This window comes from Curtobacterium sp. 1544, assembly GCF_040544915.1.
Classification (GTDB): domain Bacteria; phylum Actinomycetota; class Actinomycetes; order Actinomycetales; family Microbacteriaceae; genus Curtobacterium; species Curtobacterium pusillum_C.
In genome coordinates, this window is record NZ_JBEPKX010000008.1 from 1 (window position 1) to 57,671 (window position 57,671).

At 71.7% G+C, this 57,671-nt stretch carries 41 protein-coding genes, 3 tRNA genes, 1 other RNA gene and 1 pseudogene (1 of these 46 running past the window's edge); 13 read left to right on the top strand and 33 right to left on the bottom strand.

Features of this window, described 5'->3' with window-relative positions; all coding sequences use genetic code 11:
* Nucleotides 1–426: 426 nt before the first annotated feature.
* Both ABIC61_RS06690 and ABIC61_RS06695 read left to right on the top strand, forming a co-directional pair.
* Nucleotides 427–642, top strand: a complete 216-nt coding sequence (locus tag ABIC61_RS06690; RefSeq protein WP_354029289.1) for a hypothetical protein — start codon at nt 427–429, stop codon at nt 640–642.
* A gap of 7 nt (nt 643–649) precedes the next feature.
* Nucleotides 650–2,461: an ABC transporter ATP-binding protein gene (locus tag ABIC61_RS06695; protein WP_354029290.1), complete on the top strand. Its 1,812-nt coding sequence runs from the start codon at nt 650–652 to the stop codon at nt 2,459–2,461.
* 18 nt (nt 2,462–2,479) lie between these two features.
* Here ABIC61_RS06695 and ABIC61_RS06700 read toward each other — a convergent pair whose 3' ends face one another.
* Genes ABIC61_RS06700 through ABIC61_RS06715 form a run of 4 tightly spaced genes read right to left on the bottom strand, consistent with a single transcriptional unit; the run spans nt 2,480 to nt 7,163 of the window.
* Nucleotides 2,480–3,988, bottom strand: a complete 1,509-nt coding sequence (locus tag ABIC61_RS06700) for an NAD-dependent succinate-semialdehyde dehydrogenase (protein ID WP_354029291.1) — start codon at nt 3,986–3,988, stop codon at nt 2,480–2,482.
* Nucleotides 3,985–4,608 carry an isochorismatase family protein gene (locus ABIC61_RS06705; protein ID WP_354029292.1) on the bottom strand — a complete coding sequence of 208 codons (624 nt, stop codon included), beginning with the start codon at nt 4,606–4,608 and terminating at the stop codon, nt 3,985–3,987. Before ABIC61_RS06705 ends, ABIC61_RS06700 begins: the two co-directional genes overlap by 4 nt.
* Before the next feature lie 23 nt (nt 4,609–4,631).
* A complete protein-coding gene (gene dacB, locus ABIC61_RS06710) occupies nt 4,632–6,128 on the bottom strand; it encodes a D-alanyl-D-alanine carboxypeptidase/D-alanyl-D-alanine endopeptidase (protein ID WP_354029293.1) in 1,497 nt (498 codons plus the stop codon).
* A gap of 51 nt (nt 6,129–6,179) precedes the next feature.
* The gene (locus ABIC61_RS06715; protein ID WP_354029294.1) at nt 6,180–7,163 is read right to left on the bottom strand and encodes a Gfo/Idh/MocA family protein; all 984 of its coding nucleotides are present in this window, start codon (nt 7,161–7,163) and stop codon (nt 6,180–6,182) included.
* Between the two features lie 139 nt (nt 7,164–7,302).
* On the opposite strand from ABIC61_RS06715, the gene ABIC61_RS06720 reads away from it, so the two are divergent.
* Nucleotides 7,303–8,973, top strand: coding sequence for an HAD family acid phosphatase (locus ABIC61_RS06720; protein ID WP_354029295.1), 1,671 nt, complete (start codon nt 7,303–7,305; stop codon nt 8,971–8,973).
* 95 nt (nt 8,974–9,068) lie between these two features.
* Here ABIC61_RS06720 and ABIC61_RS06725 read toward each other — a convergent pair.
* From ABIC61_RS06725 to ABIC61_RS06765, 9 genes are all read right to left on the bottom strand, one after another.
* Nucleotides 9,069–9,144: transfer RNA gene (locus ABIC61_RS06725), tRNA-Thr, on the bottom strand.
* Between the two features lie 44 nt (nt 9,145–9,188).
* The gene (locus tag ABIC61_RS06730; RefSeq protein WP_144752217.1) at nt 9,189–9,818 is read right to left on the bottom strand and encodes a TetR/AcrR family transcriptional regulator; all 630 of its coding nucleotides are present in this window, start codon (nt 9,816–9,818) and stop codon (nt 9,189–9,191) included.
* A 218-nt stretch (nt 9,819–10,036) separates the two neighbouring features.
* Complete coding sequence (locus tag ABIC61_RS06735) at nt 10,037–11,179, bottom strand: DNA polymerase III subunit delta' (RefSeq protein WP_354029296.1); 1,143 nt, start codon at nt 11,177–11,179, stop codon at nt 10,037–10,039.
* A 25-nt stretch (nt 11,180–11,204) separates the two neighbouring features.
* On the bottom strand, nt 11,205–11,840 hold the full coding sequence (gene tmk, locus ABIC61_RS06740) for a dTMP kinase (protein WP_144752211.1): 636 nt from the start codon (nt 11,838–11,840) through the stop codon (nt 11,205–11,207).
* Nucleotides 11,837–14,635, bottom strand: a complete 2,799-nt coding sequence (gene topA / locus ABIC61_RS06745) for a type I DNA topoisomerase (protein ID WP_354029364.1) — start codon at nt 14,633–14,635, stop codon at nt 11,837–11,839. The genes tmk and topA overlap by 4 nt, the downstream gene beginning before the upstream one ends.
* Before the next feature lie 455 nt (nt 14,636–15,090).
* On the bottom strand, nt 15,091–15,396 hold the full coding sequence (locus ABIC61_RS06750) for a TadE family type IV pilus minor pilin (RefSeq protein ID WP_354029297.1): 306 nt from the start codon (nt 15,394–15,396) through the stop codon (nt 15,091–15,093).
* Between the two features lie 40 nt (nt 15,397–15,436).
* The gene (locus ABIC61_RS06755; protein WP_354029298.1) at nt 15,437–15,643 is read right to left on the bottom strand and encodes a DUF4244 domain-containing protein; all 207 of its coding nucleotides are present in this window, start codon (nt 15,641–15,643) and stop codon (nt 15,437–15,439) included.
* Nucleotides 15,644–15,727: 84 nt separating this feature from the next.
* Entirely contained in the window at nt 15,728–16,534 is an 807-nt protein-coding gene (locus ABIC61_RS06760; RefSeq protein WP_354029299.1) for a type II secretion system F family protein, read from the bottom strand.
* 50 nt (nt 16,535–16,584) lie between these two features.
* Nucleotides 16,585–17,583 carry a TadA family conjugal transfer-associated ATPase gene (locus ABIC61_RS06765; RefSeq protein WP_354029300.1) on the bottom strand — a complete coding sequence of 333 codons (999 nt, stop codon included), beginning with the start codon at nt 17,581–17,583 and terminating at the stop codon, nt 16,585–16,587.
* 582 nt (nt 17,584–18,165) lie between these two features.
* Here ABIC61_RS06765 and acs point away from each other — a divergent pair.
* Entirely contained in the window at nt 18,166–20,130 is a 1,965-nt protein-coding gene (gene acs, locus ABIC61_RS06770) for an acetate--CoA ligase (RefSeq protein ID WP_354029301.1), read from the top strand.
* Between the two features lie 78 nt (nt 20,131–20,208).
* On the opposite strand, the gene ABIC61_RS06775 is transcribed toward acs, so the two are convergent.
* Both ABIC61_RS06775 and sp36 read right to left on the bottom strand, forming a co-directional pair.
* Nucleotides 20,209–20,670, bottom strand: a complete 462-nt coding sequence (locus ABIC61_RS06775) for a RidA family protein (RefSeq protein WP_354029302.1) — start codon at nt 20,668–20,670, stop codon at nt 20,209–20,211.
* 11 nt (nt 20,671–20,681) lie between these two features.
* Nucleotides 20,682–20,825, bottom strand: a pseudogene (sp36, locus tag ABIC61_RS06780) (Sp36 family protein); the annotation flags it as partial.
* A 50-nt stretch (nt 20,826–20,875) separates the two neighbouring features.
* Between sp36 and ABIC61_RS06785 the strand changes: the two are divergent.
* The 5 genes from ABIC61_RS06785 to ABIC61_RS06805 all read left to right on the top strand — a co-directional run bounded on the left by ABIC61_RS06785 (nt 20,876) and on the right by ABIC61_RS06805 (nt 26,354).
* On the top strand, nt 20,876–23,437 hold the full coding sequence (locus ABIC61_RS06785) for a transglycosylase domain-containing protein (RefSeq protein WP_354029303.1): 2,562 nt from the start codon (nt 20,876–20,878) through the stop codon (nt 23,435–23,437).
* A complete protein-coding gene (locus ABIC61_RS06790) occupies nt 23,434–24,390 on the top strand; it encodes a metallophosphoesterase (RefSeq protein ID WP_354029304.1) in 957 nt (318 codons plus the stop codon). Before ABIC61_RS06785 ends, ABIC61_RS06790 begins: the two co-directional genes overlap by 4 nt.
* Nucleotides 24,391–24,492: 102 nt before the next feature.
* Nucleotides 24,493–24,566 (top strand) — tRNA-Pro (locus ABIC61_RS06795).
* A 145-nt stretch (nt 24,567–24,711) separates the two neighbouring features.
* Nucleotides 24,712–25,737: a sensor histidine kinase gene (locus ABIC61_RS06800; RefSeq protein WP_354029305.1), complete on the top strand. Its 1,026-nt coding sequence runs from the start codon at nt 24,712–24,714 to the stop codon at nt 25,735–25,737.
* Complete coding sequence (locus ABIC61_RS06805; RefSeq protein WP_354029306.1) at nt 25,734–26,354, top strand: response regulator transcription factor; 621 nt, start codon at nt 25,734–25,736, stop codon at nt 26,352–26,354. Before ABIC61_RS06800 ends, ABIC61_RS06805 begins: the two co-directional genes overlap by 4 nt.
* A 130-nt stretch (nt 26,355–26,484) precedes the next feature.
* Here ABIC61_RS06805 and ABIC61_RS06810 read toward each other — a convergent pair whose 3' ends face one another.
* From ABIC61_RS06810 to ffs, 13 genes are all read right to left on the bottom strand, one after another.
* The gene (locus ABIC61_RS06810; protein ID WP_354029307.1) at nt 26,485–27,528 is read right to left on the bottom strand and encodes an LLM class flavin-dependent oxidoreductase; all 1,044 of its coding nucleotides are present in this window, start codon (nt 27,526–27,528) and stop codon (nt 26,485–26,487) included.
* A gap of 130 nt (nt 27,529–27,658) precedes the next feature.
* A complete protein-coding gene (locus ABIC61_RS06815; protein ID WP_354029308.1) occupies nt 27,659–28,285 on the bottom strand; it encodes a thymidine kinase in 627 nt (208 codons plus the stop codon).
* Nucleotides 28,285–28,986: a response regulator transcription factor gene (locus ABIC61_RS06820; protein WP_260852606.1), complete on the bottom strand. Its 702-nt coding sequence runs from the start codon at nt 28,984–28,986 to the stop codon at nt 28,285–28,287. The genes ABIC61_RS06815 and ABIC61_RS06820 overlap by 1 nt, the downstream gene beginning before the upstream one ends.
* The gene (locus tag ABIC61_RS06825) at nt 28,973–30,124 is read right to left on the bottom strand and encodes a hypothetical protein (protein ID WP_354029309.1); all 1,152 of its coding nucleotides are present in this window, start codon (nt 30,122–30,124) and stop codon (nt 28,973–28,975) included. The genes ABIC61_RS06820 and ABIC61_RS06825 overlap by 14 nt, the downstream gene beginning before the upstream one ends.
* Nucleotides 30,121–31,398 (bottom strand): sensor histidine kinase, encoded by a 1,278-nt coding sequence (locus ABIC61_RS06830; protein ID WP_354029310.1) that lies wholly within the window; start codon nt 31,396–31,398, stop codon nt 30,121–30,123. The genes ABIC61_RS06825 and ABIC61_RS06830 overlap by 4 nt, the downstream gene beginning before the upstream one ends.
* A 134-nt stretch (nt 31,399–31,532) precedes the next feature.
* On the bottom strand, nt 31,533–32,675 hold the full coding sequence (locus ABIC61_RS06835; protein ID WP_354029311.1) for an Rv2578c family radical SAM protein: 1,143 nt from the start codon (nt 32,673–32,675) through the stop codon (nt 31,533–31,535).
* 46 nt (nt 32,676–32,721) lie between these two features.
* Nucleotides 32,722–34,209, bottom strand: coding sequence for a malate:quinone oxidoreductase (locus ABIC61_RS06840; RefSeq protein WP_354029312.1), 1,488 nt, complete (start codon nt 34,207–34,209; stop codon nt 32,722–32,724).
* A gap of 238 nt (nt 34,210–34,447) precedes the next feature.
* Nucleotides 34,448–35,500, bottom strand: a complete 1,053-nt coding sequence (locus tag ABIC61_RS06845) for an aspartate-semialdehyde dehydrogenase (RefSeq protein ID WP_079236552.1) — start codon at nt 35,498–35,500, stop codon at nt 34,448–34,450.
* A 17-nt stretch (nt 35,501–35,517) separates the two neighbouring features.
* The gene (locus ABIC61_RS06850; protein WP_144752679.1) at nt 35,518–36,780 is read right to left on the bottom strand and encodes an aspartate kinase; all 1,263 of its coding nucleotides are present in this window, start codon (nt 36,778–36,780) and stop codon (nt 35,518–35,520) included.
* 140 nt (nt 36,781–36,920) lie between these two features.
* Nucleotides 36,921–37,520: a recombination mediator RecR gene (gene recR / locus ABIC61_RS06855; RefSeq protein WP_079236554.1), complete on the bottom strand. Its 600-nt coding sequence runs from the start codon at nt 37,518–37,520 to the stop codon at nt 36,921–36,923.
* A complete protein-coding gene (locus ABIC61_RS06860) occupies nt 37,520–40,168 on the bottom strand; it encodes a DNA polymerase III subunit gamma and tau (RefSeq protein WP_354029313.1) in 2,649 nt (882 codons plus the stop codon). The genes recR and ABIC61_RS06860 overlap by 1 nt, the downstream gene beginning before the upstream one ends.
* A 143-nt stretch (nt 40,169–40,311) precedes the next feature.
* Nucleotides 40,312–47,700, bottom strand: coding sequence for a choice-of-anchor G family protein (locus ABIC61_RS06865; protein ID WP_354029314.1), 7,389 nt, complete (start codon nt 47,698–47,700; stop codon nt 40,312–40,314).
* A 312-nt stretch (nt 47,701–48,012) separates the two neighbouring features.
* Nucleotides 48,013–48,109: signal recognition particle sRNA small type (ffs, locus tag ABIC61_RS06870), an RNA gene on the bottom strand.
* Between the two features lie 36 nt (nt 48,110–48,145).
* On the opposite strand from ffs, the gene ABIC61_RS06875 reads away from it, so the two are divergent.
* Nucleotides 48,146–48,820 carry an SDR family oxidoreductase gene (locus ABIC61_RS06875; RefSeq protein ID WP_354029315.1) on the top strand — a complete coding sequence of 225 codons (675 nt, stop codon included), beginning with the start codon at nt 48,146–48,148 and terminating at the stop codon, nt 48,818–48,820.
* Here the strand turns inward: ABIC61_RS06875 and ABIC61_RS06880 are convergent.
* Both ABIC61_RS06880 and pta read right to left on the bottom strand, forming a co-directional pair.
* The gene (locus ABIC61_RS06880; protein WP_354029316.1) at nt 48,813–50,012 is read right to left on the bottom strand and encodes an acetate/propionate family kinase; all 1,200 of its coding nucleotides are present in this window, start codon (nt 50,010–50,012) and stop codon (nt 48,813–48,815) included. The two genes, ABIC61_RS06875 and ABIC61_RS06880, sit on opposite strands and share 8 nt — an antisense overlap.
* A gap of 50 nt (nt 50,013–50,062) precedes the next feature.
* Entirely contained in the window at nt 50,063–52,171 is a 2,109-nt protein-coding gene (gene pta / locus ABIC61_RS06885) for a phosphate acetyltransferase (protein ID WP_144752153.1), read from the bottom strand.
* 122 nt (nt 52,172–52,293) lie between these two features.
* On the opposite strand from pta, the gene ABIC61_RS06890 reads away from it, so the two are divergent.
* Together ABIC61_RS06890 and ABIC61_RS06895 are read left to right on the top strand one after the other, a co-directional pair.
* Nucleotides 52,294–52,381, top strand: a tRNA-Ser gene (locus ABIC61_RS06890).
* A 291-nt stretch (nt 52,382–52,672) separates the two neighbouring features.
* Complete coding sequence (locus tag ABIC61_RS06895) at nt 52,673–53,317, top strand: hypothetical protein (RefSeq protein WP_354029317.1); 645 nt, start codon at nt 52,673–52,675, stop codon at nt 53,315–53,317.
* A gap of 26 nt (nt 53,318–53,343) precedes the next feature.
* Here ABIC61_RS06895 and ABIC61_RS06900 read toward each other — a convergent pair whose 3' ends face one another.
* Both ABIC61_RS06900 and ABIC61_RS06905 read right to left on the bottom strand, forming a co-directional pair.
* On the bottom strand, nt 53,344–55,401 hold the full coding sequence (locus ABIC61_RS06900; protein WP_354029318.1) for a helicase HerA-like domain-containing protein: 2,058 nt from the start codon (nt 55,399–55,401) through the stop codon (nt 53,344–53,346).
* Between the two features lie 55 nt (nt 55,402–55,456).
* Nucleotides 55,457–56,713: a multidrug effflux MFS transporter gene (locus ABIC61_RS06905; protein WP_144752142.1), complete on the bottom strand. Its 1,257-nt coding sequence runs from the start codon at nt 56,711–56,713 to the stop codon at nt 55,457–55,459.
* Between the two features lie 187 nt (nt 56,714–56,900).
* On the opposite strand from ABIC61_RS06905, the gene ABIC61_RS06910 reads away from it, so the two are divergent.
* Nucleotides 56,901–57,482 carry a TetR/AcrR family transcriptional regulator gene (locus ABIC61_RS06910; protein ID WP_186321952.1) on the top strand — a complete coding sequence of 194 codons (582 nt, stop codon included), beginning with the start codon at nt 56,901–56,903 and terminating at the stop codon, nt 57,480–57,482.
* Nucleotides 57,483–57,552: 70 nt separating this feature from the next.
* On the opposite strand, the gene ABIC61_RS06915 is transcribed toward ABIC61_RS06910, so the two are convergent.
* Nucleotides 57,553–57,671, bottom strand: the final stretch of a protein-coding gene (locus ABIC61_RS06915; RefSeq protein ID WP_354029319.1) for a S53 family peptidase. Its footprint extends 1,864 nt past the window's final position; the window shows 119 of its 1,983 coding nt (coding positions 1,865–1,983); its start codon lies off the right edge, out of view; the stop codon is at nt 57,553–57,555.

Here is a 57,671-nt window from a genome sequence, read left to right on the forward strand (position 1 = left end):
GGTGGTGGCGGTCGGTTTGGGGTAGCTGTGGGGACACCACGGGGGCGGGTGGTGTGTTGCCACCCACACCTCCCTCCCCCACCACCGCCCCCCGCCCCCCCCCCCGGGGGGGGGGGGGGGGGGGGGGCCCCGCGCCCCCCCCGCCTCCAGTCCGTCTGTGGGCACGTTCCACCGCACGGCGCAAGCCCGTCGTCGGCGGCACGTCCGGCGCGCGCGCTTTCCGACATCGCACCGGTCGATCGACGCGCGTCATGTCGGACCATGCCCGCGCATCCGGTGCGCGCGCAGGTGTCGACACCGCACCGGTCGATCGACGCGCGTCATGTCGAACGATGCGCTTGCACATACGGACAAGCGAAACGGCACCGTACGCCGTACGTCAACCCAGGTTGACACGTGTCGGTGCGTCAATGTAGGTTGACAGGCATGGGCCGACCGACCATCACGAGCCTCGCCGCGGGGGCAGCCGGGGACGACCCGTTCTCCGCCCTGGCCAGCGTGCGCGAGCTCCGCCGTGAACTCGACCGGACCGAGGAACTCGCCGCCCGCCGCGCCCGGAACGCCGGCGCCTCGTGGCAGGAGATCGCGACGCTGCTCGGCGTCAGTCGACAGGCAGTGCACAAGAAGTACGGCAGAAACTAGGAACACGATGAGCTCCCCCTTCGCGCGACCCAAGAAGACCGACGGCCCCCGCGCCAGCTTCGGCCGGCTGCTGGGCTACCTGTTCGAGAACAAGCCGGCGATGGTCGTGATCATCGTGCTGAGCATCCTCGGCGCCGGCGCGTCCCTCGCCCAGCCGCTGCTCGTGAACCAGGTGGTCACCGCGGTGCAGCACGGCAACACCCTGAGCATGCTCGTGTGGGCCCTCGTCGCCCTGGTGCTCGTGTCCGGCGTCCTGAACGGCGTCCAGCACTTCCTGCTCCAGCGCGCGGGTGAGGGCGTGGTCCTCTCCACCCGCCGGAAGCTCATCGCCCGCATCCTCAACCTGCCGATCTCCGAGTTCGACACGCGGCGCACCGGCGACCTCGTGTCCCGGGTCGGCAGCGACACCACGCTGCTCCGCGCCGTGCTCACGCAGGGGCTCATCGAGTCGATCGGCGGCGCGCTCACCTTCATCGGCGCGGTCATCGCGATGGCGATCATCGACCCGCTGCTGCTCGGCATCACGGTCGTCATCGTGCTCGTCGCCATCGTCGTCGTCGGTGGGCTGAGCCGCCGCATCCGCCTCGCGTCGAAGAAGGCGCAGGAGAAGGTCGGCGACCTCACCGCCGCCGTCGAGCGCGGCATCGGCGCCGTCCGCACCATCCGCGCGGCGGGGGCGACCGAGCGCGAGGTGCTGGAGGTCGACGGTCACGCGACCGAGGCCTACAAGCGCGGCCTCGACATCGCGCGGATGTCGGCGTTCGTCGTCCCGGTCGCGAGCATCGTCATGCAGGTGGCGTTCATCGCCGTGCTCGGCGTCGGTGGCGCGCAGGTCGCCGCGGGCACGATCACGATCGCCACGCTCATCACGTTCATCCTGCTGCTCTTCATGATGATCATGCCGCTCGGGCAGGCCATGGGCGCGGTCGTCGCCGTCGCCCAGGCGCTCGGTGCCCTCGGACGCATCGAGGAGATCCTGCACCTGCCGACCGAGGCCCAGGACGACGGCGCGGTGCGCGTCGCCGCCGCGGTCGAGACCGACGACGCCATCACCTTCGAGCACGTGTCGTTCCGGTACGGCGCTCCCGCCGACGGGCCTGGAGGCGCGGATCGCCTCCCCGAGACCGCCGACGACGAGCAGGCGGTGCTGCACGACGTCTCCTTCCGGGTGCCGCGCGGCTCGCGCGTCGCCCTGGTGGGGCCGTCCGGCGCGGGCAAGTCGACGACGCTGGCGCTCATCGAACGGTTCTACGACCCGACGGACGGTGTGATCCGGCTCGGCGGCGTCGACGTCCGCGGTCTGGACCGGGCCGAGCTGCGCGCCCAGATCGGCTACGTGGAGCAGGACGCTCCGGTGCTGGCCGGCACCATCCGGGCGAACCTGCTGCTCGGGTCACCGAACGCGACCGAGGACGACTGCGTCCGCGTGCTCGAGGCGGTCAACCTCGGCGAGGTCCTGCACCGCGACCCGCGCGGCCTCGACGCCCAGGTGGGCGAGGACGGCGTCATGCTCTCCGGTGGTGAGCGGCAGCGCCTCGCGATCGCCCGCGCACTGCTCGCCGCTCCCCCGATCCTGCTGCTCGACGAGTCCACCTCGTCGCTCGACGGGGTGAACGAGCAGAAGATGCGGCTCGCGATCGACGCCGTGGCCGAGGACCGCACGCTGCTCGTGATCGCGCACCGGCTGTCCACGGTGGTCGACTCTGATGTGATCGTCGTGCTCGAGCACGGGCGGGTCGTCGGGGTCGGGACCCACTCCGAGCTCGTCGAGTCGACGCCGCTGTACCGCGACCTGGCGAAGCACCAGCTGCTGGTCTGACGCCGCGCCGGCTCCCGCTCAGGCGGCGAAGGGGTCCGGGGTCAGGACGTAGACGCTCTCGAGGTACTCCTCGATCCCCTCGTGGGAACCCTCGCGGCCGAGGCCGGAGGACTTCACGCCACCGAACGGGAACGCGGCGTTCGACACGACACCGGTGTTGAGCCCGAGCATCCCCGTCTCCAGGCGCTCTGCCAGCCGTTGCCCGCGGGCGAAGTCCGACGTGTACGCGTACGCGATCAGCCCGAACTCGGTGTCGTTCGCGAGCCGGATGCCCTCTTCCTCGGTGGCGAACCGCGTGATCGACACCACGGGCCCGAAGATCTCCGTGGTGAGGATGTCCGACCCGGGCTGCACGTCGTCGAGGACCGTGGGCGCGTAGTACGTCCCCGGGCGGTCGACGCGCTGCCCGCCGGTGACGAGCCGGGCTCCGCGCGAGACGGCGTCGTCGACGAGTCGGGCGGCCTTGTCCACGGCTCGGTCGTCGATGAGCGGCCCCATCGTGGTGCCCTCCTCGCTCCCCCGGCCGATCCGGAACTCGTCGACCTTCGCGGTGAGGGCCGCGGTGAAGGCGTCGGCGATGCCCTCCTGCACGAAGAACCGGTTCGCGGCGGTGCAGGCCTCGCCGACGTTGCGGAACTTCGCGAGCATCGCGGCCGTGACGGCGGTGTCGAGGTCGGCGTCGTCGAACAGCAGCAGGGGCGCGTTGCCGCCGAGCTCCATGCTCGTCTTCAGGACGTTGTCGGCGGCCTGCTTCAGGAGCGCCGAGCCGACGGGCGTCGACCCCGTGAAGGTCAGCTTCCGGAGCCGGCGGTCGGCGATGATCGGCTCGGACAGGCCCTTCGCGTCGAGGGACGGCACCACGTTGAGGACGCCGTCCGGCAACCCGGCACGACGGAACAGCTCGACGAGGAACAGCGTCGTGAGCGGCGTGAGCTCGGCCGGCTTCACGACCACGGTGCACCCGGCTGCGAGCGCCGGGCCGATCTTCCGGGTCGCCATCGCGAGCGGGAAGTTCCACGGGGTGATCGCGTACACCGGGCCGACCGGTCGCTTCAGCACGATCGCACGGCCGGTGCCCTCCGGGTTGGTACGGTAGTCGCCGCCGATGCGGACGGCCTCCTCGGAGAACCAGCGGAGGAACTCGCCGCCGTAGGTGACCTCGCCACGGGCCTCGGCGAGGGGCTTCCCCATCTCCAGTGTCATGAGCGCTGCCAGGTCCTCGGCGTGATCGCGCACGAGGTCGAACGCCGCACGCAGCAGGTCGGACCGCTGCCGCGGTGGCATGGCGGCCCAGGCGTCCTGCGCGGCGACGGCGGCGTCGAGCGCGGCGATGCCGTCCTCTGGGGTGGCGTCCGCGACCTCCGCGAGCACCGCACCCGTCGAGGGATCGCGGACGGGGAAGGTCGCACCGCCGGAGGCCGCGCGCCAGCTGCCGCCGATGAACAGTCCGGTCGGGACCTGCTCGACCGAGACGTTGTCGTCGGCGACCGTCGTGGTCAGGGCGGCGGGGGTCGTGGTGTCCGTCACAGTACTGCTCCTCCGGGGTTCGCCAACCCCTCGTCCATGTCGCTGTGGTCGACGTGCCCGCCGGCCGTGCGGATCTCGTCGAGCGCCCGGCCACTCCGGTCCGCGTCCACGCCGGCGACCAGGTCGTCGAACACGGTGACGTCGTACCCGGCCGCCAGTGCGTCGAGGGCGGTCGCGCGGACACAGTGGTCGGTGGCGAGGCCGATGACGTCGACCGTCGTCACGTGGTGCTCGGCGAGGAGTTCGGGCAGCAGGACGCCGCCCTCGGTCCGGGCCTGGAACGCCGAGTAGTCCGGGGTGCCCTGGCCCTTGAACACGTCGACGTCGACGTACTCGGTGTCGAGCTCGGAGTGGTACTCGGCCCCTGGCGTCCCCGCGACGCAGTGCACGGGCCACGTGGTCACGAAGTCCGGGCCCTCCGGACCGGCGAAGTGCCCGCCGTTGTCGTCGTCGCCGTGGTGCCAGTCGCGGGACCCCACGACGAGGTCGTACTCGTCCTCGGCGTGCCGGTGGAGGAACGCCGAGATGCGGGCGGCGAGCTCCGCACCGCCGGCGACCGCGAGGGCGCCGTCCTCGGTGAAGTCGTTCTGGACGTCGACGATGAGCAGTGCCCTGGCCATGGGGCCATCCAACACCCGACGGCTCAGGAACCGGTGAGCTTGCTCCCGCACGAGTAGGTGGCAGCCGTGACCGCGTCGAGTGCCGGGAGCGCGGCGGCCCGGGAGGACCCGATGGCGTAGAACGCGAACGTCAGGCGGGTGCCGTCGGCAGCGTCGATGTACCCACCGAGCGTGTTCGCGCTGTCGATCCAGCCGGTCTTCGCGTGTACCTTGCCGCGGGCGACGGCGTTCGCGCCGGTGAACCGGCTGGCGAGCGTGCCGGACTGTCCGGACACCGGCAGCGCGTTCGCGAGCGTGCCGAGGCCCTTCGCACCGGCCTGCACCTGCACCATGAGGTGGGCGACGAAGTTCGGCGAGACGGCGTTCGCCGCGCTCTCGCCCGATCCGTCCTTGATGACGATGCCGGACGGGTCGACGCCGTACGACTTCAGTGCCGTCTGGTACACGGACGTCAGGGACGCCGCGGACCCGTTCGAGCCGGACTCCTTCGACGACACCCGAGCGAGCATCTCGGCGAGGGTGTTGTCCGAGTTCGGGATCATCTGGCCGATGAGCGTCGACACCGGCTGCGACGACACGGTGGCGATCGTGTCGGAGCTCGTCGTCGCCCGCTTCACGATCTGGGCGTTGGCGGCTCCGGCGACCCCGGCGTTCGCGAGGGCCGTGCGGAACAGGTCCCCGGCCCGGCCGACCGGGTCGGTCGAGCGCGGCGAGGTCGCGGCACCGGGGTTCGCGCGGTCGCCGTCGACCATGAGCGCCGTCACGTTCGGCTGGTACCCGATGGTCCGCTCGCTGACGGGCCACGTCGGGTCCCAGGCGTCGGCGTCGTTCCAGTACGTGTCGTCCGTGACGATGGTGGTCACCGGGGTGCTGCCGAGCTTCGCCTTCACCTGCTGGGCGAGCTGGCCGAGCGTCGGCGCTCCCGGGTAGACGGTCGCCCCGCCGGCCGACAGGGTCGCGTCGCCGTGGCCGACGAGCGCGATCGCTCCGCCGGCCTCCTTCGTCACGGTCGTCGGGATCCGGTGGGCGCCGCCGAGCACGGCCAGCGCGGTCGCCGTCGTCAGGGTCTTCATCACGCTGCCGGTCTGCGCGGCCTTGTCCCCGTTGCGCGAGAACAGGACCTCGCCGGTCTTCGCGTTCATCACGTACCCCTCGAACGCACCGAGCCCACCGGCCGATGCCGCGCTCGAGATCGTGCACGTCCGGAGGGCGGACGGGCCGGCGGCGTTCTCCGGCACCGCGCGTCCGGCGGGCGTCGGGGTGCTCGACGGCGTCGGCGTCGTCGTCGCGGACGGGGTGGCTGTGGCCGAGGAGTCCGCCACCGCACGCTCGGACGCCCGGGGCGTCGGCATCGTCGCGGCGGCCACGGCGACCGCTCCCCCGGAACCGAGCACGAGGACGGCTGCCAGGCCGCCGGCGATCCACGGGACCGGGCGGCGGGCGGCGGAGGCGCGGACGGCGGCGACCGCGTCGCGGAGGCGATCCGGGACGGAGCGCGGTGAGGGCTGCTGGTCGGACATCGCGAACGATCCTACGGAACTGCGGGAGGAGCCTCCAGGCCTGATCCGAAGTCAGTCGCCGTCGGCGGCGTACCGGACCCCGACCTGCCGGCGCGCCTCGTCCATGAGCGCCATGATCGCGATGGTCTCCTCGGGGTCCATCGGACCACCCTCGTGGATACCGGAGGTGACCATGGTCTCGAACGCGCGGACCTCGTGCGCGTAGCCGGTGAGTTCCTCGCGACCGTCGAACTCCTCGACGACCGCGCCGTCGCGGTCACGGAGCCGCCAGGTCGTGGGGGTGAACCACGTGGAATCGAGGTCGATCCGACCGTCCTCGCCGATCACCGACGCGCTGTTCGGACTGCGGAGGTCGAGCCCGAAGTGCAGCATCGACTGCGTACCGCCCTCGTGCGTGAGCACCAGACCCATCTGTGTGTCGACGCCCTGCTCGCTCAGCGTGCCCGCAGCGGCGATGCCGGTCGGGACACCGAGCACGTCCACCGCGAACGAGATCGGGTAGATGCCGAGGTCGAGCATCGCGCCGCCACCGAGGGCGGGGTCGTTCAGCCGGTGCGCGGGGTCGCTCGGCAGCGCCTGGTGGTGCGTTGCCTCGACCAGCCGGACACGACCGATGCGTCCTTCGCTGACGAGCTCGCGGATCATCGACATCTGCGGGAGGAAGCGCGTCCACATCGCCTCCATCACGGCGACGTCCGCACGGCGGGCGGCGTCGACGACGCGACGAGCCTCGACCGCCGTGATGGTGAACGCCTTCTCGACGAGGACGTGCTTGCCGGCCTCGATCGCGAGCAGGGCGTCCTCGGCGTGCCGGGAGTGCGGGGTCGCGACGTACACGGCGTCGACCCCGTCGTCGGCGACGAGGTCCTCGTAGGAACCGTGCGCGCGCGGGATGCCGAACTCCGAGGCGAACGACTCGGCACCCGCCTGCGTGCGGCTGCCGACCGCGACGAACTCGATGCCCGCGGCGGTGCAGTCGCCCACGAAGGAGCGCGCGATGCCGCCCGTGCCGATGACTCCCCAGCGAACCGTCATGCGTCCTGTCTACCAGCGCGGTCCCACACCACGCCGCTGTCCGCCTGCAGCACTTTGGTATGGACTCCACGGGTGACTGCCAGCTAGCGTGCTGCCACGCCCCTCGAACGGGGGCGTCCCCTCCCCCGAGAAGGTCTTCATGCGCCGATCCGTCCTGTCCGTCGTCGCCACCAGCGCGGCGATCGTCCTCATCTCCACCCTCGTCGGCGTCACGCCGGCGAACGCGCACGGATGGGGGTCGCCAGGACACTCGCCCGGCCACTCGACCGACGCCGGACTGACACCACGGACCCACTTCACGATGGCCGCCGACGGGTCCTCCGGAGCCACCCAGGGCGGCGAGGGCATCCCGAACATCGACTCCGTCAAGAAGACCATCGCCGCGTACTACGGCGACCCGGGCACCGGCCTGGCAAACCGCACCGACTCCCCGTACATCCGCGAGATGCGGTCGATCGTCGCGCAGCAGAGCGCCGGACTGCAGCGCATCCACGACGCCGCCGTCCGCCACGGCGAGAAGCCGGCGATCGTGCTCGACGCCGACGACACCACCCTGTGGACCTACGACATGGAGGTCGCGGACATGCACTTCGTCTTCGACCCCGCCCGCCAGGACGAATGGGTGCAGGACGAACGCTTCGCCGCCACCCCGTCGATGGTCGGGTTCGTCAACCGCGCCTCGGCCATGGGCTTCACCGTCTTCGGGCTGACCGGGCGGAACGACGACCAGAAGGCCGCCACCGTCCAGAACCTGTCCAAGGTCGGGTACACCGCCTTCACACAGGACCGCTTCTTCACGAAGTGGACCGGCAAGGGCACCTCGCAGCAGCCCTCGTACATCACCTGCGCCGCCGCGAGCTGCACGACCGTCGAGTACAAGGCCCTCACGCGCAAGCACATCGAGCAGGACCTCGGCTACGACATCGCCCTCAACATCGGCGACCAGTGGAGCGACCTGCAGGGCGGGTACGCCGACCGCTCGGTGAAGCTGCCGAACCCCACGTACTACCTGCCCTCCGCGGACCTGCCCGGCGTGTCCGAGCCACGGCTGGCGCCCCGCACGCAGTTCACCATGGCGGCAGACGGGTCCTCGGGTGCGACGCAGAGCGGTGAGGGCATCCCGAACATCGACTCCGTCAAGAAGACCATCGCCACGTACTACGGCGACACCGGTACGGGCCTCGCGAACCGCACGGACTCCCCGTACATCCGCGAGATGCGGTCCATCGTCGCCCGCCAGGCCCCCGTCGTCGCCGCCCAGTGCGCCGTCGGCCGGAAGCTGCACCGCAACCCCGCGATCGTGCTCGACGCCGACGACACCACCCTCTGGACGTACGACATGGAGGTCGCGGACATGCACTTCGTCTTCGACCCCGCCCGCCAGGACGAATGGGTGCAGGACGAACGCTTCCCCGCCACCCCGTCGATGACCTCGCTCGTGTCGATCGCCCAGCGCTCGGGCTGCACGATCATCGGACTCACCGGCCGGAACGACGACCAGAAGACGGCGACGATCGAGAACCTGCAGAAGGTCGGCTACCCGCAGTTCGCCGCCACCCAGCGCGGTGTGCAGACCTACTACACGAAGTGGACCGGCGTCGGTGCCTCGCAGCAGCCGTCGTACATCAGCTGCGCCACGGCGAAGTGCACGACGGTCGAGTACAAGTCGCAGACGCGGGCGCACATCGAGTCCCGCGCGGGCGGACGGTTCGACGTCGTCGCCAACTTCGGGGACCAGTACAGCGACCTGCTCGGCGGGTCGGCGGACCGCAGTGTGAAGCTGCCGAACCCGACGTACTACCTGCCCTGAGCGGCGGCCCCGCGGGTACGCCCGCGTGGCGCGCCCGGGTACGGGAAAAGCCCCGGTCAGTTCCCTGCGAAAGGGAGTCTGACCGGGGCTTTTCGTGGAGCCGCCTGTCGGAATCGAACCGACGACCTATTCATTACGAGTGAATCGCTCTGCCGACTGAGCTAAGGCGGCGGACGCTCCGTTGCCGGAGCGGCACGGGTCACAACTATACAGGTTCAGACGAGCGAACGCGAAACCAGCGCGTCGAGGTCGGCGAACGACCGCTCGAGCTCGTCCACCAGGTGCGTGTCGGAACCGGCGTCGGACCACTCCCACCACGCGTGCCGCAACGCGGCGAGGGCGACGAGCGATGCCAGGCGCGCCCGGCGACGCAGCGCGACGGGCTCCGTGGTGGCACCGGCACCCTCGAGCCGTGCGACCACGGCACGCTCGATCTCGGCCTGGAACTCCTTCATCGACTCCATGCGCCGGCTGAACAGCTCGGGCGCGGCGCGGAGCACCTGCTGCCGCTCCTCGATGAGGCCCCGCTCCTCGATGAGCTCACGGGTCGAGTGCACGAGCAGCGCCCCGAGGTCCGCGAGGAGGTCGCCCTTCGGCCCGCCGGCGACGAACTCCGCGAGCACGGTGTCGTCCGGCAGCGTCGGGTCGTCGCCGAGGAGCGCACCCTCCTTGTTCGGGAAGTAGTTGAAGAACGTCCGCGGCGACACGTCGGCACGGCGGGAGATCTCGTCGACCGTCACCGCCGCGAGGCCGTCCTCGATCGCGATGCGGAGCGCGGCCTGCTGGATCGCGAGTCGGGTGGCGCGGCGTTTCCGCTCGCGCAGGCCGGGTTCTGCGTCGGACATGCGGCGATTGTCCCACGCTCGGCCGTGGGTCGGGGCGGGCTGCGTCACGGGGCGAGACCGGCCTGGAGGCACGGTGCGGGTCCGCCTCGCGTCTCCCGTTCGCGGCGTGGTCGCGCCAGTGGGCGGAGTGTGCGAGGTTCCGCGCGGTGTGCGAGGCGTTCTGGCTCGCACACTCGCCTTGACCTCGCACACTGCGGAGTACACGCTGCGAGCTGCGGTCAGCGGCTCGCGCGGGAGATGGTCACGAGGAGCGCCTCGAGCGCGAGGAGCGCCGCGACGTTCGCCGCGATGCGCTGGCGCGCGAGCGCGATGGCGTCGAGGACCTCGAGCGCCGCGGCCGGCGGCACCGACGGCAGCGCGCGGTCGAGGTGCTCGCGCATCGCGAGGTTCACCGGCTCGGCAGGTGCACCGAGTCCGAGCAGCAGCAGGTCGCGGTACAGCGAGGAGACGTCCACCAGGATGCGGTCCAGACCGTCCCGGAGGCTCCGGGTCGCCCGGCGCTTCTGGTCTTCCTCGAGCCCACGCAGTTGCGACCGGAGGGCCGGCGGGATCGTACCGCCCGGCTCGATGCCGAGGGAGCGGAGGGCGGCGTCGCGTTCCTCCGAGTCGCGCTGCTGCGTGATCGCCTTCGCGTCCTCGTCGGCGACGGCGAGCAGGTCGGCGGCGGCCATCACGGCATCGCCGACCGTCCGGACGCCGAGCACCGTCGTGAGGGTCCGTCGGCGGCGGGCGCGTGCATCTTCGCTCGTTGCGAGGCGCTGCGCCATCCCGATGTGGCTCTGGGCCTGGCGCGCGGCGTCCATCGCGAGGGCGCGGTCGACACCGGTGCGCGCGACGAGGAGGTCGGCGACCGACTCGATGCCCGGGACGCGGAGGCGCACCGAGCGGACCCGCGAACGGATCGTCGGCAGGAGGTCGGCCTCGCTCGGGGCGCACAGGATCCACACCGTGCGCTCGGGTGGCTCCTCGAGCGCCTTGAGCAGCAGGTTCGAGGTGCGTTCCGTCATGCGGTCCGCGTCCTCGATGATGACCACCCGGTACCGGCCGACGGACGGCGAGTAGTGCGAGGACGTGACGAGCTGCCGGATCTCGTCGATGGTGATGATGACGCGCTGTGTGGTGAGCACCGAGACGTCGGGGTGCGTCTTCGCGGTGATCTGCTGCAGGGTGTGGTCGTCGTCGGGACCGTTGCCGACGAGCGCCGCGGCGAAGGCCGAGGCGACGTTCGACCGTCCGGACCCGGGCGGGCCGGTGATCAGCCACGAGTGGGTCATGCCGCCGGTGCCGTCGGGCGACTCGGCCGCGTTGCGCAGCGAGGCGACCGCCTCTTCCTGCCCGGTCAGGCCGTCCCACACGCTCACGGGGCCATCCTGCCAGTCGCCACCGTCATCCCTCGACGATCCCCACCAGCGGGGCGACCGCCGCGCGGATCGTGCGCTGGACCTCTGCTGCGGGCGCTGCCGCGTCGACGACGAGGAAGCGTTCGGGCTCCACCGCCGCCATGTCGAGGAACGCCCGGCGGACCGTCTCGTGGAACGCCTCGGCCTCGGACTCGAGCCGGTCGAAGGTGTCCCCGCGCGCCGCGGCGACCCGGGCGCGACCGACGGTCACGTCCAGGTCGAGCAGGATCGTGAGGTCCGGGGTGAGTCCGTCCGACGCCCAGTCCGACACCGAGCGGATGTGCTCGGCGCCGAGGCCACGGGCGACGCCCTGGTACGCCACGGAGGAGTCGATGTAGCGGTCCTGCAGGACGACGTCCCCGCGTGCGATCGCCGGGCGCACGAGCGTCTCGACGTGGTGCGCGCGGTCGGCGGCGTAGAGCAGGGCTTCCGCCCGGGGCGCGACGTGGCCGCGTTCGTGCAGCACGATCTCGCGGATGCGCACCCCGAGGTCCGTGCCGCCGGGTTCGCGGGTCCGGACCACGGTGCTGCCGTGCCCCTCGAGCCACGCCGTCAGGAGTTCCGCCTGCGTGGTCTTCCCCGCACCGTCGCCCCCCTCGAGCGTGATGAACCGGCCGGTCACTTCTTCTTGGCCGCCGGCTTCCGAGCCGGGGCCTTCTTCTTCACCGGACCCTTGGCACGCTTGTCCGCGATGAGCTGCACGGCACGGGCGTGGTCGACTGCTTCGACATCCTCGCCGCGCGGGATCGTCGCGTTCGTCTCGCCGTCGGTGACGTAGGGGCCGAACCGGCCGTCCTTCATCTTGATCGGCTTGCCGGACACCGGGTCGGCGTCGAACTCCTTGAGCGCGGCGCTCGCGGCACGGCGGCCGCCGTACTTCGGCTGCGCGAAGAGCTCGAGGGCGCCGGGCAGGTCGACGTCGAAGATCGCGTCCTCGCTCGGCAGGGTCCGGGTGTCGGTGCCCTTCTTGAGGTAGGGACCGTAGCGCCCGTTCTGCGCCGTGATGTCGTCGCCGGACTCGGGGTCCTTGCCGACCGTGCGGGGCAGGTCGAGCAGCTTGAGTGCCGTCTCGAGGTCGACCGTCTGCGGATCCATCGACTTGAAGAGCGACGCGGTGCGCTCCTTCGGCGCGGCGGCCTTCTTCGTGGTCTTCTTCGCCGGTGCCTTCTTGGCGGCAGTCTTCGTGCCCGCGGCCTTCGCCGTGGTCGTCTCGGCCTCGGCCGCTGCGGGGGCTTCGGCGACCTCGATCACCTCGCCCGTGGTCGGGTCCACGGCGGGCTCCGGCTCCGGGGTGCGCTCGGTGACGTACGGACCGAACCGGCCGTCCTTCGCGAGGACCTCCTTGCCGGACTCCGGGTTGATGCCGACGACACGGTCGCCGAGCACCGGCGCGTCCACGAGTTCGCGCGCCTTCTCGGCGGTGAGCTCGTCGGGTGCGAGGTCCTCCGGCACGTTGATGCGGCGAGGCTTCTCGGGGTCGTCGCTCGGGACCTCGATGTACGGGCCGTACCGACCGATGCGGAGCGTCAGCCCCGGGGCGAGCTCGACGGAGTTGATCTCCCGCGCGTCGATCTCACCGAGGTTGTCGATGACCGTGCGGAGACCCCGCTGGTCGCCGCCGCCGAAGTAGAACTCCTTGAGCCAGTCCACCCGGTCGGCGTCGCCGTTCGCGATCTTGTCGAGGTCGGCTTCCATGTCGGCCGTGAACTGGTACTGCACGAGGTCACCGAAGTAGTCCTCGAGCAGCCGGACCACGCTGAACGCGATCCAGTTCGGCACGAGCTGGGTGCCGCGCAGCGAGACGTAGCCGCGGTCGATGATCGTCGGGCTGATCGTGGGGAACGTGGACGGACGCCCGATGTCGAGGTCCTCCAGCGTCTTGATCAGGCTCGCCTCGGTGTAGCGCGGCGGCGGCGTGGTGTCGTGCCCCTTGGCGACGACGTCGTCGACACCGAGGTGCTCGCCCTCCTTGACGTCGGGCAGCGCGACGTCGTTCCCCGAGCGGTCCGAGGACTCGTGGCGGTCCTCGTCCTTGCCCTCTTCGTAGGCGTTGAGGAACCCGCGGAAGGTGATCACGGTGCCCGAGGCGGTGAACTCGGCGTCGGTGCCCTTCGCGGTCGACGCGATGCCCTCGACCGACTCGTCCGACGTGATGCCGAGCACGATCGACGCCGTCGATCCCTTGGCGTCGGCCATCTGGGAGGCGATCGTGCGCTTCCAGATGAGGTCGTAGAGCCGCCACTCGACACCGGTGAGGGTGCCCTCGAGCTGCGACGGGGTCCGGAAGGTGTCGCCCGCGGGACGGATCGCCTCGTGCGCTTCCTGGGCGTTCTTGCTCTTGCTCGCGTAGACGCGCGGCTTGTCCGGCACGGTCGCGGCGCCGTAGAGGTCGGCGGCCTGCTTCCGGGCGGCGTCGAGCGCCTGCTTCGAGAGGTTGACCGAGTCGGTACGGATGTAGGTGATGTACCCGTTCTCGTACAGCGTCTGCGCGGCACGGGCCGTCTGCCGCGGTGAGAGGCGGAGCTTGCGGGCGGCCTCCTGCTGCATGGTCGACGTCGTGAACGGCGCGGCCGGGCGCCGGGTGTACGGCTTCGACTCGACACTGCGGACGGTGGCGTCGCCGGCGCGCTCGAGCACCGTGGTCAACGCGGCAGCGGCGGCCTCGTCGAGCCGAACGGCGTCGCCCTTCATCGCACCGCGGTCGTCGAAGTCACGACCGGAGGCGACACGCGTGCCCTGCACGCGGGCGAGCCGGGCGGTGAAGGCGGCGTCGCCCTCCTTCTCGAACCGGGCGCTGAGGTCCCAGTAGTTGGCGGACACGAACGCCAGGCGCTCGCGCTCCCGCTCGACCACGAGGCGGGTCGCGGCGGACTGCACACGGCCGGCGGAGAGGCCCGGGCCGATCTTGCGCCAGAGCACCGGGGACACCTCGTACCCGTAGAGACGGTCGAGGATGCGACGGGTCTCCTGCGCGTCGACGAGGGCGGTGTCGAGCTCACGGGTGGCTTCCTGCGCGCGCTGGATCGCCTCCTTCGTGATCTCGTGGAAGACCATGCGCTTCACGGGCACCTTCGGCTTGAGCACCTGGAGCAGGTGCCACGCGATGGCCTCGCCCTCGCGGTCCTCATCAGTTGCGAGGTAGAGCTCGTCGGCGTCCTTCAGCGCCCGCTTGAGCTCGGCCACCGTCTTCTTCTTGGCGTCGGACACGACGTAGTAGGGCTCGAAGCCGTTGTCGACGTCCACCGAGAACTTGCCGAGGGAGCCCTTCTTGAGCTCGGCGGGAAGGTTCTTGGGCTCGACGAGGTCCCGGATGTGTCCGACGGACGCCTGGACCTCGTATCCGTCACCGAGGTATTGCGCGATCGTCTTGGCCTTCGCGGGGCTCTCGACGATGACGAGCTTCTTCGTGCCTGGCACGTGTCTCCTTGATCGATGGTGCGCGTCGGCCCTGGACGACGAGCGCGTCCGGGTCGACCGGGGCACCGGTGACCGGGGGCCGACAGCCACACCATACACATAGTGTTCTGGCTGGTCGTCCGCCGGACCGGCGACCGCGACTGCGCCGACGGCGAACGGTCCGCGGCGGATGACGACCCCGAGCCGTGCCGTGGCCGCCGCGGTCCGGCACGTGTCGACGACGGCCCCGTGCGCCGTCACGACGCGAGCGGCGACGGTGCATGGCTCGCCCGGCACGAGCCCCACGACCGCGGCTGCCGCGGCGAGGGCAGCCGCGTCGGCCGCCGTCTGCGCGCGGACCGTCGTGACCCGGAGTCCGGCTGCGGCGAGCGCCGCTGAGGCGACGAGGAACGCCACCGCGACGAGCGCCGTCACCAGGACCGTCGCCGACCCGCGATCGGCAGGGCACGCCGCCGTCACCGTCCACCGTCCGCTGCACAGGCCTCGGCCCGGAGCGACACCCCGCCGAACGGCCCGACCCCGCCGCGGGCCGCCGCGACGCAGACCACGTCCCCGGTTCGTCGGACGGTCACCGCGGCTCCGGGTGCGATCCGGTCGAGGACGTCGCGCCCGGCGGCCTCGTCGCCCCGCCCGACGGCCCGGGCAGCGGTCGCCGCGGCGAGCTGCAGCCGACCGAGTCCGTCGACGACGAGCACGGCGGCGACGAGCGAGGTCAGCACGAGGGCGACGACGGGGAGCACGACCGCGAACTCGACGCTCACGGATCCGCGCTCCGCGGTCGGTGGCGCGTTCGTGCTGCGATCAGAGGGACAGGGCACCGCGGACGAGTTCCGTCAGGATGCCCTGGACCTCGCCGGAGCGCATCACGGCGACGAGGACACCGGCGAAGGCGACCGCGGCGAGGATGACGACGGCGTACTCCGCCGTGGCCGACCCGCGGTCGTCCTGCAGCCGGTGCCGCAGCCGCGGGCCGAGCCCCGATCGGTGGATGGTGGATGTGTCGGTCATGTGTTCCGTCCTTCCTGGTGCAAGGGGTCCAGCTTCGTGTCGGGCGGGTCCCCGTCGCGGCCGGCGGACCGGATCTGTGGACGGTCACCCGGTGCCGACGACGGTGGAGGAGAGGACCCCGACGACGACCGGCACGACCCCGACGAGCACGAACGCCGGCAGCACGCACACGCCGAGCGGCAGGACGAGTCGGACCGCCAGGTGCTCGGCCGCTTCGAGCCCTGCGGCTGCCGCGTCGTCACGGACGTCCTCGGCGGCGGCACGGAGCAGGGCCGCCGCGGGGACGCCGGCACGCTGGGCCAGCCCGAGGACCTCGCGGAGACGCTCCTCTTCTGCTCGTCGTGACTCCGGTGGGACGGTCGGGGACGACGAGCCGAACGCCGTGTGGACGGCCCGTCCGCCGGCAGCCCACGACCCGCCCCCGGACACCGCGACCGCCCAGGCGTCGAGCAGGATGCCGGGGACGTGCCCGTCCGGGGTCGCCCGCCGGATGAGCCGCGCCGTCCAGGTCCGTGCGAGCAGCACGAGTCCCGCGGCGAGCGCGCAACAGGTCCAGCCGATCGGCGTGCCGACGAGGACCTGCACCGCGCCGGCGCCCCACGTCGACCCGAGTGCCAGTCCGAACACGGGCAGTGCCAACACGACCCGGGCACTCGCCCGTGGTCCGGCGAGCGCGACACGGACGGCGCGGTCCGACCCGGCCGAGCGGCGCAGCGAACGGGCGAGTGCCCGGAGCGTGGTGGCCACCGGGGCGCCCGTGTACTCGGCGACGCGCAGCACCGCCCGGACGTCGTCCCAGGCGGGCGCACCGCTCCGCGGGAGGCCGCCGACGAGCTCCCAGGCCCTCGGCGGCGGCACGCCCGCCGCGACGAGGGTCGCGACGCGGTCCAACGTTCGGGCGTCGTCCGCGGCGTCGCGCGGCGGTGGACCCGGACGCCCGGTCACCGCAGCCGGTCCACCGGACGCACGTCGAGCCTCCCGTCCGCACCGACGCGGAGCGAACCGACGGCACCGAGCCGGCGGCCCCCGCCCCGACGCTCGACGTGCAGCACCAGGTCGAACGCGCTCACCGCCTGTCGCGCGAGCGCCTCGGGTCCGAGCCCGGCGAGGGCGCCGAGCGCCTCCAGCCGGGCGGCGACGTCGCCGAGTCCGTTCGCGTGCACGGTGCCCGCGCCGCCGTCGTGCCCGGTGTTGAGCGCTGACAGGAGTTCCCGGACCTCGGCACCACGGCACTCCCCCACCACGATCCGGTCCGGACGCATGCGCAGGGCCTCCCGAACGAGACGGTCGAGGCCGAGCGCGCCGGCACCCTCGGCGTTGGCCTGCCGAGCCTCGAGCCGGACGACGTGCGGGTGCTCGATGCGGAGTTCGGCGACGTCCTCGACCGTCACGATGCGCTCGTCGTGCGGCACGGCACCGAGCATCGCCGCGAGCATCGTGGTCTTGCCGCTGCCGGTCGCTCCCGTGACGAGCACGTTGCGGCGCCGCTCGACGGCGCGTTCGACGACCGACCGCGGGACGCGCGCGAAGGTGCCGGAGCGTTCGAGGGACGACAGGGTGGGCGGCGCCTGGCGGGGCAGCCGGATGGACACCGCGGTGCCGCCGACCGACACCGGTGCGAGCACGACGTGGACGCGGATGCCGTCACCGTGGCGGACGTCGACGCACGGCGTGGTCTCGTCGACGTGCCGGCCCCCGCGTGCGACGAGTTCCGTCGCGAGCTCCCGGACGCGGGATTCGGGGAGTTCGGGTCCAGCCCGCTCGAGACCGCTCCCCCGGTCCACCCACGTGCCCGTCCCGCCGACCACGAGCACGTCGGTGACGGCCGCGTCGCCGACCAGTGCGGCGAGTTCCTCGAAGTCGGCGGCGGACACGTCGCGGCGTCGCGCCGGCGACGCGGTGCCGGGCAGGAACGGAGTGTGGGCCCGGTGTCGGTGCATGAGAGGAGACAGTAGGGACCGCCGCCGCAACGCGCCGGATGCGACCGCGAGCGGTGGAGAGGGTCCCGGAGCGCACAGCAGCGGACCGTTTTGTACCCCGAAGCACAAACCCGTACCCCGCTCGGTGTCTGACCGTCCACGTGCGCCGGAGCGGGGAACGACGGGGGTCGTCACAGTTGGCGAACGCAACAAAGCGGGACCGCGACACCGGACAGATGCATGCAAGAGCATGGACAGGTCTGTCCACCGTTCGGCGTACCCGTGCGGATCGAGGCCGGATGATGCGGTGCAGAACGACCGGCGACACGACGACCGGGTCCGGAAAACAGAAGAGGCGGCACCGGTTGGGGGGAACAGGTGCCGCCTTGACATCGGTGGATTGGGGGGAATCCGAACCGTTGCCGCCGGAAACGAGTCCAGCGGGATCTACTGTACCCCACGATCACCCCTGCTCGGCAACCCCCGACACGACTTCCGGGCGTGCCGCTCGTCTCCGACGCGGGCGACACGCGACCGCACCGGCCCCGACCCGAGGGGTATTCTCCGACTGCACCCCTGCCGCAACGACGCGAAAGGACATCGATGTCCGCTCCGACCCAGACCGACCCCCGCCACGACGGAGGCAGCGAGGACCCCGCGACCTTCCCGCCGTCGCCCGAGTTCGTGGCCGACGCGGTGGCCGGCGAGGACCTCCACGAGGCGGCGGCGTCCGACCGGGAGGCGTTCTGGGCCGAGCAGTCCCGCACCCTGCTCGACTGGCGCACGCCGTTCACGCAGACCCTCGACTGGTCCGACGCCCCGTTCGCGAAGTGGTTCGCCGACGGCACGCTCAACGTCGCGGAGAACTGCCTCGACCGCCACGTCCGGGCCGGCAACGGTGACCGTGTCGCGATCCACTTCGAGGGCGCGCCCGGCGACACCCGCCGGATCACCTACGCCGAACTCACCGCCGAGGTCCAGCGCGCCGCGAACATGCTCACCGACCTCGGCGTCGGGCACGGCGACCGGGTCGTCGTCTACCTGCCGCTCATCCCGGAGGCCGTCGTGACGATGCTCGCCGTCGCCCGGATCGGCGCCGTGCACTCCGTCGTGTTCGGCGGGTTCAGCGCCGAGAGTCTCCGCGCCCGCATCGAGGACGCCGGCGCGAAGCTCGTGGTCACGGCCGACGGCGGCTGGCGCCGAGGCGCGGTGTCGGCACTCAAGCCCGCGGTCGACGAAGCGCTCGAGGGCGATGGAACCGAGAGCGTCGAGCACGTGCTCGTCGTCAAACGCGGCGGCAACGAGATCGCGTGGAACGACCGCGACCTCTGGTGGCACGACGAACTGGCGAAGGCGGACGCCACCCACGAGGCGCAGGCGTTCCCGGCCGAGAACCCCCTCTTCATCCTGTACACCTCGGGGACCACCGGGAAGCCGAAGGGCATCGTGCACACCTCCGGCGGGTACCTGACGCAGGCGGCGTACACGCACAAGAACGTGTTCGACATGCACCCGGAGAAGGACGTCTACTGGTGCACCGCCGACATCGGCTGGATCACCGGGCACTCGTACGTCGTCTACGGCCCCCTGGCCAACGGCGTGACGCAGGTGCTCTACGAAGGCACACCCGACGAGCCGAAGCCCGGTCGCTGGTGGGACATCGTCGACTCCTACGGCGTCACCGTCCTGTACACCGCGCCGACGGCGGTCCGCGCAGCGATGAAGGCCGGCCGCGAGATCCCGAAGGCCCGCAGCCTCGAGACCCTCCGACTGCTCGGCAGCGTCGGCGAGCCGATCAACCCCGAGGCCTGGAACTGGTACCGCCAGGTCATCGGCCACGACCGCACGCCCATCGTCGACACGTGGTGGCAGACCGAGACGGGCGCGATCATGATCTCCGCCCTGCCCGGCGTCACGAAGCTCAAGCCGGGCGCCGCCCAGACGCCGCTGCCCGGCATCGTCGCCGAGATCGTCGACGACGACGGCAACCGCGCCGATCCCGGCGAGAGCGGCTACCTCACCATCACCGAGCCGTGGCCGTCGATGGCACGCGGCATCTGGGGCGATCCGGACCGCTTCGTCGAGACGTACTGGTCACGCTTCCCCGGACGGTACTTCGCCGGCGACGGTGCGCGGCTCGACGGACAGGGCGACATCTGGATCCAGGGCCGCGTCGACGACGTCATGAACGTGTCGGGACACCGCCTGTCGACGGCGGAGATCGAGTCGGCACTCGTCGGACACGAGGGCGTCGCCGAGGCCGCCGTCGTCGGTGCCGCCGACGAGACCACCGGGCAGGCCGTCGTCGCCTACGTCATCCTGACCGCCGAGGCGGCGGCCGACGTCGACCGCGAGTCGGCGTCGACGGAACTCCGCAACTGGGTCGGCAAGCGGATCGGTGCGATCGCGAAGCCACGCCAGGTCGTGATCGTCCCGGAGCTGCCCAAGACGCGCTCCGGCAAGATCATGCGGCGGCTGCTGCGCGACGCGGCCGAGGGCCGCCGCATCGGCGACACGACGACGCTGGCCGACCCGACGATCATGGCGACCATCGCGGAACTCATGTAGCGGGAACGACGCGAGCCGCGCCTCCAGTCCGGACTGACTGGAGGCGCGGCTCACGTGACGTGCGCTGCTGACGGTCCGTCAGTCGGCGAGTTCCACCACCAGCTCGACCTCGACCGGCGCGTCCAGCGGGAGCACCGCGACGCCCACCGCGCTCCGCGCGTGGACGCCGGCATCGCCGAAGACCTCGCCGACCAGGGTGGACGCGCCGTTGGCGACGCCCGGCTGGCCGGTGAAGGTCGGGTCGCTCGCGACGAAGACCGTCACCTTGACGACCCGCGCGACGCGGTCGAGCGAGCCGGCCACGGACTGCACGGCCGCGAGGGCGTTCAGCGCGGCGGTCCGGGCCTCGGCCGTCGCGGTCTCGGCGTCGACGGTCGCGCCGACCTTGCCCGTCACCGGCAGTGCACCGTCCACGAACGGCAGCTGGCCGGCCGTGTAGACGTACTTGCCGGTGACGACGGCCGGCACGTACGCCGCGACCGGTGCCGCGACCGCCGGGATCGTCAGGCCGAGCTCGGCGAGCCGGTCCGCGACGCTCACGCGTCGGCCTTCGGGCGCTTCAGGTAGGCGACCAAGCCGCCCTCGGGGCCGGTGACGACCTGGACGAGTTCCCAGCCCTCGTCCCCGAAGTTGTTGAGGATGGCGGTGGTGTTGTGGATGATCAACGGGGTCGTGAGGTATTCCCAGCGAGTCATGGAGATCCTTGCCAGCCTTTCAGTCGGCGGTGTCGTTTAGGCTGCATCCTATGTCTGCCCAGAAGACGTCTGCCTCGCGGACCAAGCCCGTCTCTGCAGTCGGCGCCTTCGTCGGTTTCGTCGGTTTCAGTGTGCTCGCCGGTCTGCTCGTCACGATCGGTGTCACCCCCGCGATCGCGGTGGCCGGTGTCACGACGACGTCCACGATCGGCGTGTTCGAGTCCCTGCCGGAGTACATCGAGATCGGTGACCTCCCGCAGCGCAACGAGCTGTACGCGTACCAGGGCGGCAAGAGCGTGCACTTCGCGACGGTCTACGACCAGAACCGCCAGGAGCTCAAGTTCGACCAGATCAGCGACCAGCTGAAGAACGCGGCGATCGACGGCGAGGACAAGCGCTTCTACGACCACGGCGGCGTCGACATGACCTCGCTCGTCCGCGCAGGCGTGGGGTCGCTCGCCGGTGGGCTCGGTGAGTCCGGTGGTGGCTCGACGCTGACGATGCAGCTCGTCCGCAACATCAAGATGAACCAGGCGCTCGAGCTCCCCACGCAGGAAGAGCGCCTCAAGGCCTACAACGACGCGGTCGAGCAGACCATCCCCCGCAAGCTCGAGGAGATGAAGCTCGCGATCGGCCTCGCGAAGAAGTACACCCACAAGGAGATCCTCACCGGGTACCTCAACATCGCGTACTTCGGCGACCAGACCTACGGCGTGCAGGCCGCCGCGCAGCACTACTACAACAAGAGCGCGACCGACCTCACCCCGGCCGAGGCCGCCTCGATCCTCGCGATCGTGCAGTCCCCGAACACGCGCAACCTGTCGAACCCGAAGTACTACGACGCCAACGTCGCTCGCCGGAACGTCATCCTCAAGTCGATGTACGCGCAGAAGCACCTGACGAAGGCCGAGTACGACCAGGCGGTCGCCTCGAACCCGAAGGACTACGTCCACCTGACCGAGCCGTCGCAGGGCTGCAAGGCCTCCGTCGGTGACGGCTCGCAGTTCTTCTGCGACTACGCGGTGCAGGTCGTCAAGGAGATGTCCCAGCTCGGCGCCACGGCGAAGGAACGCAACACCGCCTGGCGCAACGGCGGCTACAAGATCCAGACCACGCTCGACATCGACGCGAACGCCCAGCAGAAGCAGGTGCTCAACACCTACGACAACAAGGCGGAGACCGCCTTCAAGCTCGGTGCGGCGCTCGACTCGGTCGAGGTCGGCTCCGGCCGCATCCTGACGATGGCGCAGAACAAGGACTACGACCAGTCCCTGAAGTCCCCGCCGACGTCCACGTCCATCAACTACAGCGTCGACAAGAAGTACGGCGGCGGCATCGGCTTCCAGGTCGGCTCGACGTACAAGGTCTTCACGCTGCTCGACTGGCTCAAGGCCGGGCACGGTCTGAACGAGGTCGTCAACGGCACGCCGCACAACACCCCCGTGTGGCAGCACTGCGGCGAGCCGACGTACACGAACTGGGCGCCGAAGAACGACTCCGCTGGCGAGAAGGGCAACTTCACCGTCATCGCCGCCACGGCCGCCTCGGTGAACGCCGCGTTCGCCTCCATGGGCGCGAAGCTCGACCTCTGCGACATCAAGCAGACCGCCGAGGACTTCGGCGTGCACTCGGGTGACGACAAGACCGAGCTGAACTCGTACCCGTCCTCCATCCTCGGCACGAACAACATCGCGCCGCTGACGATGGCCGCCGCGTACGCCGGCATCGCGAACAACGGCACGTACTGCGCCCCGATCGCGATCGACAACGTGACCAACGCCGAGGGCAAGAGCCTGGGCGGCCAGCCGAAGAGCTGCAAGCAGGTCGTCGACCCGTCCGTGGCGCAGTCGGCCGTCTACGCCATGAAGCGCACCATCTCGGTCGGTACGGCGGTCGGCGCCCAGACGCCCGACGGCACGCAGCTGTTCGGCAAGACCGGCACCACCGACGACGCCGACCAGATCTGGCTCGTCGGCGGCAGCTCGCGTGTCGCGACCGCGTACTGGCAGGGCAACACCGACGGCGGTAAGACCAACCTCCGCCACTACAGCAACGGCGTGAGCGGCACGTACGCGGCATACCGTGCCTACGCATGGCAGAAGGCGCAGGCCCCGCTGAACGCCCTGTACCCGGCCGGCCCGTTCACGGACCCGTCGCCGTCAGCACTCCGTGGCAACAGCAAGGCCGTCCCGGACGTCACGGGCAAGAGCGCCGCCGATGCCAAGGCCGCCCTCGCCGCTGCCGGCTTCACCTACGTCGACGGTGGCGCACAGCCCGGTGCACAGGCCGCCGGCACGGTCACCTCGACCTCGCCGTCCGCGGACTCGCTGCTGTCGAGCGGTTCGAGCGTCACGGTGTACACGTCGGACGGCTCGCAGCTGCAGGTCCCCGAGGTGACGAACAAGACGTTGGCCGACGCCCGCGCACAGCTGTCGCAGGTGGGCTTCGCGAACGTCGCCATCGGTGAGAACTACGTCAAGGGCGGCGGCGATCGCGAGTGCGTCGTCGCGTCCGTCGACCCCGGAATCCACACGAACGCCGGCAAGGACACGACGATCACGCTGACGCTGTACGGCGACAAGAACGGCAAGGCGCCCAAGGACTGCAAGTGACCCGCGGTCGCGCCGCGCTCGGGGTCCTCGCAGCGGGCGCGGCCGTCGGTGCCGCCACGGCGGCGTGGGGGTCGCTCGTCGAGCGGCGCCGGTTCGGCATCCGCTGGGAGACCGTCCCGGTGCTGCCGCCGGGGTCGCGTGACGTCGTCGTCCTGCACCTGTCGGACATCCACATGGCACCGTGGCAGGCCGACAAGCAGCAGTGGCTTCGCGACCTCAGCCTGGTCGAGCCGGACTTCATCGTGAACACCGGCGACAACCTCGGGCACCCCACCGCGAACGCCGCGGTGGAGTACGCGCTGGAACCGTTCCGCGGCGTCCCCGGTGCGTTCGCGCACGGGTCGAACGACTTCTACGGTCCGTCGCCGCGCAACCCGTTCAAGTACTTCTCCGGCCCGAGCAAGATGCACTCGGAGCGCCGACCGGTCGAGCTCGACATCGACCGGCAGACGGCGTTCTTCGAGTCGCTCGGGTGGCTCGACCTCAACGACCAGGCGCGCGCGATCGAACTCAAGGGCTCCCGCTTCGAGCTCTTCGGCACGTCCGACGCCCACCGCGGCTGGGACCGCCTCGACCTCCTGCCGACGAACGTCGACGAGATGCGCGGCGAGGTGCCGTGGTCGGAGGACGAGGACGGCCCCTCCCCCGTCGCCATCGGCGTCACCCACGCGCCGTACCGCCGTGTGCTCGACGCCTTCGTGACCCAGGGTGCCGACATCGTCTTCGCCGGGCACACCCACGGCGGCCAGGTCCAGGTGCCGGGCGTCGGGGCGCTCGTGACGAACAGCGACCTGCCGCGCCGCTACGTCAGTGGTCTCCACAAGTGGCAGCACCGTGGGCACTGGTCGTGGCTCGAGGTCTCGGCGGGCATCGGCACGTCGATCTACGCGCCGGTGCGGTTCTCGTGCCGTCCCGAGGCAGTGGTCGTCACGCTGACCGCCCGCACCGACTGATCCCACGGGGCGACGCGCCCGGGAGTTCGCTCGATGGTCACCAGCACACCTGATCATCGGATAGACTTCTGGGGTTGCTCCGGCCACGGAGCGATCACACCGCGGGGTGTGGCGCAGCTTGGTAGCGCGCCTCGTTCGGGACGAGGAGGTCGCAGGTTCAAATCCTGTCACCCCGACACTGTGTTGAGACAGTACAGAAGAAGGCCCTGGTTCTCCGGAACCGGGGCCTTCTGCTTTACCGTCGCGGCGCATGTGTCCGCAGGCCCATCCAGCGTCGCCACCCGATGGCACCTGCGGCGATCGGGATACGCTCGATCCGCCATGGACATCCCCGCACCGCTCGCCTCCGTCCTCGCGCAGATCGGTGCGCGCTTCCCCGAACTCGCCGACGACCCCGTGATGGCCCAGAGCCTGCTCGAGAACGTCACGTCGATGGTCGCCGAGGCCCACGAGCGCTACGCCGCCGGCGCCGAGTCGAGTGTCGTGAGCGACTCGTACCTCGACCCCGCGCACCTCGCGACCGGAGCACTGCACGCCGAGCACGCCCAGCACCCGGCCGGCGCGATGCTCGCGGCAGAGGTCCTCTTCGACGCCTACCTGCCAGTGTTCGTCGACGAGGTCGGAGCATCGAGCACGACCGACGTCCTCCGTGCCACCAGAGCGCTCCACGCCGGCATCTGGAGCCGCTTCCCCGCCGGGGCCATCGCCTACACGGAAGCGCTGCGGCAGCGCGTCACGACGGCGCACATGGACTCCCGGACGCAGATCGCCCGGGACCTGCACGACCGGGTCGCGCACGGCATCCTCGCGGGGCTCCAGCGGGTCGACCTCACCCTGCTCACCGATCCCCCGGCGCCCGAGCGGACGACGCAGCTCGAGGACGCCGCACGGCTGCTGCGCGGTGCCCTCGGCGAGGTGCAGGACCTCGCGGTCTCGCTGCACGCGCGGGTCGGCGACGACCTGCTCGACGCCGCGCTCGCCCGGCACACACGCGACCTGTTCCCCGCCGAGAGCGCCGTCGCGATCAGGTCCTCCGGTACGCCCGTGACGCTGCCGAACTGGAAGGCCGAGGAGGCCCTCACGATCCTGCTCGAGGCGCTGACGAACTGGCGGAAGCACGCGTCCGGGTCGACGGCCACGGTGGAGTTCGCCTGGTCAGAGCGGGCAGTCACGGCGACGGTCTCCGACGACGGCCCCGGCTTCGACACCACGGCAACGGCCGACGGTCGGCTCGGGCAGCTGACGATGCGCGAGCGAGCCGGCCTCATCGGGGCGGTGCTCGCCGTCGAGAGCACCCCGGGGCACGGCACCACCGTCCGGCTCACCATCCCGATCGGAGCACTGTGACCGGCATCACGCACGTCGCGATCGTCGACGACCACCGACTCTTCCGCGAGGGCCTCGCAACGATCCTGTCGTCGGTGCCGACCATCCGCGTCGTGGCGCACGGTGAGCGGCCCGCCGACGTGCTCGACTCCCCCGAGGCCCCGGCCATCGACGTCCTGCTGCTCGACGTGGAGCTCGACGGTCCCCCGGCGCGGACGACCATCGCCACGGTGCGTCGGAACCACCCGGGCATCGCCGTCGTCGTGCTGACCATGCACCGCGACGCCGTGCTGCGCCGGGCGCTCCTCGACGCCGGCGCGGTGGACTTCGTCACGAAGGACACCCCGAGCCGGGAGCTCGTCGACCGGATCGTCCGAGCGACGAGCACCGATGCGGCACCGGTCACGTTCCCGATCGACCTCGTCACCGAGGCCCGCGCGGGCTCACCTCTCAGCGACCGCGAACTCGAGGTCCTGCGGCTCATCGCGTCCGCTCGGTCCAACGCCGAGATCGCCGCAGACCTGGGGCTCGCCGTGGGCACGGTCAAGCGGCACGTCTACAACGTCTTCCGGAAGCTCGACGTGGGGTCCCGCGTGGCCGCGATCGCCACCGCGACTCGGCTCGGCCTCCTCGCCTAGGTCGGGACGCCGGCCCGCGCTGGCGTCGACGGAGCAGAAATCGTCGAGAGCCGTGCGGCGACCCGACGATTCCTGCTCACTCGAAGGACGACGACGGGACAGGACGACGACGCGACGGGACGACGACGCGTCAGACCGACGCGCCCGCCCCGGCACGCACGAGGCGCCCTTCGGCGTGCAGGCCCGCGACGACGTCCAGCGCCTGGTGCCGGTACCGCGCCTGCGCAGCCCCCGGAGCGACGATCACGCCGTCCGCGCCGGTCGATTCGACCAGGGCGTTGATCTTCGTCGCGACCTGGTCGGCGTTCCCGTAGGCCTGCCGCTCCGTGCGCGCCGCGATGAAGCGGCGCTCGAGGTCGCTGAACTCGTACGCCCGTGCTTCCTCCATCGACACCGGCTCGGGCTTCGCACCCTGCCGCATCCGGATGAAGGAGATCATGCCGGGAGCGCTCTGCTCGTCGACGACGGCCGGGTCCTCGTCGGTGACGACCTGCACGCCGATCAGGGCGTTCGGTGTCTGCCGGAAGCGCGACGGCCGGAACGAGTCGCGGTACAGCGCGAGCGCCGCCTCGGTGTTGTCCGACGCGAAGTGGTGCGCGAAGGCGAACGAGACACCGAGTGCTCCGGCGACCTGCGCGCTGTACCCGGAGGACCCGAGCAGCCAGAACTCCGGCACGTCCCCGTACCCGGGCACCGCACGGATCCGTGCGAGCGGGTTCGACTCGTCCATCCCGGTGAAGAACCCGATGAGGTCGGCGAGCCGGTCCGGGAAGTCGTCGACGTCGAGACGGTCGGTCCGGCGCAGCGCCATCGCGGTCGCCCCGTCGGTCCCCGGCGCACGACCGAGGCCGAGGTCGACCCGGTCGCCGTACAGCGCGCGCAGGGTGCCGAACTGCTCCGCGACGACGAGCGGAGCGTGGTTCGGCAGCATCACGCCGCCGGAGCCGATGCGGATCGTGGACGTCGCGGCCCCCACGGCGCTCAGGAGCACCGCCGGCGCGGACGAGGTGATGCCCGGCATGCCGTGGTGCTCGGCGACCCAGAAGCGCTCGTAGCCGAGCTTCTCGGCGTGCACCGCCATGTCGATGGAGCCCTGCAGGGCTTCGGTGTTGGACTGGCCGTACTCGCGTGTGGCCAGATCGAGGACGGACAGGTGCACGGAAGCGTCGCTCATGTGGTCACCAACGCCACCCGACGCACGTGCATTCCGCACCACCCACCGGCCGGGAGGCGCGGGGCGGGCCCGCACCGTGCCTCCAGGCCGCCAGACGGTCGCGTCTGCACGACGCGACCCGGCGGACCCGTCAGTCGCCGTCGAGGCGGCCGCCGGACTCCGTCAGGTAGCAGTTGGCGCAGAGCGACTCGTAGGTGACGTCGACGCCGTCGATCGCCACCTGTGAACCGTCGAAGACGAACCGGCCGTCGACCTTGCGGGCGTTGAAGACCGCCTTGCGGCCGCAGCGGCAGATGGTCTTGAGCTCCTCGAGCGAGTGCGCGACCTCGAGCAGGCGGGCGCTGCCGGGGAACGCCTCGGTGCGGAAGTCGGTACGGATGCCGTACGCGATCACCGGGACCTCGTCGAGGACGGCGATGCGGAGCAGGTCGTCGACCTGTCGCGGCGTGAGGAACTGCGCCTCGTCCACCAGCACGCAGCTGACGGGCCGGACCATGCCGTCGAGCCGGCCGGACTCCGGGTCGACGGCACCCGCCGCGGTGACGGCGGACCGGACGTCGGCACCGGGCGTGAACACGATGTCGACAGTGCGCGTGACACCCAGCCGGGAGACGATCTCACGGTCGCCCTTGGTGTCCACCGACGGCTTCGCGAGCAGGACCCGGTGACCGCGCTCCTCGTAGTTGTAGGCCGCCTGCAGCAGCCCGGTGCTCTTGCCGCTGTTCATCGCGCCGTAGCGGAAGTAGAGCTTCGCCACTACGCGAGGAACCCGTCCTCGGCCGCGCGACGGATCAGGTCGGACTTCTTCGACGCCGGACGACCGACCTTGCTGTACTTCTCACGGACGCGCCGGAGGTAGGTCTTCGCGGTCTCGTACTGCACGTTCATCTGCGCGGCGACCTCGTTCGTCGAGTACCCCGACACGTACAGGCGCAGCGCCTCTTCCTCGCCGTGGCTGAGCTTCGGCCGCTGGTGCGCGTTCGCCCCGGTCGGCAGCGGACGCCAGTCGCGCTGCGGCGGGGTGTCCCGGGCGACGCCCATGATCTCGCGCGCGACGTCCATGACCTCACGCATCGGCAGCGACTTCGACAGGAAGGCAGCGGCGCCGGCGGCCAGGGCGCGGTCGCGGGACTCCCGGCTGTCGACGCTCGACAACACGATGACCTTCGCTCCGGCCGCGCGGCAGGTGCGCACCCGGGCCTCGATCGAGACGGGTTCCTTGAGCTGGAAGTCCAGGAACACCAGGTCGGTCGGGAAGTTCTCGCTGTGCACCATCTCGAGCCACGTGTGGGCCGTCAGCGCCAGGTCGAAGTCGAAGGCGTTCACCGCGATCCAGCTCGACAGGCTGTCCAACAGCACCTCGTGGTCGTCGAGGATCGCCAGCCGCACGCGTCGTGTCCCCGGGTTCGGGATGGCCGGCATGCCATCCGTGATCCGGCTCGGGTCAGTGCTGGTCATAGGAGAACCTTAGTGCGAGGGCGGAGGGTCGGACCGCGACGTCCAGGTCGGGGAACGTCACGCGGAGGACCGCGAAGTACGGGTCGAAGGCGCGGTGGATGCCGACGTCGGAGTCGGCGACGGCGAGGTCGATCGAGACGGCCACCCGGTCGGTCGTGTCCGGGGCACGACCGATCGTCGCGCGGAAGCCGGCGGGGTCGACGGTGGTCGCACGGAGTGCCGCACGCAGGAACGTCCGGACGACGGTGCGCTGGTCGGCGTCGAGCGTCGCGATGAGGCCGTCCGGGTCGTCCACGACGGCGGCTCCCCCGCCGTCCGCGGTCACCGCGTGCTCGAACCAGGTCCGGTCGGCGTCGGCGACCATCGAGCGCCGGATCCCGTCCGCGATCTCCCGGGCCCGGGCACGGTCGGCGTCGGTGATGACCTCGCGCGTCCGGAGCTCGGCGAGGAACGGCGCGACGTCCCGCGCCAGGATCGTCGAACGGTCCCGCTGCACGCTCTCGGCGATGCCGTCCCGCTCCGCACGCTCGACCGAGTACGACCCGGCACGGATCTGCACGCGCTCGGCGAGCCCCGCGAACGTCCAGGCGAACACCGCGGACGCCGCCGTGAGCACGAGCGTCGGCGCCGCCGCCAGGAACCCGGCGACGCCGATCGGGACGTGGTGCGGGAACGCGGCGGCGCCGATGCCCCACGACGCGCCGGCGACGACGGCCAGGACGATGCCGCCCACGGTCAGGTCGGTCCACGGCCGGTACGGGGCGGTCATCACGATGCCGGTCGCCGTCAGCAGGGACATGAAGTCGTTCAGGGCGCTGCGGTCGGGTCCCCACTGCGCCGCGACACTCGTGACGGTGGCGGTGGCGAGGAGCGCCACGTGCAGGACGAACGCCCACCGCGGGAACGGGGCACGGAACGGACTCGACGCGACGAAGACGACCGTGCCCGAGGCCGCGACGAGCAGCACGGTGAGCGCGCTCAACGTCGGGCTGCCGGCGACGTCACGGCCGAAGACGGACACGAGCAGTGCCCAGAGGACACCGCACGCGCCGAGCACGATCGCGAGCGGGCGCGATCCCATCGCTCCGAGCGGGTCGTACTGCTGCGCCGTGCGCGGCCCCTCCGTGCGGGCCCTCACCGGTGCACCCCCGATCCGTCCGGGGCCACGGTGGGGATCGTCCCCGTCACCGCGCCGTACGGAACCGTCATCATCACGCTCGTGCCGGACCCCGGTGACGACCAGACCTGCACGTCACCGCCGACACGGCCGATGCGCTCCCGGACGGACCCGCGCAGGCCCATCCGGTCCGGACTCGTCGCCGATTCGTCGAACCCGCGTCCGTCGTCGACGACCATGACCGTGCAGGCGGCGCCGTCGTCGAACACGCTGACCTCGGCGGCATCGGTGTCCGCGTGCTTCCGGACGTTCGCCAGGCACTGCCCGACGGCCCGGAGGACCGCCGTCATCGCCGCCTGGTCGAGTCGACTCAGCGCCGCGGGGTCGCCCGTGACCGTCACGTCGAGCCCGTGGTCGCGGTGGTCGTCGACCATGTGCTCGAACGCCCGGACCGCGACACCCGACTCCGGGCCGGACTGCCGCCCGGCGGGCGCGAGCCACTCCTTGCCGATGAGCATCGCGACGTCGGCCTCGACCGTCCGGGCCAGCTGCGGGTCCATCGGCCCGTCCGGCGCCAGTGCGATCGCACCGAGGTGGTTCAGGACCGTGTCGTGCAGGATCGCGGCCGCCTCGGCCTCGACACCGGCGCGGTAGGCGGAGACGTGCTCCTCACGCGCCGAACGCAGCAGCTCGGGCTGGACCCGCTCGGAGCGCGCGGTGTTGCGGCTCGTGAACAGGACGAGGGCGATGACGAACGCCAGCGTCACCCACGCGAGCACGAGCGGGTGCGACGACCCGCCGGCCTGCAGGATGGCGATCGACGTCGCGACACGGCCGACCAGGAAGCCCGCGATCGACCACATCGCGACCCGTCCCGCGACGGCACCCGCACCACCGACGAGCACCAAGGGGATGACGGACAGGGACAGCAGGTAGGACACGACCCACCCGGCCGGGACCTCACGCTGCACCACGACGGCGAACCACCACGCGCAGACGCCACCGACGACGAGGAACGCGACCGCTGAGCGCCACGTGCCGAACTGCACGTGCACCGCGATCATGCCGAGCATCGGGACCAGCGCCAGGACAGCTCCGACCACGCGGACGTCGGGGTCGGCCAGTCGGAAGAGGAGCAGGGCGACGGCGGCGGCCGCGAGCGACCCGATGGCTGCCGCGTGGAAGGCCCGCACGGTCGACCACGCGTTGACTCGCGGAGCGAGGTGCGTGGGGATGCCGAGCACGGGTGTGGGGACCTTCCGGACGAGCGGGTACGACGCCCACGATCCAACCACCGTCAGCGTGATCGTGTACCCCGTTCGACGGGGCGTTCGGCGACCCGCTCGATGTTACCGGCACTTCTGCGTTCCGTGGTGTCCCCCGAACACGGACCGACGGGTACTCAGGAACCGCACCGAGCCGAGGCATCTCAGAACAGCGTCGGCACGGCGTCCTCCGGTCGGCGCGGGGTGAGTCGACGGTCGTACCCCGGATCGGCGCGCTTCAGCGGCGAGGTCGCGGGAGTCGACTGCTCCGTGCCGTCGTCCAGCTGCACGGCCGTGGGTCGGTCCCCCGCGCGGTTGGAGAAGCCCATCGACCCCGTCGCCGGGTCGACACGGCCGAGTCCGAGCCCGTGGGCCCGGAGGATCGGCCGCACCCGTTCGGCCAGCCACCGCCGGTAGTCCTTCGGGGCGTAGGTGTTGTCGAGGTACATCGAGCGGTACCGCTGCACCAGGTCCGGTCGGGTGCGCCCGAGCCACTCGAACCACCACGGCTTCACCCCGGGCCGCAGGTGCAGCGCGGAGTACATGACGCTCGTCGCCCCGGCCGCGGCGGCCCGTCCGATCGCGTCGTCGAGATGCGCCCGGGTGTCCGTGATGTACGGGAGCACCGGCATCAGGAACACCGAGCAGTCGAGGCCGGCGTCCCGGATGGCCCGCACCGTCGCCAGCCGCGCAGCCGTCGTCGGGGTGCCCGGCTCGACCTGCTGCTGCAGTTCGTCGTCGTACACAGCGATCGACATCGCCAGGTCGACCGGCACGGACCGCGCTGCCTCGACCAGCAGCGGGATGTCCCGGCGGAGCAGCGTGCCCTTCGTCAGGATGCTGAACGGGGTGCCGGAGTCGGCCAGCGCGCGGATGACGCCCGGCATCAGCCGGTACTTGCCCTCGGCGCGCTGGTACGGGTCGGTGTTCGTGCCGAGCGCTACCGGGTGGCGATCCCAGGTCGGCTTCGTGAGCTCCCGGTGGAGCACGTCGGCCACGTTCGTCTTCACGACGATCTGCTGGTCGAAGTCCGCCCCGCCGTCGAACTCCAGGTAGGTGTGCGTCGGCCGAGCGAAGCAGTACACGCACGCGTGGCTGCACCCGCGGTACGGGTTGATCGTCCACCCGTACGTGCCGCTGCCGTCCGCCGCCGGGACTCGGTTCAGCGCACTCTTCGCCAGGACCTCGTGGAAGGTCACACCGGCGAACTCCGGGGTCGTCACACTGCGGACGAACCCGCTGTTCGACTCGAGCCCAGGGAGCGCATCGCTCCGCGAGGCGTCGAGCGCCTGCCCACTCCATCGCATGCAGTCATTCGAACACATGTTCGAACGACCTGCAAGCGGGGGTGGGTCAGTGGTGCAGTCCGAGGACCTTCGCGGTGCGCTCCAGGGTCTGGTCGGCGAGTTCCGCGTCGTTCCCCAGGTCCTGCCCGTAGGTCGGCACCATCACGCGGACGGCTTCCTCCCAGCGGTCCCAGCGGTCGGGGAAGCACTTCCGCAGCAGGCCGAACATGATCGGGACGGCAGTGGACGCGCCCGGGCTGGCTCCGAGGAGCCCCGCCACGGAACCGTCCGCCGCGGTGATGACCTCGGTCCCGAACTGCAGGACGCCGCCCTTTTCCTTGTCCGGCTTGATGACCTGGACACGCTGCCCGGCCGTGATGCGGTGCCAGTTCTCCGGCTCCGCGCTCGGCATGAAGTCGCGCAGCGCGTCGAACTTCGTCTGCTTCGACGCGAGCAGCTGGCCGATGAGGTAGCGGACGAGGTCGAAGTTCGAGAACGCGACGCTCAGCATCGGGCGGAGGTTGTGCGGCCGGATCGACTTGAACAGGTCGAGCAGCGAACCCTGCTTCAGGAACTTCGGGCTGAACCCGGCGTACGGGCCGAACATCAGCGAGGCGTTGCCGTCGACGATGCGGGTGTCGAGGTGCGGCACCGACATCGGCGGCGCACCGACACTGGCCTTGCCGTAGACCTTCGCCGAGTGCTTCTGCACGACCTCGGGGTCGTCGGTGCGGAGGAACTCCCCCGACACCGGGAACCCGCCGTAACCGCGGATCTCGGGGATCCCGGACTTCTGCAGCAGGTGCAGGGCACCGCCACCGGCACCGACGAAGACGAACTTCGCGGCGATCCGCTGCGTCGACCGGCCCACGTCGTTGCGGACGTCGAGGACCCAGCCGTCGCTGACCTTCGACCGGGTCAGGTTCGTGACCTGGTGCGACGGTTCGAACTCGACACCGTCGATCTCGAGCTGGTCGAACAGCTGCCGGGTCAGCGAACCGAAGTCGACGTCGGAGCCCGCCGCCGAGTACGTCGCCGCGATCGGCTGGTCCTTCTTGCGACCCGGGATGAGCGCCGGCGCCCACTTCCGGATCTGTGCGGGGTCGTCGGAGAACTCGAGGCCGGCGAACAGCGGGTGGTCCTTCATCGCCTCGTACCGCTTGCGCATGTACTCGACGTTGTCGGCACCCCACACGAACGAGATGTGCGGGGTCGGGTTGATGAAGTTCGAGGGCTCGGGCAGCGCACCCGTCTCGACGAGGAACGACCAGAACTGTCGGGACACCTGGAACTGCTCGTTGACCGTCACGGCCTTCGCGATGTCGACGCGGCCGTCGGGGAGCTCGGGCGTGTAGTTCAGCTCGCAGAGTGCGGAGTGCCCGGTCCCGGCGTTGTTCCACGGGTTCGAGCTCTCCTGCGCGACGGTGCCCAGACGCTCGTAGACGCGGATCCGCCAGGAGGGCTCCAGCCGGTGGATGATCGCGCCGAGCGTGGCGCTCATGATCCCTCCCCCGACCAGGACGACGTCGATGGGGTCCACCTGCTTCACTGCCACCCGTCGATCCTAGCGGCGCATGGCCGTGCACCGGCCCAACAACGGACTGGAGGCACGGCCCACCTCCGACGCGCAGGCCGCGGTCCGCAGCGTGCGAGCTTCCGCACACCGTGGGAGCCGTGCAGGCTCGCACCCTGTCCGGAACGTCGCACCATGCGTGGCGCACGCCCCGGCCGGGCCGCGCACGGCGGAGGCCCGCCCCGCTGACGCGGGACGGGCCTCCTGGCAGTACTGGCCGCTACGCGGCGACCGTGCGGCGCGCGACGATCGTCTCAGCGATCTGCACCGCGTTGAGCGCGGCACCCTTGCGCAGGTTGTCGTTGCTGACGAACAGCGCCAGACCGTGCCCCTCGGGCGCGGACTGGTCGGCGCGGATGCGGCCGACGAAGGTCGGGTCCTGACCGGCTGCCTGCAGCGGGGTGGGCACCTCCGCAAGCTCGACGCCCGGGGCGTCGGCCAGGATCTCCGTAGCACGCTCGGCGGAGAGCGGACGGGCGAACTCGGCGTTCACCGAGATCGAGTGCCCGGTGAACACCGGGACCCGCACGCAGGTGCCGGCGACCAGGAGGTCCGGGAGCTCGAGGATCTTGCGGCTCTCGTTGCGGAGCTTCTTCTCCTCGTCGGTCTCGCCGAGGCCGTCGTCGACGATGCTGCCCGCGAGCGGGACGACGTCGAACGCGATCGGCCGGACGTACTTGACCGGCTCCGGGAAGGTGACGGCCGAACCGTCGTGGGTGAGGGCGGCGGTGTCCTGCTCGAGCGCCGCCTTCGCCTGGCCGAGCAGTTCCTCGACCCCGGCGAGCCCGGAGCCCGAGACGGCCTGGTACGTGGTGGCGACGAGACGACGGAGCCCGGCCTCGGTGTCGAGGACCTTCAGCACCGGCATGATCGCCATCGTCGTGCAGTTCGGGTTCGCGATGATGCCCTTCGGCGCCTGGTCGATGGCGTGCGGGTTCACCTCGCTCACGACGAGCGGGACGTCCGGGTCCATGCGCCAGGCGCTGGAGTTGTCCACGACGAGGGCGCCGGCTGCCGCGAACTTCGGCGCGAGGGCACGCGACGCTGTGGCACCGGCCGAGAACAGCGCGATGTCGATGCCGGACGGGTCGGCGAGCTCGGAGTCCTCGACGACGATCTCCTCGCCGCGGAACGGCAGGGTCGTGCCGGCGGACCGGGCGCTCGCGAAGAACCGGACGCGGTCCGCCGGGAACGCGCGCTCCTCGAGGAGACGGCGCATCACGGCGCCGACCTGGCCGGTGGCGCCTACGACGGCGACGGTGAGGGTGCTCATGCAGTGCTCCTGACGGGTCAGCGGCCGGTGCCGGCGTAGACGACGGCCTCGGAGTCGGCGTCGAGACCGAACGCGTTGTGCACCACGCGCATCGCCTCGTTGAGGGTGTCGGCACGGGTGACGACCGAGATGCGGATCTCCGACGTGGAGATCATCTCGATGTTGATGGACGCCTCGTGCAGGGCGCGGAAGAGCGCCGCCGAGACCCCGGCGTTCGTGCGCATGCCGGCGCCGACCAGGGCGAGCTTGCCGATCTGGTCGTCGTACTGGATGCCCTCGAAGCCGATGTCCGACTGCGAGACGCCCAGCGCGGTCAGGACGCTCTGTCCCTGGTCCTTCGGCAGCGTGAAGGAGATGTCGGTGCGGCCGTTCGACGCCGACACGTTCTGCACGATCATGTCGATGTTCGCGCCGGCGCGGGCGACGATCGTGAAGATCTCCGCCGCCTTGCCCGGGGTGTCGGGCACGCCGACCACGGTGATCTTGCCTTCGGAGAGGTCTCCGGCGATGCCGGTGATGATCGGTTCTTCCACGGTTTCCCCCTCTGCAGGGTTGTAGACGATGGTTCCCTCGGCGTTGCTGAAGGAGGAGCGGACGTGCAGGGTGACCCCGTGCCGGCGGGCGTACTCGACGGCACGGATGTAGAGGACCTTCGCACCCGAAGCTGCGAGCTCGAGCATCTCCTCGCTCGTGATGCGGTCGACCTTCTTGGCCTTCGGCACCACGCGCGGGTCGGCGGTGAAGATGCCGTCGACGTCGGTGTAGATCTCGCAGACGTCGGCGTCGAGCGCCGCGGCGAGGGCGACGGCCGTCGTGTCGGAGCCACCGCGGCCGAGCGTGGTGATCTCGCCCGTCGTGCGGTTGAAGCCCTGGAAGCCGGCGACGATCGCGACGTGCCCGGCGTCGAGCGCCTCACGCACGCGCTTCGGGGTGACGTCGACGATGCGGGCCTTGCCGTGCTGGGCGTCGGTGAGCATGCCGGCCTGGCTGCCCGTGTACGAGGACGCTTCGACCCCGAGGCTCTTGATCGCCATCGCGAGCAGCGCCATCGAGATGCGCTCCCCCGCGGTCAGCAGCATGTCGAGTTCACGACCCGCGGGGATGGGGGTCACGGAGTGCGCGAGGTCGACGAGTTCGTCGGTGGTGTCGCCCATCGCCGAGACGGCCACGACGACGTCGTTGCCGGCCTTCTTCGTCTGGACGATCCGCTTCGCCACGCGCTTGATGCTCTCGGCGTCCGCGACGGACGATCCACCGAACTTCTGCACGATCAAGGCCACTGGCTGGTACTCCCGGAGACGACGGATCCGCGAGGTGACGCGGTCTGACAATGGTAGTCGGTGTTTCGCGGATGTTGCGTCTGAGCGGGCGCGGACGCAACGATCCTGCGTGGAGTCGGGGACGGGTCGGACCGACCGGCTCAGCCGCCGACGACGCGGCGGCCCTCGAAGGCGCGTCCGAGCGTGACCTCGTCGGCGTACTCGAGGTCACCGCCGACGGGCAGCCCGGAGGCCAGGCGCGTCGTCCGGATCCCCATCGGGACGAGCAGACGGCTGAGGTACGTCGCGGTGGCCTCGCCCTCGAGGTTCGGGTCGGTCGCGATGATGACCTCGTCCACCGTGCCGTCCGCCAGCCGCGTCATGAGCTGTTGGATGCGGAGGTCGTCCGGGCCGATGCCGTCGATCGGACTGATCGCGCCACCGAGCACGTGGTACAGCCCACGGAACTCCCGGGTGCGTTCGATCGCGGCGACGTCCTTCGCCTCTTCCACGACGCAGATCACCGCTGGCGAGCGGCGTGGGTCGCGGCAGATGCTGCACTGCACGTTCTCGGTGACGTTGCCGCAGATCTCGCAGAAGCGGACCTTCTCCTTGACGTCCGCCAGCAGCTCGGCCAACCGCGACGGGTCGAACGACTCGGTCTGGAGGATGTGGAACGCGATGCGCTGCGCCGACTTCGGTCCGATGCCGGGGAGGCGACCGAACTCGTCGATGAGGTCCTGCACGATGCCGTCGTACATCAAGCGCCTTCCTCGTGGAGGGAGGTCTCCTCGATGAACTGGGCGTTCAGGATCTCACGGACCACGGCCTCGCCGTAGCGACCGGCCACCGGGGTCCGGCGGACCTGGGGGGCGGGCTGTTGCCGCGGCGCGGTCTGCTGTTGCGGTGCCTGTTGCGCGGGCGCGGCTGCCGGCGACGGCGCCGCCGAACCGGCGGGTGCGTCCGCGTAGGGCTCGCCGTCACCGTAGGGGTCGTCGTCGAGCGGGTAGTCGTCGACGGGCACGTCCGGCGCATCGGGAGCGACCGCAGGTGCGACCTCCGGCGTCGATGCGGCCTGCGGGGCACCGCCGGACAGCGACGACGCGGGGCGCAGCTGGGCCGCGAGGGCCGCGTCGACCGCCGGGTTCGAGACGGTCGGCGTGGGCGCGACCGGTTCGCCGGTGTCCGTGGTGCCGAACGGGGCGGACCAGGATGGCTCACCGCGGTCGGGTGCGGCTGCGCCCGAGGGGTCGGTCGCCGGGATCGACGCGACGGCCCACTCGGTCACCGGGGCGCCGGTGGGCTCGGACGCTGCCGGTGCGGGGGCGGCCGTGGGCGTCGGTGTCGCAGCCGCCGTGGGCTCGGGGGCGGCCGTGCGCTCGGTCTCGGGCGCGCGCTCGGGAGACCGCTCCGGTGCCGGGGCGGATGTCTGCGCCGGGGAGGGTGCCTGCACCGGGGCGGCCGGGCGCTGCGGTGCGGCCGGCTGCTGCGGAGCCCGGTCCTGCGGCGGCGCCGTCGGCTGCTGCGGCTGGGCGGGACGCTGCTGACCGGGGCCGCCGGGACCACGAGCGACGAACTTCACCCGGAGCCCGAGCACGTCGACGATCGCCTGCCGCAGGAGCTCGCTGACGCTGTTCGACGGGTCGGACATCTCCTTGAAGGAGGCCACGTCCTGCTGGCTCGGGAACGTCAGGGTGAGGACGTCCTCACGAAGGGCAGTGACCTGCGCGGTGACGACCACGGACCACGCCGAGCGCTTCGCCCGCTGCACGTGCTCCACGATCTGGGGCCAGGAGTCCCGGAGCTGCTGGAACCCGACGGCCGCGATCGGACGGACCGCGGGCTCGTCGCCGGCGACGGCTCCCTGTCCGGTCGACGAGGCGTTCGCGCTCCCGGCCACGGGGCTCGGTGCGGAGGCCGGTGCCGGTGCCGCGGACGTCGGAGCGTTGGACGTCGGCGCTGCGGCGGCCGATCGCTCGGACGGGGCCTCGGGTGCGCTCGGCACAGCTGCGGCCCACGACGCAGCGGCATCCCGTGCGGCCGTGCCCGGGTCGACCGGCTGCTGCGCGGACTCGGCCACCGGCGCGGCAGACTCGGCCGGCGGAGTCGGCGCAGGTGCCGGTGCGGATTCGGCGACCGGAACGGAACGCGACGATGCCGAAGCCTGCGGTGCAGCGGGGCTGGGCGCGCTCGTCCGCGCCGCGGGGGGCAGGGTCTCCGGACCGGCCTGGTGCCCACCGGCGTCCCCGACGCCCACGCGGCGCTCGAGCCGCTCGACCCGCGCGAGCGCACCACGCTGGGTGTCGTCTGCCTCGGGCACGAGCATCCGCGCCGTCATGAGTTCGAGGTGGAGCCGCGGCGAGGTCGCACCGGTCATCTCCGTCAGTGCACGGTTCGCGATGTCCGCGGCGCGCGACAGTCCGTTCGCGCCGAACACACCCGCCTGACGACTCATCGTGTCGAGTTCTTCGGGCGAGACGCCCCGCAGGACCGCGGCCGCGCTCTCGTTCGTCGCCGCGACGACGATGAGGTCGCGGAGGCGCTCGAGCAGGTCCTCGACGAAACGACGCGGGTCCTGCCCGGTCTGCACCACGCGGTCGATCGCGGCGAAGGCCGAGGCCGGGTCGGCCACCGCGAGCGCGTCCACGACGTCGTCGAGCAGCGCGGCGTCGGTGTAGCCGAGGAGCGCGACGGCACGCTCGTACGCGATGGCCCCGTCCTCGCTGCCCGCCATCAGCTGGTCGAGCAGGGACAGGGTGTCACGCACGGAGCCGCCGCCGGCACGGACCACGAGCGGCAGCACGCCCGGCGCGACCGACACCGACTCCTGCGTGCAGAGCTGCTCGACGTACTCGAGCATCGCGGCAGGCGGGACCAGGCGGAACGGGTAGTGGTGGGTGCGCGACCGGATCGTGCCGATGACCTTCTCGGGCTCGGTCGTCGCGAAGATGAACTTGACGTGCTCCGGCGGTTCCTCGACCAGCTTGAGGAGCGCGTTGAAGCCCTGCGGCGTCACCATGTGGGCTTCGTCGAGGATGAAGATCTTGTAGCGGTCGCGGGCCGGGGCGAACACGGCGCGGTCGCGGAGGTCACGGGCGTCGTCGACACCGTTGTGGCTGGCGGCGTCGATCTCGATGACGTCGAGCGATCCGCCGCCCCCGCGGGCCAGCTCGACGCAGCTCGGGCAGACGCCGCACGGGGTGTCGGTTGGCCCCTCGGCGCAGTTGAGGCAGCGCGCGAGGATGCGGGCGGAGGTCGTCTTGCCGCAGCCGCGCGGACCGCTGAACAGGTACGCGTGGTTCACCCGGTTCGTGCGCAGGGCCGTCCGGAGCGGATCGGTGACCTGCGACTGTCCGATCAGCTCGGCGAAGTTCTCGGGCCGGTAACGGCGATACAGGGCGGTGACCACGCCCCAAGGGTAGCCGGGACGACCGACACCCCGTGGCCCTGGACGGACCATCTGTGGGAAGTGGCGCGCAGGCACGACGCACACCGCGCCTCCCGTCCGTGCAGACGACGGACGAGAGGCGCGGTGTGGGTCGTGCCGTGGGGTCAGGCGCGGCCCCGGCGGCGGATGCCGCGGGCGAGTCGGGACAGGCCCAGCAGGAGGAACCCGAGGACCACCAGCCCACCGGCCGCGCCCGCGAGCGGCGCGACGTCGGCACCCGTGAAGGCGAGTCCACCGGAACCGGGGCCGTAGCCGGCACCGGACCCGTTCGCGCCGGACCCGTCCGCGCCGGAACCGGGCAGGCCGGGGGTCCCTGGCGTGCCGGGCGTGCCCGGCCCACCCGGCGTCCCCTGGTCGGCTGCGTCGACCACCACGGCGATCGACTGCGCGGCCGACGTGGCGCCCGCCACGGTCTGCGTCACCCGGATGGTGTGCTGCCCCACCGCGAGACGGAGCACCACGGACCAGGCCCCGGTGTCGTCCGCGGTCGTGGTGACCGGCGTCCCGTCGTCGGCGACGACCGTGACGGTCGCACCCGGCTCGGCGGTCCCGGCGACGCGCCAGTCGACGGTCCCGGCGGCCGAGGCCGTCTGGTGCGCACCCGGCGTGGGCGAGGTGACCGCGAGCGGCTGCACCGCGTCCACCACGATCGGCACCGGCTGCGCGGCCGTCGTCGTGCCGTTCACCGACTGCGACGCCGTGATCGTCCACTGGCCCTCCGGCACGCGGTCGAAGGTGACGCTCCAGTCCCCGTTCGCGTCGGCCCTCACCGTCCGGACCTGGCCGTTGGACAGGCGCACCGTCACCAGGGCACCCGGTGTGGCGTGCCCGGTCACCGTGAAGGACCCGGTGTCACCGGTCCCCGTGGCGGGGATGAGCTGGCCCGGTGCCGGACTGGTGATGGTGACGTCGGTCGGCTGGACGGCGGCGACCGTCACCCTGCTCGTGACCGGAGTGGATGTGACACCGCCCACGGTCTGGGTGACCGACACCGTGTGCGGTCCGACGGGCACGGCACCGACGGTGACCGTCCACGAGCCGTCCCCACCCGCGGTGGTCGTCGCGGTCCGGCCGTCCACGTCGACCCGGATCGTGGCGTTCGGCTCGGCCGTGCCGCTCACCGGGACGGATGCCGTCGGCCCCGTGGTCGGGATGACCTGGCCGTCCGTCGGGGTCGTGATCCGGACCGGTGCGACGGCGCTGACGGAGAACCCGACCCCGGGTGCGTCCGTCGTGGTCCCGCCCACGGTCTGCGAGGCCGCGATGGTGTGCTGCCCCGTGCCGACGTCCGGCACGGTCACGGTCCAGTCGCCGTCACCGTTCGCGGTGGTGGTGACCGGTGTGCCGCCGTCGATGCGGACCGAGATCGCGGCGTTCGGTGCCGAGACACCGGAGACCTCGACGTCGGTCGTGCCGTCGACCACCCGGTACGTGGTGCCGGCGACCGGCGACGTGACGACGATCGCGTCCGCCGCGGCCACCTCGACCGTGACGTCGCGCACGATCGGCGACGACGTGGTGCCGTTCACCTCCTGCGTGACCGTGACGGTGTGGTCGCCCTCGTCGAGCCCGGTGACGTCCGTCGTCCAGCTGCCGTCGGGTCCGACCGGGACCACGATCGGGTCCTCGTCGTCGACGACGACCCGGACGGTCCCGCCGGCCTGCCCGGTGCCGCTGACCGGCACGGTGGCGGTGGTGGTGCCGGCGCGGACGGTGACGGTCGCGCCGTCGGCCGGGGTCGTCACCGCGAGCGCGGTGCCCGGGGCGACGGTGAAGGTGCTGGCGACCGGCGCCGAGGTCGAGCCGTCGACCGTCTGGGTGGCACGGATGGTGTGCTCCCCGACGCCGACGTCCTCGAGGTCGACCGTCCAGGTCCCGGCGTCCGTCGCGGTCACGGTGACCGGGTCTCCCCCGTCGATCGTGACCCGGACCTCGGCGCCGGACTGCGCTGCGCCACCGGCGGTGATCGTCGCGATGGAGTCCTGCTGCGCGACGCGCACGGTCGACCCGTTCGCCGGGGTGGCGATCGTGATCGGGTCCGCCACGAGCACCCGGATGCCCACCGTGGCCGGGGCGGAGACGGTGTCGCCGATCCGCTGGGTCACGCTGACCGTCGGGGTCCCGGCCGGCACGTCGGGCACCGAGACGCTCCACGCGCCGTCGGCGGCCGCCGTGGTGGACTCGCTGCGCCCGCCGCCGAGGTCGACCACGACGGTCGCCCCGGGCTCGGCCGTGCCGCTGACGTCGACCGTGGCGGTCGCGCCCTCACCGGCGACCAGGTACTGCTGACCCGCCGTCGGCTCGTCGATCAGGACGGGGTCGCCCGCCTCGATCTCGAACGACGTCTCGACCGGGGTGGTCGAGGTGGAGCCGCCGACGGTCTGCGTGACGCTGACGTCGTGCGTCCCGACCCCGAGGTCCGGCACGTCGACGCTCCAGCTGCCGTCGTCCCCGGCGGTGACCTCGACCGGGTCGCGGTCGTCGACCGTGACGGTCACGGTGGCGCCGGGTTCGGCGTCACCCGCGACGGTCACGGTGGTCGTGGCGGTGCCGTCCGCGACCGTGATCGGGTCGTCACCGGGCTCGCGGATCGTCAGGTCGGCCGCCGCGACGACGGACACCGGACGCTCGACCGCGGCACTCGTGGTGCCGTTGATCGCCTGGGTGACCGCTGCCGTCCACGACCCGACCGGGACGTCCTGCACCGTGGTGGACCAGCGGCCGTCGTCACCGACGGGTGCCGTGGCCGTGCCGCCCGCGCCGAGGTCGACCCGGACGGTCGCTTGCGGCTGGCCGGTCCCGGCGAACGCGACGTCGGTGGTGGCGTCGTCGTCCGCGACGGTCACCGAGGTGGCCCCGGCCGGCGTGGTGACCGCGAGCGGCGCACCGGTCCGGACGGAGACCCCGGCGCTCACCGGCGCCGAGGTCTGTCCCTCGACACGCTGCGTCGCGCGGACCGTGTAGTCACCGACCGGGACGTCCTCGAACGTCGCCTCCCAGGTGCCGTCGGTCTCGGCGGTCACCTGCTCGGAGTCGCCGTTCGACAGCGTGACGGTGACGGCGGCGCCGCCCTGCGCCCGTCCGGCTGCGCGGACGTCGGCCGTGCCGGCCGCGTCGGCGACCGTCAGGACGTCGCCGTCCTCCGGGGTCGTCAGGGTGAGCGCGGTGGCGGCCCGCACCGTGACGGTCTGCTCCGGACTGGAGGCAGTGGTCCCGTCCACGGTCTGGGTCGCGGTGAGCGTCGGGGCACCGACACCGACACCGTCGAACGTCACCGTCCAGTCGCCGTCACCGTTCGCGGTCGTCGTGCGCTCGTCGTCGCCGAGCCGCACCGTCACCGGTGCGTTCGGCTCGGCCGTGCCGGAGACCGTCACCTCACGCGTGGCGTCCGCGTCGGGGACCAGGAGGACGGCGTCGGCGTCCGGGGCGGTGATGGTCACCGCGTCGGCCGCCTCGATCGTGACCGTCCGGGTCACCGGGTCGGACGTCGCCGGGGACGAGACCGTGCCGGTCAGGGTCTGCGTGACCGACACCGGGTGGGTGCCGACGCCGAGGTCCGGGAACGTCACCGACCAGGTGCCGTCCGCCCCGACCGTGGCCTGCTGGTCGTCCTCGCCGGCGGTGCTGGCGCTCACGGACGCACCGGGCTGGCCGGTGCCGGTGACCGTCACGTCGCGCTGCACGTCGTCACCCGCGACGGCGATCGGGGCGGTGCTCGGTGCCGTGATCGCGAGGGGATTCGCGGTGACGACCTGGAACGTGGTCGGGATGGCGCTCGTCACGACGTCCGCGACGCTCTGGCTCGCGTTCACCGTGTAGGTGCCCGTGGGAGCGAGACCCGTGGCGTCGACCGTCCACGCTCCGGTGGGGCCCGCCGTGGTGGTGAACTGCGTGTCCGGCCCGAGGGACACCGTGACGTCGGCGTTCGGTTCGGAGCTGCCGGAGATCGGCACGGTCGCGGTGGCGTCCCCGTCGACCACCACGAAGCGCGACCCCACGGCCGGCGACTCGATGGTGACCGCGGTGCCGGGCACGACCGTGAAGTCCGCCGTGACCGTCGGTCCGGTGGTGCCGTTCACGGTCTGGACGGCCGCGACGGTGTGGTCGCCGATGCCGAGCTGGACCGGGTCGGTGGTCCAGTTGCCCGAGGCGTCCGCGACGACCACGACGGGGTCGCCGTCGTCGACCGTGACGGCGACCGAGGCTCCGGCCTCGGCGGTGCCGCGCACCACGACGGCCGCCTGGCCGCCGGCGCCGGCCGGGACCTGCTGCGCGTCCGTCGGCGACGCGATCACGAGGTCGTCACCGACCGCGACGGTGAAGTCGCGGTCGACCGGCGCCGAGGTCTGCCCGCCGACCGTCTGCGTGACGCTCGCGGTGTGGTCGCCCGTGCCGACCGCGGGCAGGGTCACGGTCCACGTGCCGTCCTCACCGGCGGTCGTCGACACCGGGTCGTCCGCGCCGTCGAGGACGACGTCGACGGTCGCACCCGGCTGGGCGGTGCCCGTGACGGTGACGTCGATCGTCGCGTCGTCCGTGGCGACCGCCGTCGTGCTCCCCTGCGTCGGCGTCGAGACCGCGAGGGCCGCACCGGCTGCGACGGTGACGACCTGGCGCACGGCCGGTGAGGTCGTGCCGTTCACGGTCTGGGTCGCCGCGATCGTGTACCGGCCGACCGGGACGTCCTGGACCGTCGCGGTCCAGTCGCCGTCGCCGTTCGCCGTCGCCGTGGCGGTCAGACCGCCGCCGAGGGAGACCGCGACGTCCGCTCCGGGCTCGGCGGTGCCGACCAGGTCGAGGTCCGTGGTGGTGTCGGCGTCGAGGACGGTCACCGTCGCGCCGGGGGCCGGCGTGGTGATCGCGATCGGCGCACCCGCGCGGACCGTGAAGGCCGATGTCACCGGACCGGACGTCGTCCCGTCGACCGTCTGCCGTGCGGTCACCGTGCGGTCGCCGACCGGGACGCCCTGGAACGTGGTCTCCCAGGCCCCGTCGCCGTCCGCGGGGACCGTGGCGGTGAAGGAACCACCGATGCCCACGACCACCTGCGCGTTCGGCGCCGCTGTGCCGGACACCGTGACGGGGGTCGTCGAGGTCGCGTCGGCGACGGTGATCGCGCTGCCGTCCTCCGGTGCGTCGATCGTCAGCGCGGGGGCCGCCGTCACGGTGAAGTCACGCGTGACCGGCGTGCTCGTCGACGAGCCGACGGTCTGCGTGACACTCGCCGAGTAGCCCCCAGCGGGGACGGCCGTGATCGTCGTCGACCAGGCGCCCCCGGCGTTCGCCGTGGTGGTCGCCGTCCGGTCGCCGCCGTTCACCGAGACGTCCACGCGGGCCCCGGGCTGCGCGGTCCCGGAGATCGGGACGTCACGGGTGTCCCCGACGAGCGGGAAGTCCTGGCCCGCCGTCGGCGATGCGATCGTCAGGCCCGCCGCGGCCACGACCCGGAACGCGCGGGTGACCGGCGCCGAGGTGCTGTCGCCCACGGTCTGCGTGACGCTGGCGGTCCGGTCGCCCGTCGGGACGTTCGGCACCGAGATGCTCCACGCGCCGCTCGCGTTCGCCGTGCCGGTCGCCGTCAGGCCACCGCCGAGGTCGATGTCGATGCGGGCGTTCGCGGTCGCGGTGCCCGTCAGGGTCACGGGCGCCGTGGTGCCGGTGGTGGTGAAGGTCTGCCCGGCGGTCGGGGTCGTGATCGTCAGCGCCTGCTGCGCGACGACCGAGAACGGCTGTGTGACGGTGCCCGCCGCGGTGCCGCCGACGGTCTGCGTCGCGGTGGCCGTGTAGTCGCCGGTCGGGACGCTCGCGATGGTCGTCGTCCAGGTGCCGTTCGCGGCGACCGTGGCGGTGCCGGTGCGTCCGCCACCGAGGCTGACCGCGATCGTCGCCCCTGGCTCCCCCGCGCCGCTCACCGCGACGGTGCGGGTCGAGGAAGCGGTGGGCACGCTGAACACCTGGTTCGCCGTCGGTGCCGTGATCGTCGGTGCGACGAACGCGCTGGCGCGGACGGTCGAGGTCGCGAGGTCGACCGTGGCGACGTTCGCGCCCGGCAGGATCGACAGGCGCAGCGCGTGCACGCTCCGCGAGCCGGGGTCGTACCCGCGGGCGTCGCGGAACCCGGTCGTCGTGTCCTGCGCGTTCACGGTGAGGTCGATCACCTGGCGGAGGAGCAGCACGACGGGCGAGAGCAGCGTCGCCACCGCACGGGTGGTGTTCGTCAGCGTCGTGCCGAGCTGGGTGAGTGCGGTACCGCCGATGATCGGCCGGAGCGCCGTCTGCAGGGCCGGCACGACGATCCCGGTCACGACCGGGGCGAGCACCGTCCCGAGGGGCAGCGGGAGTCCGGCGAGGCTGCCGGACGCCGTGATCGTCGGGTTCGCGGTGGCCGTGCCGGCGAGCGCACCGAGCGTCGTGTCGACCTGCAGGCCGATCGCCGCGGCGGGCTGCCCGAGGACGGTGGCGTTCGTCGCGATGTCTACGCGGACCGCGGTCGAGTTGATCGTGTTCACGACGGCGGTCTGCAGTGCCGTCGGCAGCTGCGTCCCGAGGATCGTGGTGATGCTCTGGTTGATCGAGTTCACGGCCGCGGTCGTCAGCACCGGGGTGTTCGCGGGCTGCCCGTTGAGCGCCGTGAGCTTGTCGAGGTCGACCGTGATCGTCCCGGTCGACGGGGTGATCGTCACGGCGCCGTCGGTCAGGGGCTGGCGAAGGACCTGGGTCAGCGTGTCGTCGAGGTTGAGGTTCACGTTCGCGGTGATGTTCGTGCCGCTCACGTTCACCGTCCCGAGCAGCGCCTGACGCAGCAGCGTCTGGATCTGCGCGGTCACGGCCGAGGTGGTCCCCTGCAGGGCGCCACCGGTGCCGAAGACACCGTTGACGGAACTCGACACCGTCCGGAGCTCGTCCCGGAGCGAGGTGGTCAGGCCCTGGACCGCCGGGCTGGTCAGGGCGAGGTTCGCGCTCGCGATCCGGTAGTCGCTCGACGTGCTCACCGTCGCCCCGCGCGTCGCGGAGAGCGTCGACGCGAGGGCACCGACCTGCAGCCGGGCGTTCGACAGCACCGTCGTGTCAGCGCCGACGCGCGAGAACAGCGGATTGAGGTCCAGCGTCGCCGCACCCGTGCCCGAGCCGTTGCCGACACCGATGCCGCCGTCGTTCGTGAGGAGGCCGGAGGACGCGGTCGCGCCGTTCGCCGAGGTCGTCGCGTACTGGCCGTCGACCCCGAGGGTGAGGATGCCGTTCGCCCCGATCAGGTCGATGTCGTTCCCGAGGTCCACCCCGACCGCGTTCAGCGCGGTGAGGTTGAGCGGCTGGTTCGTGGTGCCGCCACCGGTGGTCGCTCCGCGGGCGGAGTAGGCACCGCCGAGCTGCGCGATCGTGTCGACGTCGACGATGCCCGACCCGCTGAGCAGGACGCCCTCGGCTTCGGAGACGTCGGTCTGGGCGGCCGCCGCCGGTTGGAACGCCACGGTGGCGGCGATGAGCGCCGTCACCGTGGCGATGACGCCGCCACGCAGGAGGAGACGCCGATCGTCCGATGCTCGTCGTCGAGCTCGGTCGCCAGCACCGATGATCCGTCGTGTCCAGTCGCCCGCTGTCGTGGGTACGCGGGTACCCCGAAGCGACACGTGCCTGCGCATGCGTGTCTCTTTTCCTGGCAGGACGCGCCTGCCACCTGATCCGGAAACTCCCCCGCTGGTGAGGCGGTGGAGGGTTCAGGAATCCTGGTTGGGGATTCCTGGGGCCGATCTTTGCACACGATCAGGTTGCTGTCCGCAACCCGTTACGAAACGGACACCAGACGACGAAAAGACTCCCCACGCACCCGCCAGAGCCCGGTTACCCTTGCTGCGTTTCCGCCCTGGGGGAGTTGGCCTGGATGGCGTCACGTGAGGAGCCTCCGGAAGTCTACCGGACGGAACGGGCAGACTCGGACACATGAAGATCGCCATCGCCGGAGGACACGGCCAGATCGCCCTGCTCCTCGCCCGCCTCGTCACCGACGCCGGACACGACGCCGTCGCCATCGTCCGCAACCCCGCACACGTCACCGACGTCGAGCAACAGGGCGCCACAGCGATCGTCGCGGACCTCGAGCAGCTGGACGACGACGAGCTCGCGCTCCGCCTGCGCGGTGTCGATGCCGTGGTGTTCGCGGCCGGCGCCGGCCCGAACAGCGGCGCGGAGCGGAAGCTCACCGTCGACCGGGACGGCGCGATCCTGCTCGCCGACGCCGCCGAACGGGCCGGGATCCGTCGGTACGTGATGGTCTCGGCGATGGCGGCGGACTCGTACGACCCGGAGCGTGCGGTCGTTCCCGCCCGTGCCGAGCCCGACGTGTTCCAGGTCTACCTGCGTGCGAAGGCCGAGGCGGACGCGAACCTCCGGGCGCGCAACCTGCGGTGGACGATCGTGCGACCCAGCGGCCTGGTCGACACCGTCCCGCAGGGCACCGTCGACGTCGGCCGGACGGTCCCGCGCGGCACGATCCCCCGCGCGGACGTCGCCGCGGTGGTGCTGCACGCGATCCTCGACGACACCGCGGTGGGCGTCCAGTTCGAGGTCACGAGCGGCGACACCCCGATCCCGGCGGCGCTGTCGGCGCTCAGCTGAGCGCGACCGCGGCCGACTGGCGGGCGATCTCGAGTTCCTCGTTCGTCGGGATGACGAGCACCGCGACCCGTGACGCGTCGGTCGAGACGAGACGGGCCTCGCGCGAGGCCAGCTCGTTCCGGTCCGGGTCGATCTCGATGCCCAGGTGCTCCAGCCCGGCGAGCACGCGGCGACGGAGCAGCGCGTTGTTCTCGCCGACACCGGCGGTGAACACGACGGCGTCGAGGCCGCCGAGCTGCGCCGTGTACGCACCCACGTAGCGACGGATGCGGTGGCGGTAGACGGCGAGCGCCGCCTCGGCCACGTCGTCGCCGTTGAGCGCGGCGTCCTGCACGTCGCGCATGTCGCCGTTGCCGGTGAGCCCGAGGAGCCCGGACTCCTTGTTGAGCATCGTGTCGAGCTCGTCGAAGGACAGTCCAGCTTCGCGGTGCAGGTGGATGAGCACCGCGGGGTCGAGGTCACCGGACCGGGTGCCCATCACGAGGCCCTCGAGCGGGGTGAGGCCCATCGAGGTCTCGATGGACTTCCCGCCGTCGATCGCCGCGGCCGAGGCCCCGTTGCCGAGGTGCAGCACGATCGTCTTCAGCTCGGCGAGCGGTCGACCGAGGAACTCTGCGGCCTGCTCGGACACGTACTTGTGGCTCGTGCCGTGCATGCCGTAGCGGCGGATCGAGTACTTCGCGGCGAGGTCCGCCGGGATCGCGTAGGTGTACGCGTGCGGCGGCATCGTCTGGTGGAAGGCGGTGTCGAACACGGCGACCTGCGGCACGTCGGAGAACACCTGCTTCGCGGCGCGGATCCCCTCGAGGTTCGCCGGGTTGTGCAGCGGCGCGAGGCTGTTCAGGTCCTCGATCTGCTGCTCGACCTCGTCGGTCACGACGGTGGCCCGGTCGAAGGTGGTCCCGCCGTGCACGACGCGGTGCCCGACGACCGCGGGCGGGTACTCGTCGAAGGACGGCCCGACCTTGACGAACGCGTCGATCATCGCCTGGAACCCGGCGGCGTGGTCCGGTACGGCGCTGGCGTCGTTCGACGAGGACTCCCCCGTCAGCGCGTTGGTGTGCTTCCACGCGCCGGTCGACTCGCCGATGCGCTCGACGAGACCGGAGGCGAGCGTGCGCTCCCCCTCGAGTTCGATGAGCTGGTACTTGAACGAACTCGATCCGGAGTTGACGACGAGGGCTGCGGTCACGGGACGGTCGCTTTCTGTTGGGGCCTGGAGGCGCGGTGCGGGTCGGTCGGTCAGGCCGCGTCGGACGCGGTGCCGGCCTGGATCGCGGTGATCGCGACGGTGTTGACGATGTCGCCGACGAGCGCGCCGCGGGACAGGTCGTTGATCGGCTTGCGCAGACCCTGCAGCACCGGACCGATCGCGACGGCACCGGCGGAGCGCTGCACGGCCTTGTACGTGTTGTTGCCCGTGTTGAGGTCGGGGAAGATGAAGACCGTCGCCTTCCCGGCGACCGGCGAGTCCGGCATCTTGGTGCTGGCGACCGTCGGATCGGCCGCGGCGTCGTACTGGATCGGGCCCTCGACGAGCAGGTCGGGGCGGCGCTCGCGGACGAACGCGGTGCCCGCCCGGACCTTGTCGACGTCGGCACCGGAGCCGCTGTCGCCGGTGGAGTAGCTGAGCATCGCGACGCGGGGATCGATGCCGAACTGCGTCGCCGTCTCGGCCGACGAGATCGCGATGTCGGCGAGCTGCTCGCTCGTCGGGTCCGGGATGACCGCGCAGTCGCCGTAGACGAGCACCCGGTCGGCGAGCGCCATCAGGAACACGCTCGACACGATCGACGTGTCCGGGCGGGTCTTGATGATCTCGAAGGAGGGCCGGATGGTGTGCGCCGTGGTGTGCTTCGCGCCGGACACCATGCCGTCGGCGAGTCCGAGCTGCACCATCATCGTGCCGAAGTACGAGACGTCGGTCACGGTGTCGCGGGCGAGTTCGATCGACATGCCCTTGTGCGCACGCAGCCGGGTGTACTCCTCGGCGAAGCGCTCCCGCAGCTCGGGGTCGAACGGCGACACGAGCTGGGCGGCGTCGAGGTCGAGGCCGAGCTCGGTCGCGCGGGTGCGGATGGCGGCGGGGTCACCGAGGATCGTCAGCTCGCACACCTGGCGGGCGAGCAGGGTCGACGCTGCGCGGAGGATCCGGTCGTCCTCGCCCTCGGGCAGGACGATGCGCTTGCCGTACCCGCGAGCCCGGTCGAGCAGCCCGTGCTCGAACATCAGCGGCGTGACGACGCCGGACGGGGTGAGCTGCAACCGGTCGCGCAGGGCGTCGGCGTCGACGTGCTGCTCGAACAGGGCCAGGGCCAGGTCGGCCTTCCGCGGGGAGTCCGCCGCGAGCCGGCCGCGGGTCTGGGTGATGCGGAGGGCGGTGTCGTACGTGCCGAGGTCGTTCTGCGCGATGGGCAGTGAGCTCGACAGCCCCTCGAGCAGCCGGGAGATCTGCGGTGCCGTCTCGAACCCGCCGTTGAGGATCACGCCGGCGAGGCTCGGGAAGGTCTCCGACTGGTTGGCCAGGAGCGTCGCGATGAGGACGTCGCTGCGGTCCCCCGGGACGACCACGATGCCGCCCTCGATCAGGCGGGGCAGCACGTTCTCCATGCTCATGCCCGCGACGACGGTGCCCAGTGCCTCGCGGTCGAGCAGGGCGTCGTCACCACGGACGAGCGTGGCGTCGGTCGCGGCGAGCAGGGCACGCACGGTGGGGGCGACGAGGACACTGTCCTCGGGGATCGCCCACACGGGGAGGTCGGGGTGGTCGTCGTGGACGGCGCGCTCGACGCTCGACACGATCGTGCCGAGGGCGTCGGGGTCGGCACGGTTCACGATCACGCCGAACACCTGCGCGTGTGCCGCGCGCAGCTCGCTCGTCGTGACGTCGGCGACCTGCGCCATGTCCTCCGGCGTGCGGGCACCGCGTTCGGCAGCGTCGCGTCCGCCGAGCACGAGGAGCACGGGCGCACCGAGGTTCGCCGCGACCTTGGCGTTGAACGACAGCTCGGTGGGACTGCCGACGTCGGTGTAGTCCGACCCGAGCACCACCACGGCGTCGCACTGCCGCTCGACCTGGGCGAAGCGGGTGACGATCGTCGCGAGGGCGGCGTCCGGGTCCGCGTGCACGTCGTCGTAGGTCACGCCGACCGCGTCGTCGTACGAGATGCCGACCGCGGTGTGCTGCAGCAACAGCTCGAGCACGTAGTCGGGTTCGTCCACCGACCGGGCGACCGGTCGGAACACGCCGACCCGTCCGACCGAGCGCGCGAGGGTCTCGAGGACACCGAGGGCGACGGTGCTCTTGCCCGTGTGTCCTTCTGCTGACGTGATGTAGATGCGGGTCGACACGGGACCAGGCTAGCCGCGTCCTTGTCGTGACAACTGGGAGCGGTAGGAGCTGTGGACGGACGTGGTCATCCACACCCCCGAAGACCTGTACCATGGGGTGTCGTCATCGCGAGATGGCGCCAGGAGAATTCGCCTAGTGGCCTATGGCGCACGCTTGGAAAGCGTGTTGGGTGCAAGCCCTCGGGGGTTCGAATCCCCCATTCTCCGCCAGTTCCATCCGAAGGACCCGAGCCCCGCGGCTCGGGTCCTTCGTCGTTCGAGGACCGACCGGAGCCAGGCGGTCCCCCACCCGGCGGACCGCGCTGCACCCCGTTCCCCATGGACTGGCCGCGAAACGAGGCTCAGGGGTGGAACGGGCTGTCCCCGATACCCGTCGGTCGCCTAGACTCACCGGACGGACGACCCCGGGACGGGTCGGACACGGTGCACGGAGCGGCAGGGGCGTCGCTCCCCGGGCGGACGATCAGTGCTGCCCGGGCACCCGAGGGACGAGGAGTCCACGTGGGGGACCTGACGGCACCGGTGGCGGCGCACGTGCGCGCGACGGCGTACGACCTGGTGCTCCGGCCACGGCGTTCCCTCGTGCGTTCGACGATCCTCAGCGTCGTGTTCTCCGCCGTGCCCCTCGCGGTCGCCCTGGTGTGGGTGTCGCTCCCCTTCCGTCTCTGGACGCTCGTCGCGACCGTGGTCATCGCCCTCGCGGTCGTCGTCGGGATCGTCTTCACGCGACTCACCACCGCCTTCATCGGCATCGACCCCGTCGGCATCACGGTGCGCGGCGTCGTCACCCCGAACCGCCGGGTCCCCCGCGAACGCGTGCACAGCCTGGTCCTCGCGACGACGCACGGCAGCTCGGTGGAACGGACCTCGCGCGAGCTCGTCGCGTTCGACGCGGACGGCGGACACCTGTTCCGTCTGCGCTCCGACGTCTGGGGCGACGCCGGGATCGACCGTGTCGTCGAGTCGCTCGGCGTACAGGTGACCGAGGACCCGCGCCCGATGCCCGCGCGCGAGTTCGCCCGCCGCTACCCGACGAGCCGCAGCTGGTACGAGCAGCGCGGCACCTACGTCGTCGTCGGGGTGCTCGCGGTCCTGGTGGTCAGCGGCCTGCTCGCGATCGAGACCGTCACCCTGTTCGGCGCCTGACGCACGAGCGAGTCCCCGCCGACTCGTCAGCGTCGACGCCGCAGGGTCGAGAAGATACCCTGCACGACCTCCTTGGCGATCGTGCCGCCCAGCCCCGACCCGAGCAGGTCCGACAGCGGATCGTTCGCCTTGCGGGACGTCGTCGTCCGCGTCGAGGTCCGACCCGACCGTCGGGCAGCGGCCGCCCGCTCGGCCTTCTCGAACTCCCGCTGCGTCCGCTCGTACTCCTTCTGCGCCGCGGCTCGCTCACGTGCTTCCTGCTTCTCCTGCGCGGCGGCCTCCTTCGCCGCCGCTGCAGCGGCACGGGCGGCCTCCTTCTCGGCCTCGGCGGCAGCGGCAGCCGCCTCCTTCTGCGCGTCCGCGGCGGCGACCTGCGCGGCGGCGGCCTCCATCCGGCGTGCGAGCATCTCGTACGCCGAGTCGGGGTCGAGCCGGGTGCCGTAGGTCGCCAGGAGCGGCGAGGCCTGCACCCGCGCCTGCATCTCGGGCGCGGGCATCGGGTCCATCGACCCCTCGGGGGCACGGAGCCGGGTCCAGGCCACGGGCGTCGGTGCACCCTTCTCGTTCATCACGGTGACGATCGCCTCACCGGTGGCGAGGGACGTGAGCACCTCACCGAGGTCGTAGCCGCTCGTCGGGTACGTCGAGACGGTCGCCCGTAGTGCCTTCGCGTCGTCGGGGGTGTGCGCACGGAGCTGGTGCTGCACCCGGGACCCGAGCTGCGCGAGCACGTCGTTCGGCACGTCCTTCGGGGTCTGCGTGACGAAGAAGATCCCGACGCCCTTCGACCGGATGAGCCGGACGGTGCGGACGATCTGGTCGAGGAAGTCCTTCGACGCCCCGTTGAACAGCAGGTGCGCCTCGTCGAAGAAGAACACGAGCTTCGGCTTGTCCTGGTCGCCGACCTCGGGCAGCTCGTTGAAGAGGTCCGCGAGCAGCCACATCAGGAACGTCGAGAACACCTCGGGCTGGTCCTGCACGCCCGGCACCTCGAGCAGGCTCACGATGCCGCGGCCGTCGGCGGCGTTCCGCAGGAACACCTGCGTGTCGATCTCGGGCTCGCCGAAGAACTCGTCGGCACCCTTGTCGGCGAACGTGATGAGCTCGCGGAGGATCACGCCGGCGGTCTGCTTCGACAGGCCGCCGAGCTCGGCGAGCTCACCCTTGCCCTCGTCGCTCACCAGGTACGTCAGCACGCTCCGGAGGTCGGACAGGTCGACGAGGGGCAGGCCGGCCCGCTCGGCGTAGTGGAAGACCAGCCCGAGGGAGGACTCCTGCGTGTCGTTCAGCCCGAGGACCTTCGACAGCAGCAACGGTCCGAACCCGGACACGGTCGCCCGGATCGGCACACCGGTCCCCTGCCCGCCGAGCGAGTAGAACTCGGCCTGGCTGGCGACGCCCTGCCACTCCTGGCCGATGCCGGCCGTCCGCGCGAGGAGCTTGTCGTTCGCCTGCCCCGCGACAGCGAGCCCCGAAAGGTCGCCCTTGATGTCGGCGGCGAACACCGGCACACCGTTCGCGGCGATCTGCTCCGCCAGGACCTGCAGCGTCCGGGTCTTGCCGGTGCCGGTCGCGCCGGCGACCAGGCCGTGCCGGTTGAGCATGCCGAGCGGGATCCGGACCTGGACGTCGGGCTGCGCCTCGCCGTTGACGAGGGCGCCCAGCTGGAGCGCGCTGCCGTCGACCTGGTACCCGTCCCGGATCGCGCCCACCGCCGCCGCGCCCAGCGGGCTGTCTGGGCCCACGCCGCCGGTACCGGTACGACGCGCCAGCGGCGTGCCGGCCGTGCCGGTGGGGAGAGGCACGGTGCCGGTCACCGGGGTCGCCCCCGGCGCCGACGTGGTGGCGTCCAGGGCGGGCTCCGCGTCGGGCGCGAGTGGTGCCTCCAGGCCGGTGGGTGCCGGGGACCCGGCGACCGCCGGTTCCGCCTCGGGGGCGAGCACCGGCTCGTCCGCGGCTGCCTGCAGCGCGGCGGCGAGTTCCTCGGCGCGTGCGGCGGCCTCGTCGGCCAGGCGTCTCGCCTCGTCGGCCGCGGCCCTCGCCGCTGCTGCCGCTGCCTGGGCCTGCTCCACCGCGTCGCTCATGACCACAGCATATGGACGGGCCCGTCCGCGCGACCGGATCGGTGCCGGACCGACGTCAGTGCGTGAGCGCGGGGACCGTCCGCGGCCGCACGACCGCCCAGAGCAGGACGATGGCCGTGACGGAGGTGCACGCCATCACTGCTCCCATCGGTGTCGCGGTCGTGATGCCGATCCAGCCGACGACCGGGGAGATGATCCCGGCGACGCCGAAGTTCAGGGCACCGAGCAGGGAGGCTGCCGTGCCCGCCTCCTTGCCGTGCGCCGCGAGGCCGATCACCTGGACGAGCGGGAACGAGAACCCGCACGCCGCGATGAAGAACCACAGCGGGACCAGGACGCCGACGAGCCCGGCACCGAGCTGGTCGAGGACCATGATCGCGACCGCCGCCAGGAACAGCGTGGCGGTCGAGCACGCCAGGATCCACTGCGGTCCGACCCGTTGCGCCAACCGAGCCGACACCTGCACGCCGACGACGACGCCCACGGAGTTCACCGCGAAGAGCAGGCCGTACTGCTGGGCGTCGAGCCCGTACAAACCCTGGAACAGGAACGGTGAGGCGCTGAGGTACGAGAAGAGTCCGCTGAAGACCATCGCCCCGATGAGCGCGACCCCCACGAAGATGCGGTCCGAGAAGAGCGCACGGTAGCGCTGCCCGATCGTCGAGTGACCGGCCTCGTGCCGTCGCGCCGGCGGCAGCGTCTCCACGATGAGCAGGATCGACGCGATCACCACGGCGGCGCCGTAGCAGGCGAGGAACACGAACACGCCCCGCCAGCTGACGAACCGGAGCATCTGCGACCCGATGAGCGGGGCGAGGATCGGCGCGAGGCCGTTCACCATCGCCAGCCGGGACAGCATCCGCACGAGGGGCTTGCCGCCGAACAGGTCACGGACGGTGGCCATCGCGACGACACCGCCGGCCGAGGCACCCATGCCCTGCAGCACGCGGAAGAGCGCGAGGACCTCGACGTTCGGCGCGAGCGCGGCGCCGATCGAGGCGCCCACGTGCACGGTCGTCGCGATGATGAGCGGCAGGCGCCGGCCGACCTTGTCGCTCCACGGGCCGACGAGCAGCTGCCCGGCCGCGAAGCCGAGCGTCGTCGCGGTGAGGGTGAGCTGCACCGCGCCGTCGGTGATGCCGAACTCGTCCTTGAGCGACGGGAACGCCGGCAGGTAGAGGTCGATGGTGAACGGTCCGAGCGCGGTGAGGGCGCCCAGGACGAAGACGTAGACGAGTCGCTGCCGTCGGGAGAGCGAGTCTCCCGGGTGCAGGACGACCCGGAGCGAACCGGTGGTGGCGGGCGCGGTCACGAGCAGGAGTCCTTCGACGGTGAGGGGGGGGGGAGGGAGGTGATCGCGGGATCGATCGAATCGATTCGGCCGCCGAACCATCCTACGGGTCCCGTGTCGTGGTCCGCGCATGCGGTACCGTCGGGTAGCTCGGTACCGTCTGCGGACGACGTGTCGGGTGGAACCGGATCAGAAGGGGGATGGCGTCATGGTGGATGCCCGGATCCTGCACACGACCGCAGCCCTGCGCGAGGCGATCCTGCGTCTCGCCGCCGACCGCCCGGTCTCCGAGATCACCGTCGCCGACGTGACCCGCGCCGCCGGGATCAACCGGGCGACGTTCTACTCGCACGCGGTCTCCCCCGGATCGCTGCTCGCCGACGTCCTCACGCCGGAGCTCGACCGCATCCGCGAGGACGACGCCGACGCTCGTCGCGCAGCCGCCGATCGCGGGGCCGACGCCGACGAGCTCGCGACGATCACCCGTCGCGGCATCAACGCCGTGGTCGAGCACGTGGTCGCCCACCGGGACATCTACGGCCGGGCGTTGCCGGACCCGAACGACGCGTCACTGCACCGGCTGCTCGTCGAGCACTTCACCGTGTCGAGCGCGCAGCACATCGCCTCGCTCGAGGCGGCGCACCGGCCCGAACTGCTCGACGACGTCGCAGCGGGGTTCGTCGCGCAGGGGTTCGTCGGGGCGATCGAGGCGTGGCTCGCAGGGTCGCGGCGCTCCCGGAAGGCACTCGTCGACACGATCGTGCTGTCGTTCCCCGCGTGGTGGCGCTGACGACTCGCGACTGACGGGAGGCACGGTGCCGGCTGGCACCGTGCCTCCCGTCAGTCGGCCGGTCGCGTCCCTACCGGCGCGCGACCTGCGTCAGGCCGGTGAACGACACCGCGCCGAGACCGGTCACGTCGTCGTACCCCTTGGCGGTGGTGAGCGACGTGTCGTGGTCGAGCGTGACGAGGTAGTCCT

Bases quoted from the DNA above. Each gene is read 5' to 3' on its own strand.
- ABIC61_RS06690 (WP_354029289.1), top strand. From the start codon at position 427: ATGGGCCGACCGACCATCACGAGCCTCGCCGCGGGGGCAGCCGGGGAC.
- ABIC61_RS06695 (WP_354029290.1), top strand. From the start codon at position 650: ATGAGCTCCCCCTTCGCGCGACCCAAGAAGACCGACGGCCCCCGCGCC.
- ABIC61_RS06705 (WP_354029292.1), bottom strand. From the start codon at position 4,608: ATGGCCAGGGCACTGCTCATCGTCGACGTCCAGAACGACTTCACCGAG.
- dacB (WP_354029293.1), bottom strand. From the start codon at position 6,128: ATGTCCGACCAGCAGCCCTCACCGCGCTCCGTCCCGGATCGCCTCCGC.
- ABIC61_RS06715 (WP_354029294.1), bottom strand. From the start codon at position 7,163: ATGACGGTTCGCTGGGGAGTCATCGGCACGGGCGGCATCGCGCGCTCC.
- ABIC61_RS06720 (WP_354029295.1), top strand. From the start codon at position 7,303: ATGCGCCGATCCGTCCTGTCCGTCGTCGCCACCAGCGCGGCGATCGTC.
- ABIC61_RS06730 (WP_144752217.1), bottom strand. From the start codon at position 9,818: ATGTCCGACGCAGAACCCGGCCTGCGCGAGCGGAAACGCCGCGCCACC.
- ABIC61_RS06755 (WP_354029298.1), bottom strand. From the start codon at position 15,643: ATGACCGACACATCCACCATCCACCGATCGGGGCTCGGCCCGCGGCTG.
- ABIC61_RS06765 (WP_354029300.1), bottom strand. From the start codon at position 17,583: ATGCACCGACACCGGGCCCACACTCCGTTCCTGCCCGGCACCGCGTCG.
- acs (WP_354029301.1), top strand. From the start codon at position 18,166: ATGTCCGCTCCGACCCAGACCGACCCCCGCCACGACGGAGGCAGCGAG.
- ABIC61_RS06785 (WP_354029303.1), top strand. From the start codon at position 20,876: ATGTCTGCCCAGAAGACGTCTGCCTCGCGGACCAAGCCCGTCTCTGCA.
- ABIC61_RS06800 (WP_354029305.1), top strand. From the start codon at position 24,712: ATGGACATCCCCGCACCGCTCGCCTCCGTCCTCGCGCAGATCGGTGCG.
- ABIC61_RS06810 (WP_354029307.1), bottom strand. From the start codon at position 27,528: ATGAGCGACGCTTCCGTGCACCTGTCCGTCCTCGATCTGGCCACACGC.
- ABIC61_RS06820 (WP_260852606.1), bottom strand. From the start codon at position 28,986: ATGACCAGCACTGACCCGAGCCGGATCACGGATGGCATGCCGGCCATC.
- ABIC61_RS06835 (WP_354029311.1), bottom strand. From the start codon at position 32,675: ATGCGATGGAGTGGGCAGGCGCTCGACGCCTCGCGGAGCGATGCGCTC.
- ABIC61_RS06845 (WP_079236552.1), bottom strand. From the start codon at position 35,500: ATGAGCACCCTCACCGTCGCCGTCGTAGGCGCCACCGGCCAGGTCGGC.
- recR (WP_079236554.1), bottom strand. From the start codon at position 37,520: ATGTACGACGGCATCGTGCAGGACCTCATCGACGAGTTCGGTCGCCTC.
- ABIC61_RS06875 (WP_354029315.1), top strand. From the start codon at position 48,146: ATGAAGATCGCCATCGCCGGAGGACACGGCCAGATCGCCCTGCTCCTC.
- ABIC61_RS06900 (WP_354029318.1), bottom strand. From the start codon at position 55,401: ATGAGCGACGCGGTGGAGCAGGCCCAGGCAGCGGCAGCAGCGGCGAGG.
- ABIC61_RS06910 (WP_186321952.1), top strand. From the start codon at position 56,901: ATGGTGGATGCCCGGATCCTGCACACGACCGCAGCCCTGCGCGAGGCG.